Source organism: Rhodovarius lipocyclicus, from assembly GCF_009900765.1.
Classification (GTDB): Bacteria; Pseudomonadota; Alphaproteobacteria; order Acetobacterales; family Acetobacteraceae; genus Rhodovarius; species Rhodovarius lipocyclicus.
The window spans coordinates 1-47,823 of record NZ_JAAABL010000030.1 but is presented as its reverse complement, the minus strand read 5'-3'; the positions used below and the strand labels follow the sequence as shown (position 1 = coordinate 47,823).

At 70.8% G+C, this 47,823-nt stretch carries 47 protein-coding genes; 13 read left to right on the top strand and 34 right to left on the bottom strand.

Features of this window, described 5'->3' with window-relative positions; all coding sequences use genetic code 11:
• Positions 1-266: hypothetical protein (locus tag GT007_RS22530; protein ID WP_236571706.1), on the top strand; the 266-nt coding region annotated here is incomplete at its 5' end.
• A gap of 120 nt (positions 267-386) precedes the next feature.
• Here the strand turns inward: GT007_RS22530 and GT007_RS16590 are convergent.
• Entirely contained in the window at positions 387-1,379 is a 993-nt protein-coding gene (locus GT007_RS16590; protein WP_160122770.1) for a tripartite tricarboxylate transporter substrate-binding protein, read from the bottom strand.
• A gap of 72 nt (positions 1,380-1,451) precedes the next feature.
• Here GT007_RS16590 and GT007_RS16585 point away from each other — a divergent pair, with 72 nt between their 5' ends.
• From GT007_RS16585 to GT007_RS16575, 3 genes are read left to right on the top strand one after another with little or no spacing between them, the layout of a single operon-like run.
• Positions 1,452-3,113 carry a glycosyltransferase family 4 protein gene (locus GT007_RS16585; protein WP_160122769.1) on the top strand — a complete coding sequence of 554 codons (1,662 nt, stop codon included), beginning with the start codon at positions 1,452-1,454 and terminating at the stop codon, positions 3,111-3,113.
• A gap of 58 nt (positions 3,114-3,171) precedes the next feature.
• Positions 3,172-3,729 (top strand): dienelactone hydrolase family protein, encoded by a 558-nt coding sequence (locus GT007_RS16580; protein ID WP_160122768.1) that lies wholly within the window; start codon positions 3,172-3,174, stop codon positions 3,727-3,729.
• Positions 3,690-3,983, top strand: coding sequence for a dienelactone hydrolase family protein (locus GT007_RS16575; RefSeq protein WP_160122767.1), 294 nt, complete (start codon positions 3,690-3,692; stop codon positions 3,981-3,983). Before GT007_RS16580 ends, GT007_RS16575 begins: the two co-directional genes overlap by 40 nt.
• 6 nt (positions 3,984-3,989) lie before the next feature.
• Here the strand turns inward: GT007_RS16575 and GT007_RS16570 are convergent, their stop codons facing one another.
• The 12 genes from GT007_RS16570 to GT007_RS16515 all read right to left on the bottom strand — a co-directional run bounded on the left by GT007_RS16570 (position 3,990) and on the right by GT007_RS16515 (position 17,027).
• Complete coding sequence (locus GT007_RS16570) at positions 3,990-4,472, bottom strand: RNA pyrophosphohydrolase (protein WP_160122766.1); 483 nt, start codon at positions 4,470-4,472, stop codon at positions 3,990-3,992.
• 23 nt (positions 4,473-4,495) lie between these two features.
• Positions 4,496-5,542, bottom strand: a complete 1,047-nt coding sequence (locus tag GT007_RS16565) for a divergent polysaccharide deacetylase family protein (RefSeq protein ID WP_160122765.1) — start codon at positions 5,540-5,542, stop codon at positions 4,496-4,498.
• Between the two features lie 16 nt (positions 5,543-5,558).
• On the bottom strand, positions 5,559-6,929 hold the full coding sequence (locus GT007_RS16560; RefSeq protein WP_160122764.1) for a S41 family peptidase: 1,371 nt from the start codon (positions 6,927-6,929) through the stop codon (positions 5,559-5,561).
• A 177-nt stretch (positions 6,930-7,106) separates the two neighbouring features.
• Positions 7,107-8,618 (bottom strand): Ppx/GppA family phosphatase, encoded by a 1,512-nt coding sequence (locus GT007_RS16555; RefSeq protein ID WP_236571705.1) that lies wholly within the window; start codon positions 8,616-8,618, stop codon positions 7,107-7,109.
• 19 nt (positions 8,619-8,637) lie between these two features.
• On the bottom strand, positions 8,638-10,803 hold the full coding sequence (locus GT007_RS16550; RefSeq protein ID WP_160122763.1) for an RNA degradosome polyphosphate kinase: 2,166 nt from the start codon (positions 10,801-10,803) through the stop codon (positions 8,638-8,640).
• Between the two features lie 64 nt (positions 10,804-10,867).
• Positions 10,868-11,521 (bottom strand): P-loop NTPase family protein, encoded by a 654-nt coding sequence (locus GT007_RS16545; RefSeq protein ID WP_160122762.1) that lies wholly within the window; start codon positions 11,519-11,521, stop codon positions 10,868-10,870.
• 70 nt (positions 11,522-11,591) lie between these two features.
• Entirely contained in the window at positions 11,592-12,329 is a 738-nt protein-coding gene (gene fabG / locus GT007_RS16540; RefSeq protein ID WP_160122761.1) for a 3-oxoacyl-[acyl-carrier-protein] reductase, read from the bottom strand.
• Complete coding sequence (locus GT007_RS16535; protein ID WP_201451956.1) at positions 12,329-12,760, bottom strand: GNAT family N-acetyltransferase; 432 nt, start codon at positions 12,758-12,760, stop codon at positions 12,329-12,331. The genes fabG and GT007_RS16535 overlap by 1 nt, the downstream gene beginning before the upstream one ends.
• The gene (gene fabD / locus GT007_RS16530) at positions 12,757-13,713 is read right to left on the bottom strand and encodes an ACP S-malonyltransferase (protein ID WP_160122760.1); all 957 of its coding nucleotides are present in this window, start codon (positions 13,711-13,713) and stop codon (positions 12,757-12,759) included. Before fabD ends, GT007_RS16535 begins: the two co-directional genes overlap by 4 nt.
• 286 nt (positions 13,714-13,999) lie before the next feature.
• Positions 14,000-15,565 (bottom strand): Na/Pi symporter, encoded by a 1,566-nt coding sequence (locus tag GT007_RS16525; RefSeq protein ID WP_160122759.1) that lies wholly within the window; start codon positions 15,563-15,565, stop codon positions 14,000-14,002.
• Complete coding sequence (locus GT007_RS16520; protein ID WP_160122758.1) at positions 15,565-16,191, bottom strand: hypothetical protein; 627 nt, start codon at positions 16,189-16,191, stop codon at positions 15,565-15,567. The genes GT007_RS16525 and GT007_RS16520 overlap by 1 nt, the downstream gene beginning before the upstream one ends.
• A gap of 62 nt (positions 16,192-16,253) precedes the next feature.
• Complete coding sequence (locus tag GT007_RS16515) at positions 16,254-17,027, bottom strand: creatininase family protein (protein ID WP_160122757.1); 774 nt, start codon at positions 17,025-17,027, stop codon at positions 16,254-16,256.
• Positions 17,028-17,160: 133 nt separating this feature from the next.
• On the opposite strand from GT007_RS16515, the gene GT007_RS16510 reads away from it, so the two are divergent.
• Positions 17,161-17,913: a hypothetical protein gene (locus GT007_RS16510; RefSeq protein ID WP_160122756.1), complete on the top strand. Its 753-nt coding sequence runs from the start codon at positions 17,161-17,163 to the stop codon at positions 17,911-17,913.
• 1 nt (position 17,914) lies between these two features.
• Here the strand turns inward: GT007_RS16510 and GT007_RS16505 are convergent, their stop codons facing one another.
• The 3 genes from GT007_RS16505 to GT007_RS16495 form a co-directional block, all read right to left on the bottom strand.
• Entirely contained in the window at positions 17,915-18,880 is a 966-nt protein-coding gene (locus GT007_RS16505) for a Bug family tripartite tricarboxylate transporter substrate binding protein (protein WP_160122755.1), read from the bottom strand.
• 64 nt (positions 18,881-18,944) lie between these two features.
• Positions 18,945-19,214, bottom strand: coding sequence for a type II toxin-antitoxin system Phd/YefM family antitoxin (locus tag GT007_RS16500; protein WP_160122754.1), 270 nt, complete (start codon positions 19,212-19,214; stop codon positions 18,945-18,947).
• On the bottom strand, positions 19,214-19,603 hold the full coding sequence (locus GT007_RS16495; protein ID WP_160122753.1) for a PH domain-containing protein: 390 nt from the start codon (positions 19,601-19,603) through the stop codon (positions 19,214-19,216). Before GT007_RS16495 ends, GT007_RS16500 begins: the two co-directional genes overlap by 1 nt.
• A gap of 40 nt (positions 19,604-19,643) precedes the next feature.
• Here GT007_RS16495 and GT007_RS16490 point away from each other — a divergent pair, with 40 nt between their 5' ends.
• Positions 19,644-19,946, top strand: coding sequence for a hypothetical protein (locus GT007_RS16490; protein ID WP_160122752.1), 303 nt, complete (start codon positions 19,644-19,646; stop codon positions 19,944-19,946).
• Between the two features lie 4 nt (positions 19,947-19,950).
• Here GT007_RS16490 and GT007_RS16485 read toward each other — a convergent pair whose 3' ends face one another.
• The 6 genes from GT007_RS16485 to GT007_RS16460 are packed head-to-tail and all read right to left on the bottom strand — an operon-like array spanning position 19,951 to position 25,072.
• Positions 19,951-20,340, bottom strand: a complete 390-nt coding sequence (locus GT007_RS16485) for a RidA family protein (protein WP_160122751.1) — start codon at positions 20,338-20,340, stop codon at positions 19,951-19,953.
• A 9-nt stretch (positions 20,341-20,349) separates the two neighbouring features.
• The gene (locus GT007_RS16480) at positions 20,350-21,972 is read right to left on the bottom strand and encodes an AMP-binding protein (RefSeq protein ID WP_160122750.1); all 1,623 of its coding nucleotides are present in this window, start codon (positions 21,970-21,972) and stop codon (positions 20,350-20,352) included.
• On the bottom strand, positions 21,969-23,105 hold the full coding sequence (locus GT007_RS16475; protein ID WP_160122749.1) for an acyl-CoA dehydrogenase family protein: 1,137 nt from the start codon (positions 23,103-23,105) through the stop codon (positions 21,969-21,971). Before GT007_RS16475 ends, GT007_RS16480 begins: the two co-directional genes overlap by 4 nt.
• Positions 23,098-23,907 carry an enoyl-CoA hydratase family protein gene (locus GT007_RS16470; protein WP_160122748.1) on the bottom strand — a complete coding sequence of 270 codons (810 nt, stop codon included), beginning with the start codon at positions 23,905-23,907 and terminating at the stop codon, positions 23,098-23,100. Before GT007_RS16470 ends, GT007_RS16475 begins: the two co-directional genes overlap by 8 nt.
• A complete protein-coding gene (locus GT007_RS16465; protein ID WP_160122747.1) occupies positions 23,904-24,356 on the bottom strand; it encodes a MarR family winged helix-turn-helix transcriptional regulator in 453 nt (150 codons plus the stop codon). Before GT007_RS16465 ends, GT007_RS16470 begins: the two co-directional genes overlap by 4 nt.
• Positions 24,353-25,072 (bottom strand): SDR family NAD(P)-dependent oxidoreductase, encoded by a 720-nt coding sequence (locus GT007_RS16460; protein ID WP_160122746.1) that lies wholly within the window; start codon positions 25,070-25,072, stop codon positions 24,353-24,355. Before GT007_RS16460 ends, GT007_RS16465 begins: the two co-directional genes overlap by 4 nt.
• 67 nt (positions 25,073-25,139) lie before the next feature.
• On the opposite strand from GT007_RS16460, the gene GT007_RS16455 reads away from it, so the two are divergent.
• Positions 25,140-27,434 (top strand): bifunctional salicylyl-CoA 5-hydroxylase/oxidoreductase, encoded by a 2,295-nt coding sequence (locus GT007_RS16455; RefSeq protein WP_160122745.1) that lies wholly within the window; start codon positions 25,140-25,142, stop codon positions 27,432-27,434.
• A 234-nt stretch (positions 27,435-27,668) separates the two neighbouring features.
• On the opposite strand, the gene GT007_RS16450 is transcribed toward GT007_RS16455, so the two are convergent.
• The 3 genes from GT007_RS16450 to accD are packed head-to-tail and all read right to left on the bottom strand — an operon-like array spanning position 27,669 to position 31,305.
• Positions 27,669-29,051: an aminotransferase gene (locus GT007_RS16450; protein WP_160122744.1), complete on the bottom strand. Its 1,383-nt coding sequence runs from the start codon at positions 29,049-29,051 to the stop codon at positions 27,669-27,671.
• A gap of 57 nt (positions 29,052-29,108) precedes the next feature.
• On the bottom strand, positions 29,109-30,395 hold the full coding sequence (locus GT007_RS16445; protein ID WP_160122743.1) for a bifunctional folylpolyglutamate synthase/dihydrofolate synthase: 1,287 nt from the start codon (positions 30,393-30,395) through the stop codon (positions 29,109-29,111).
• A 1-nt stretch (position 30,396) separates the two neighbouring features.
• A complete protein-coding gene (accD, locus tag GT007_RS16440) occupies positions 30,397-31,305 on the bottom strand; it encodes an acetyl-CoA carboxylase, carboxyltransferase subunit beta (protein WP_160122742.1) in 909 nt (302 codons plus the stop codon).
• Between the two features lie 61 nt (positions 31,306-31,366).
• On the opposite strand from accD, the gene gnd reads away from it, so the two are divergent.
• Positions 31,367-32,506: a phosphogluconate dehydrogenase (NAD(+)-dependent, decarboxylating) gene (gene gnd, locus GT007_RS16435; RefSeq protein WP_328798953.1), complete on the top strand. Its 1,140-nt coding sequence runs from the start codon at positions 31,367-31,369 to the stop codon at positions 32,504-32,506.
• 9 nt (positions 32,507-32,515) lie between these two features.
• Here gnd and GT007_RS16430 read toward each other — a convergent pair whose 3' ends face one another.
• From GT007_RS16430 to fliF, 7 genes are read right to left on the bottom strand one after another with little or no spacing between them, the layout of a single operon-like run.
• Positions 32,516-33,280: a nucleotide-binding protein gene (locus GT007_RS16430; RefSeq protein ID WP_160122741.1), complete on the bottom strand. Its 765-nt coding sequence runs from the start codon at positions 33,278-33,280 to the stop codon at positions 32,516-32,518.
• A complete protein-coding gene (locus GT007_RS16425; protein WP_160122740.1) occupies positions 33,277-34,080 on the bottom strand; it encodes a flagellar biosynthesis protein FlhF in 804 nt (267 codons plus the stop codon). The genes GT007_RS16430 and GT007_RS16425 overlap by 4 nt, the downstream gene beginning before the upstream one ends.
• A complete protein-coding gene (gene flhA, locus GT007_RS16420) occupies positions 34,081-36,147 on the bottom strand; it encodes a flagellar biosynthesis protein FlhA (protein WP_160122739.1) in 2,067 nt (688 codons plus the stop codon).
• The gene (locus GT007_RS16415; protein WP_160122738.1) at positions 36,144-37,544 is read right to left on the bottom strand and encodes a sigma-54-dependent transcriptional regulator; all 1,401 of its coding nucleotides are present in this window, start codon (positions 37,542-37,544) and stop codon (positions 36,144-36,146) included. The genes flhA and GT007_RS16415 overlap by 4 nt, the downstream gene beginning before the upstream one ends.
• 1 nt (position 37,545) lies before the next feature.
• Entirely contained in the window at positions 37,546-37,827 is a 282-nt protein-coding gene (gene fliN / locus GT007_RS16410) for a flagellar motor switch protein FliN (RefSeq protein WP_236571708.1), read from the bottom strand.
• A gap of 41 nt (positions 37,828-37,868) precedes the next feature.
• A complete protein-coding gene (fliG, locus tag GT007_RS16405; protein ID WP_160122736.1) occupies positions 37,869-38,867 on the bottom strand; it encodes a flagellar motor switch protein FliG in 999 nt (332 codons plus the stop codon).
• Entirely contained in the window at positions 38,864-40,507 is a 1,644-nt protein-coding gene (fliF, locus tag GT007_RS16400; RefSeq protein ID WP_160122735.1) for a flagellar basal-body MS-ring/collar protein FliF, read from the bottom strand. Before fliF ends, fliG begins: the two co-directional genes overlap by 4 nt.
• A 307-nt stretch (positions 40,508-40,814) precedes the next feature.
• On the opposite strand from fliF, the gene GT007_RS16395 reads away from it, so the two are divergent.
• From GT007_RS16395 to GT007_RS16375, 5 genes are all read left to right on the top strand, one after another.
• Positions 40,815-41,609: an enoyl-CoA hydratase gene (locus GT007_RS16395; RefSeq protein ID WP_160122733.1), complete on the top strand. Its 795-nt coding sequence runs from the start codon at positions 40,815-40,817 to the stop codon at positions 41,607-41,609.
• Entirely contained in the window at positions 41,606-42,580 is a 975-nt protein-coding gene (locus tag GT007_RS16390) for a Bug family tripartite tricarboxylate transporter substrate binding protein (protein WP_160122732.1), read from the top strand. The genes GT007_RS16395 and GT007_RS16390 overlap by 4 nt, the downstream gene beginning before the upstream one ends.
• Positions 42,581-42,768: 188 nt before the next feature.
• Positions 42,769-43,791, top strand: coding sequence for a GHMP family kinase ATP-binding protein (locus GT007_RS16385; protein WP_236571707.1), 1,023 nt, complete (start codon positions 42,769-42,771; stop codon positions 43,789-43,791).
• Entirely contained in the window at positions 43,791-44,996 is a 1,206-nt protein-coding gene (locus GT007_RS16380; RefSeq protein ID WP_160122771.1) for an HAD-IIIA family hydrolase, read from the top strand. The genes GT007_RS16385 and GT007_RS16380 overlap by 1 nt, the downstream gene beginning before the upstream one ends.
• Positions 44,997-45,071: 75 nt before the next feature.
• Positions 45,072-46,535, top strand: coding sequence for an amidase (locus GT007_RS16375; protein WP_236571703.1), 1,464 nt, complete (start codon positions 45,072-45,074; stop codon positions 46,533-46,535).
• Between the two features lie 45 nt (positions 46,536-46,580).
• On the opposite strand, the gene GT007_RS16370 is transcribed toward GT007_RS16375, so the two are convergent.
• Positions 46,581-47,258, bottom strand: a complete 678-nt coding sequence (locus GT007_RS16370) for a flagellar hook assembly protein FlgD (protein ID WP_160122728.1) — start codon at positions 47,256-47,258, stop codon at positions 46,581-46,583.
• Between the two features lie 27 nt (positions 47,259-47,285).
• Positions 47,286-47,823, bottom strand: a 538-nt coding sequence (locus tag GT007_RS16365; RefSeq protein ID WP_201451954.1) for a flagellar hook-length control protein FliK, incomplete at its 5' end; no start/stop codon positions are given.

The window sequence follows — 47,823 nt, the reverse complement described above, 5'->3', positions numbered from 1 at the left end:
CCATCAACATAACCAACACCAACAGCTCAAAGCCGCCAGCGCCAGCCACGCATCCAGCCAACACCAAGAACATCAGCGCTCAAAAACGCAGACTTCTCAAAACAGATACAGTTTTAAATCAACAACCTTCCCGCGACAGCCAAGGCTCCCAAAGGAACCTCACCCACCGCACCCTCTCGGGCTTTCAGGAAGTCCGCCACTCTGGCAGGCCGTGGAAAGTAGTCGCCTCAGCAACCAATGTCAACAACCAATCAGCGTCTCGGTGAGGCGGCTTTTACGGGTACACCCCAGCACTGTCAAACCCTCCCTTCACCGAAAAACGCCGACAGGGCGAAATTTTCGTCTCCGCCCTGTCATATTTCAGCAAAATCAGTGACTTAAAATTATCAGCTATCGGCGCGGATATCGTTCTCGCGGATCACCCGCCCCCATTTCTCGATCTCGGCGTTCAGGAAGGCACCGCATTGGGTCGGGCTGCCGGCCTCGATATCCGCCCCCTGCTCCTCGATCCGGCTTTTCACCACCGGGTCGGACAGCACCTGGCGCATCGCCACGTACATCTGCTCCACCAATGTGGGGGCGACGCCCGCCCGCCCCAACAGCGCCCACCAGGTCGGCGCCTCGAAATTCGTGAAGCCCTGCTGGGCGAAGCTGCGCACCCCCGGCACATGCCGGCTCTCGCCCGCCGTGGTCACGCCCAGCGGCCGCAGCACCCCCGCGCGGATATGCTGGCTGATGATCACCACATTGCTCATGAACAGCGGCACATGCCCCGCCACCGCGTCCTGCACCGCGGGCCCGCCCCCGCGATAGGGCACATGCACCAGCTTGAAGTCCCGCTGCTGCTGCAACAGCGTGGTCGAGACATGGGCGAGCCCCCCCACGCCGGAGCTGGCGTAGTTGATCGTATCCGGGGCCCCCTTCGCCGCCGCGATCACATCCTCGAAGCTGCGATAGGGGGTGCTCTGGTGCGCCACCATCGCCAGCGGCCCCTTGGCCACCAGCGTGACCGGCACGAAGGCCTCCATCGTGCGGAAGGGCAGGCGCATCACCGTCTCATTGGTGGCCTGGGTGTCATAGACCAGCATCCAGGTGCCGCCATCGGGCGCCGCGCGCGATGCCTCGATCGCCCCCGTAGCACCCGAGGCCCCGCCCCGGTTCTCGATCACGATCGCCCGCCCCAGCACCTCGGCCAGCTTGGGGGAGAAGATGCGCGCCACTGTATCGGTGGAACCGCCCGGCGGCCAGGGCACGATCAGGCGGATCGGCCGGTCGGGAAACCCCTGCCCCAGCACGGGCCGCAGCCCCAGCAGGGCCGGGGCCAGCAGGCCGCCGCCCCCCAGAATCAGGGCGCGCCGCCCCGCATGCCGTGCTTTCATGACGTGGTCCTCCAATTCTTTTCCTGCCAGCATCTGGCCCGCCTATCGCGCCTGGCGCAAGAGCCGAAAATCATGTCCCTTTCCCCGCCCAACGCCGCGCTGGCCTTCATGCCGGAGGGCTACACCACCCGCTCGGGCCGCCTCATGGGCCGGCAATCCGCCACCGAGGGCATGCTGCGCGCCCTCATCCGCCATGGCGGGCTGGACGCCTTGCATGCCTACACCCTCGCCCCGGGGCAGGAGGCGGGTTTCGCTGCCATCGCCGGTGAGCTGGGCGCCACCCAGCCCTGCCACGCGATCCCCCCGGGCGGCTTCGGCGCGGTGGCGCGGCTGGGCACGCTGTGCCTGCCGGGGCCCGATCTCGGCGGGCTCGCGGCGCAACGGGCCCTGGCGCGGCAGGATCGCGGCTTCTCCTTGGTGGGGGTCACCCACACCCTGTCCTCCCTGCGCGCCATGCAGGGCATCACCCAGCTGCTCACCGCCCCCCTGCACCCGTGGGACGCAGTGGTCTGCACCTCCCGCGCCGCGCGGGCCATGGTCGCGGCCCTGCTGGAGGCCGAGCAGGCCCGCCTGGCCGAGCGCCTGGGCGCCACCCGCTTCCCCCGCCCTGCCCTGCCCCTCATCCCGCTCGGCATCGAGACCGGGGATTTCCACTTCCCCCCCGCCATGCGCGCCGAATGGCGCGCGCGCATCGGCGCGGCGGAGGAGGATTTCGTGGTGCTCAGCCATGGCCGCGTCTCCTGGCATGCCAAGGCGCATCCCTGGCCCATGCTGGCCGCCCTCGGGCGCCTCGCCGCGCGCCACCCCGGCCGGCGCATCCATGTGCTGGTCGTCGGCTGGACCTCCCACCCCGCGCAGGAAACCGCCCTGGCCGAGCAGGCCCGCGCCCTGTGCCCCACCGTGCGGCTGCACCGCGCCGGCGGCGCCGAGCCCGAGCGCCGCCCCGGCAGCTGGGCCGCCGCCGACGCCTTCATCCTGCTCTCGGACAATATCCAGGAGACCTTCGGCCTGGCGGTGATCGAGGCCATGGCCGCCGGCCTGCCCGTGATCGTCAGCGACTGGGATGGCTTCAAGGACACGGTGCGCGACGGCCAGGACGGCTTCCGCATCCCCACCCTGATGGCGCCTCCGGGCACGGCGGGCGATCTGGCCCTGGCCCATGCCACCGCCGCCGTGGACTATGACCACCATCTCGCCGCCACCACCCAGCTGGTCGCTGTGGATATCGCGGCCGCCGCCCAGGCGCTGGAAACCCTGCTGACCGACCCCGCCCGCGCCCGCGCCATGGGCCAGGCCGCGCGGCTGCGCGCCGGGGCCGAGTATGACTGGTCCGTCCTCATCCCCCGCCACCAAGCGCTGTGGCGCGAGCTCGCCGCGATCCGCCAGGCGGCGGCACCGCCCGCGCGCCTGCCGGCCCCGGCGCCGGAACTGGCCGACCCCACCCAGGCCTTCCAGAGCTGGCCCAGCGCCCACCTGACCGCCACAACCCCGCTGGCCCGGGACCCGGAGGCACCCGCCCTGTTGCTGGATCAGGCCCTCGCCCTGCCCGCCGCGATCCACCCCCGGCCGGACGCCGCCCGGCTGGCACAGCTGGCCCATCTGCTGGCCGCCGTGCCGGAGCATGGCAGCATCACCGCCGGCAAGCTGCGCGAAGCCCTGCCCCCGGCCGAACAGCCCTGGGCGGGGCGCGGTATCCTGTGGCTGCTGAAGACCGGGTATCTGCGGGCGGGCTGAGGGGGGGGGGCGGTGGAAGCGCTTGCCTGCGCGGTACGCGCTGGGTAACGCTTCGCCCATGCGCCGCCTCGCCCTTGTGATCCTGCTGCTGCATGCGATGCCGGCCTGGGCCATGCGGCAATCCGCCATCGAGCTGCCGGGCCCGGCGGGCGTGACCCTGCGGGCGGAGCTGTTCCTGCCCGATACCCCCGCCACCGGCCCCGCGATCCTGGGCATGCATGGCTGCGCCGGGTTCCGCCGGCCGGATGGGCAGGTCAATGCGCTGTACCGGGATTGGGCCCGGCTGCTGACCGAACAGGGCCATGCCGTGCTGCTGCCCGACAGCTTCGCCAGCCGCGGCCAGGGCGAGCAATGCACGATGCGCGAGCGCGCCATCCTGCCTGGCCGCGAGCGCCGCGCCGACGCCATCGCCGCCTCACGCTGGCTGGCCGAGCAGCCCTTCGGCGGCCAGGGCGTGGTCATGATGGGCTGGTCGCATGGCGGCAGCACGGTGATGTGGACCGCCGGCAACCCGGAGGGCGCGCCGATCATCGGCTATGTGGCGCTATACCCCGGCTGCGCGGCGCGCCCAACCGGGTGGGCCTGTGGCGCCCGGCGGCGCCCCTGCTACTGCTGATCGGCGAGGCCGATGACTGGACCCCCGCCTGGCCCTGCGAGCAGCTGGCCCGGCGCTTTCCGGATCGCATCACCTACCAGGGCTATCCCGGCGCCTATCACGGCTTCGACGCGCCCAACTCGCCCGTGCGGGTAAGGACCGGCCTGGCCTATACCGCCACCGGCAACGGGCAGGCGCATCTGGGCACCGATACGGCGGCGCGGGAGGATGCGATGCGGCGGGTGGTGGCTTTCCTGGCGGGGATGCGGCGCTGAGGGGGATTACCCCGCGAAGCGCGCGAATTCCTTCACCAGCGCCACATAGATCTCCCGCTTGAACGGCACCGCCAGCGCCGGCAGTTCGCTCAGCCGGGCCCAGCGCCAGGCGTCGAATTCCGGGTGCGGGTCCAGGTCCAGCCGGATCTCCGCATCCTGGCCCAGGAAGCGCAGGGCGTACCATTTCTGGGTCTGGCCGCGATACTTGCCGCCCAGCGCCTTGCCGATCAGCTGCGCCGGCAGGTCGTAGTGCAGCCATTCCGGGTGTTCGGCCAGGATCTCGGCATTGTCGGTGCCGATTTCCTCCTTCATCTCGCGGAACACGGCGACCTTGGGGTCCTCGCCCTCATCCATGCCGCCCTGGGGCAATTGCCAGCCACCGGCGGCACCTTCGGCGTTGGGGAGGTCCGCGCGGCGGGCGACCAGCACCAGCCCGGCGGGGTTGAACAGCAGGGCGCCCACATTGGGACGATAGGGCAGATCGGACATGCCCGGAGTGTAGCAGCCCCGCGCTATTGCGTCACTTCCGGGCGGCGGATCAGGGAGGATGCGGGAACGATCACCACGCCGCGTTCCTCCAGCCCCTGGGTCCAGGCCTCCACGCGGTCCACCAGCACCGGGGTCGCGTCGCCGATCAGGCCCAGCGCGCTGCCGCGCTCACGCGCCAGGCGTTCCAGCACGCCCAGCTTCAGGTCGATCTCGGTGCGGGTGGCGGGTTCGTCCACCACCACATCCACGGTGCGGCCCCAGGCACGCTCGGGGCCGCGGGCGCCGGGACGAGGGTCGATATACAGCAGGCCGCGGCGGCGCAGCTGCTCCTGCATGGCGCCGAAGGGCTCGCTGAGGGCGGCGAAACGCTCGCCGCGCATGGGCCCCACGGCGCCGACCGCGCCGACATAGCCCTGGAAGCGCGACAGCACCCACAGCAGCCGCTCCTCATTCTGCGCCGGCGGCAGGCGCGTCAGCAGGGCACGGTCGCCCGGGTCGTTCACCGGATAGCCGTTGGGCTCCATGGGCAGGGAGACGAGGAACTCCATCCCGCGCGCCCGGGCGCGGTCCAGCAGCGTGCCGGGGCGGGGGGCATAGGGGCTGATGGCCAGGGTGGCCTGGGGCGGCAGCCGGGCGATGGCCTGCTCGCTGAGAACCGCGTTCATGCCCAGCCCGCCCACGATCAGCGCCACGCGCGGCCGTGTCTCGGAACGCCCCGGGGCCGGGCGGGCATAGAGCCGGATGGAGGTGCGCCCATCCACCGCGATGCGCGGCACGGGGCCATGGGGCCCGGCCTCCAGCAGGGCGGGGTCGGCGCCGGGGATGGTGATGTCGCGCGATGGCGCCGGCGGGGGCGCGGGGGCCTCGGCCACCGGGGCAGGCGCGGGCACCGGTTCGGCGGCGGGTTCCGGGGCGGCGAGCGGGGGCGGCGGGGCCTCCGCCAGACGCGGCTCGGGTGGGCCGAGGAGGGCCAGCATGCCGCCCAGCCCGCCCAGGCCAAGCAGCACCAGCACCCAGAACAGGCCCAGCAGGCGCCAACCGCCCCGGTGCACAGCGCCCGCTACAGCCATGGGCCCGCCGGTGGCGTCAGCGCTGGGCGCGGCGCAGGGTGGTGCCCGGCGGCAGGGCGCGGATCAGCGTCAGCGCCTGCTGCAGCTGGAAATCCGTCTCGGGCTTCGTCGCGTCGAAGGCGGGGGCGCCCTCGGGCGGCTCGGCCTGGATGCGCTCCACCACGCCGCTCGGCAGGTTCAGCGGCGGGATCTGCACGGCATTCGGCGCCACACCGCCTTCGTTGCGCAGGGAACGCCGCAGGTCGGCCTCGCGCTCACGCTGGCGGGCATTGTCGTCGCGGCTGGCGCGCACCTCGATGTCCGGCTCGATGCCGGTGTTCTGGATGCTGCGGCCCGAGGGCGTGTAGTAGCGCGCCGTGGTCAGCCGGATGGCGCCGTTCGGCCCCAGCGGCATCACGGTCTGCACCGAGCCCTTGCCGAAGCTGCGGGTGCCCAGGACGATGGCGCGGCGGTGGTCCTGCAACGCGCCCGCCACGATCTCACTGGCCGAGGCCGAGCCGGAATTCACCAGCACCACGATGGGCACGCCGCCCGTGATATCGCCCGCCCGCGCGTTCCAGCGCTGCGCGTCCTCCGCGCGGCGGGCGCGGGTGGAAACGATCTCCCCCTGCTCCAGCAGGTCGTCGGAGACCTGCACCGCCTGGTCCAGCAGGCCGCCCGGGTTGTTGCGCAGGTCCAGCACGATGCCGCGCAGGTTGGTGCCGCCCTGGCTGCGGATGGTCTGCACCGCGCGGCGCATCGCCGTATCCGTCTGCTCGTTGAAGGAGGAGAGGCGGACATAGCCCACATCGTTCCCCTCCATGCGGAAGCGGACCACCTGCGGGCGGATCACGTCGCGCGTGATGGACAGCTCGATCGGGTTGCGCTCGCCCTCGCGCCGGATGGTCAGGCGGATGGCGGAGCCGCGCTCGCCGCGCATCTGCTCCACCGCCTCCTGCAGGGTCAGGCCCTGGGTGCTGGTGCCGTTCAGGTTGACGATCAGGTCGCCGGGGCGGATGCCCGCGCGCGCGGCCGGCGTGTCGTCGATGGGGGAGATGACCTTGATATAGCCGTTCTCCTGCGTCACCTCGATGCCGAGGCCGCCGAACTCGCCGCGCGTCTGCACCTGCATGTCGCGGAAATTGCGCGGGTTGAGGTAGCCGCTGTGCGGGTCCAGCCCCGTCAGCATGCCGTTGATCGCGTTCTCCACCAGGTCCCGGTCCTGCACGGGTTCGACATATTCGGCGCGCACGCGCTCGAACACGTCGCCGAACAGGTTCAGCAGCCGATAGGTCTCGGCCCGCCCGCCATCCTGCGCCCAGGCCGCCACCAGGGGGCCCACCACGATGCCGGCGGCGAAGGCGCCGGTGACGAGTGCGGTGGTGCTGATCTTGGCCTTGAAGGACATAGAGTGATTCCTCAGTGGAGCCCGGCGGAAAGCGGGGGGAGCCCGAAAGAAGGCGGGAGTGGACAAGGGGGCAGTTTGGCGCGCCGCCACGCCACCGCAACCTCTATAGAGCAAGGATTCCGACCGCGCATCGTCAAGAAATGTCTCAGGCCCGGTCACCAACGGCTTAACAGGGCATCACGCCGTCTCGACCACGGCCTCCAGCCCCAGCGAGATCGCCAATACTTCCAGCCGCCGCAGCACGGATTCGCCGGCGAAGACGCCGCTGTCCTCCTTCAGGCGCAGCACCAGCCGCCGGGCCTCCCGCCGCAGGGCGGTGCCGGCCAGCAGCTCCGTCACGCCGCCGGACAGGGTGAAGGCCAGGCGCAGCGCCGCCCCCAGGGTTTCCGCCTGCCGCAGGGCGGGCGGGGCGAGCAGCGAGCGCGCCTGGGCCAGGAAGGCCGCGGGGGGCTCCACCTCGTACCGCAGCGCCACGGTCATCGCCAGGAAGGCGCGGGCGTGGTGGTCCAGGCCCACGCCATGCTGGCGCAGCACGCGGAAGAAGCTCTGTTCCGCGCGGTATTCCGGGTGGTCGTGGCTGCCGATGTCGCTGATGCGCGCGGCGGCCGAGATCAGCGCCGCGTCCGTCGCGTTGTCCGCCAGTTCCAGCGGGCGCAGCCAGGCTTCCAGCGCGGGGGGGAAATCGGCGTTGCGGCCGAAGGCGTCGGCCAGTTCCTGGGCGGCGGCCAGCAGCGGGTCGGCCGAGCGCATCTCGGGCGACAGCAGCCGGGCGTACCAGCCCTCCCGCAGGCCATTCGCGCTGAACACCGCCCGGGCGGCGCCACTGGCGCGCAGCAGGCGGCGCAGCACCACGGCGGCGAAGGGCAGGTCGTTCAGCCGCTTGCTGGGGGCGGCGGGCATGCGCTCCAGCGCGCGGCGGGGGGCGGCCATCAGCACGCCGGCCAGGTCGCGCGCTTCCTCACGCCGGATGGCGTAATGGTGCACGATCGCCAGCGGATAGGCGGTCTGGGCCATGTGGATGCGGGCCATGGCGCGGAAGGTGCCGCCCACCGGGAACAGGTCGGTGCCCGAGGCCTGCTTCAGCCAGGGCACGGCGGCCAGCTCCTTCTCGACGATGGCACGCGCCTTGGTCACGTCCCCGCCCGCCCGTTCCGCCAGGCGAATGGTGCCGAGCGGCAGTGAGACGGTCTCATGCATCTGGCCATCGACCAGGCGCACCAGCTCCAGCGAGCCGCCGCCGAGATCGGCCAGCAGCCCGTTGGCCGCGGAAAAGCCCAGCAGCAGGCCATCGGCGGAAAGCCGGGCCTCCGCATCGCCCGACAGCACCTGGATGGGCACGCCGGGCATCGCCTGTTCCAGCGCCTTGATGAAATCGGGGCCATTGACGGCATCGCGCACGGCGGCCGTGGCCAGCACCTGCACCGGGTCCGCGCCCATGCCATGCGCCACGGCGTGATAGCGCCGCAGCACCGTCAGCGCCTGGGCCACCGCCGCGTCGTTCAGCCGCCCGGTGGTGGTCAGCCCCCGGCCGAGGCCGAGGACCGCCTTCTCGTTGAAGATGGCCTCCGGATTGCGGGACAGCCCCTCGAACACCACCAGCCGCACGGAATTGGAGCCAAGATCCACCACCCCGAAACGCTGCGGGCGCGCGCCCTGTTGGGAAGCGTGGAAAGCCGGCGAATGGTCCAAGCGGTCTGTTCCTGTGCGGTCAGTCTTGCGTGACACGATCCTGGCGCGGCCGGCGGATGGCGGGCCGCGACGGACGGTTCAAAGCACTCCCGCGCCCGGAAAGCGAGGGGTTCGTCATGAAATACTCATGCGCGGAGATCGGCTCCGCCCCCGCGCGGCGGCGGTGCCAGCTGCCATCGGCGCGCAGGTCCCAGCTCTGGGCGGTGTCCTTCAGGTTTACCACCATGATCTGGTCCAGCACCTGGGCATGCACGGTGGGGTTCTCCACCGGCACCAGGGTCTCCACGCGCCAGTCCATGTTGCGCGCCATCCAGTCCGCCGAGGAGATATAGACCTTGGCCCGGCGGCTGGGCATGCGGTGGCCGTTGCCGAAGGCGCAGATGCGCGAATGTTCCAGGAAGCGGCCGATGATGGACTTCACCCGGATGTTCTCGGACATGCCGGCCACGCCCGGGCGCAGGCAGCAGATGCCGCGCACCACGCATTCCACCTTCACCCCGGCCTGGCTCGCCTTGTACAGCGCGTCGATCAGCGTCTCATCCACCAGGGAGTTCATCTTCAGCCAGATATGGGCGGGCCTGCCGGCGGCGGCGTGCGCGATCTCGGCATCGATCAGCGCCAGCAAGGTGGGGCGGATGGTCAGCGGCGAGAAGGCGAGCTTCTCCATCGCCTCGGGCCGGGCATAGCCGGTCATGTAGTTGAACAGCTTGGCGGCGTCGCGCGTCAGCGCCGGGTCGGCGGTGAAGAAGGACAGGTCGGTGTAGATGCGCGCCGTGATCGGGTGGTAGTTGCCGGTGCCGAAATGGGCATAGGTGCGATAGCCCGTGCCCTCTCGCCGCACCACCAGGCTGACCTTGGCGTGGGTCTTCAGCTCCACGAAGCCATAGACCACCTGCACGCCGGCCGATTCCAGCTCCCGGGCGAGCGCGATGTTGCGTTCCTCGTCGAAGCGGGCCTTGAGCTCCACCATCGCGGTCACGGTCTTGCCGGCCTCGGCGGCCTCGATCAGCGCGCGCGCGATCGAGCTGTCGCGGCTGGTGCGGTACAGCGTCTGCTTGATGGCGACCACCGCCGGGTCCCGCGCGGCCTGGCGCAGGAACTGCACCACCACGTCGAAGGACTCATAGGGGTGGTGCACCACGATGTCCTTGGCGCGGATGGCCGAGAACGCATCCCCGCCGTAATCCAGGATGCGTTCCGGGAAGCGGGGCGTGTAGGGCGTGAACAGCAGGTCCGGCCGGTCGTCCACGATCAGCGCCGTGAAGTCGCTGACGCCCAGCGTGCCGTCCACCACGAAGGTGGAGGCGGGTTCGGCGTCCATCTCCTCGGCGACGAAGGCGATCATGTCGGCCGGCATGCGGCTGTCCACCGCGAGGCGGATGGCACGGCCCCGGCGGCGGCGCTTCAGCGCGGTCTCATAGGAACGGACCAGGTCCTCGGCCTCTTCCTCGAACTCCACATCCGTGTCGCGGATCAGGCGGAACAGCCCCTGTTCGGCCGGGATGAAGCCCGGGAACAGCCGGTGCAGGAACAGCCCCACCACATGTTCCAGCAGCACGAAGCGGCCGCGGTTGGCGCCTTCCTCGGCCGGCAGGCGCACGAAGCGGCCCAGCTGGTGCGGCAGCGGCACCAGGGCGCGCATCATGCCGCCATCCTCCTCCCGCACCAGCTTCAGCGCCATGCACAGCGACAGGTTGGGCAGGAAGGGGAAGGGATGCGCCGGGTCCACCGCCAGCGGCGTCAGCACCGGGAAGATGCGGTCGAGGAAATACTGCTCCAGCCAGGTCAGGTCGGGGGCGGACAGCTCCTCGGCCTCCGCGACATGCAGGCCCGCGCGGCTGAGCAGCACGCGCAGCTCGTGCCAGGTTTCCTGCTGGTCCTCGATCAGGCGCTGGGCGTGAGTGTGGATCGCGGCCAGCTGCTGGACGGCGGTCTTGCCCTCATGGTTCACGGCGGTCACGCCGGCGCGGGCCTGGCCCACCAGCCCCGCCACGCGCACCGAATAGAACTCATCCAGGTTGGAGCCCGAGATGGCCAGGAAGCGCAGGCGCTCCAGCAGCGGGTGGCGCGGGTTGGCCGCTTCCTCCAACACGCGGGTGTTGAAATCGAGCCAGGAGATCTCCCGGTTGATGAAACGGGAGGGCTGGGTGGCCTCGGAGGATTTGGGCGTCGGTGCTTCCGGCATGGGGGCAGCTTATACAGGGCCCGGCGAATGTGACACTGGCACCTTCAGCGGTGCCACAGAACTATCATGTGTCCAGTTCGCGCAGCGCCTCCATCACGGTGGCCCGGTTCAGCCGACCGCTGGCCAGTGCCGCCTCGTCCAGCCGGGCCACGGCGGAGCGCAGGCTGGCGGTGTCGCGCGGCAGGTGCAGCAGCAGCAATTGCTGCAGGGCGGGGGCCAGGTTCAGCTGCCGGTCCGCCAGATGCTTGGCCAGCATGGCCGCCAGCAGCGTGTCCGAGGGTGCCTCCAGCCCCACGGCGGTGGTGGCGCGCAGGCGGCTCATCAGGTCCGGCAGGGTGAAGGGCCAGCGGGAGGGGGGCGCCTGCCCGGTCAGCAGCAGGGGCAGCCGGGCCTCGCGCGCCGCGTTCAGCGCGTGGAACAGGGCGGCGGGTTCGGGGCAGAGGTCCGCGTCCTCCAGCACCCAGCCGCGCGCGGGCAGGTGCGGCAGGCCGCGCAGCGCCGCCCCCTGGTCCAGCCGCCAGCCATGCCGGGCGGCGGTGACATGGGCCAGATGCGTCTTGCCGGACCCGGCCGGGCCGAACAGCACCAGCCGGTGGTCGGGCCAGCTTTCGGGGGCGGCCAGGAATTCCCGCGCGGCGACATTGGCCGCGTCGGGGATGAAATCGGCCTCCGCGAAGGAGGGCGAGAGGTCCAGCGGCAGGGCGAGCTGGCGCGGCATGCGGCGAACCTCCAGGCGTCCGATCGCAGGATAGGTCCGATGGGAAGCTCCCGCTACCGGGAGCCGCCCATCAGATCATGGCCATGCCGCCATTCACATGCAGGGTCGCACCCGTCACCCAGGCCGCCTCGTCGGAGGACAGGTAGGCGACGGCGGCGGCCACATCCTTGGCCTCGCCCATCTTGCCGAGCGGGATGCGGCCCAGCAGCGCGGCCTTCTGCGCCTCGGACAGCTTGTCGGTCATGGGCGTGGCGATGAAGCCCGGGGCCACGATGTTCACGGTCACGCCGCGCGGGGCCACTTCCTGGGCCAGCGCCTTGCTCATGCCGATCAGCCCGGCCTTGGCGGCGGCGTAGTTGGCCTGGCCGGCATTGCCGGTCACGCCCACGATGCTGGCGATGGAGACGATGCGCCCGCTGCGGCGCTTCATCATGCCGCGCAGGGCGGCGCGCGCCAGGCGGAAGGGGGCGTTCAGGTCCACCTCCAGCACCGCGTTCCAGGCCTCGTCATCCATGCGCAGGGCCAGCATGTCCTTGGTGAAGCCGGCATTGTTCACCAGGATGTCCAGCTTGCCCTCGGTCGCCTCGATGCCCTCGACCAGGGCGGCGGGGGCGGCGGGGTCCGCCAGGTCGGCCACGGCCACGCGGGTGCGGCCGCCCAGCTGCGCGGCCACGGCCTGCAGTTCGGCTTCCCGCCGGCCGGTCAGCACCACATGGGCGCCCTGGGCGTGCAGCGCCCCGGCGATGGCGATGCCGATGCCGGAGGAAGCGCCGGTGACCAGCGCGATCTTGCCTTCGAGGTTGAACATCAGCCCTCTCCCAATCTCTTCACATACCAATGGCGGGCATGGCCGGGAGGATGATCCTCGATCGTGCCGATGCGGGTGAAACCCAGGCGCTCATAGAATCCCGGCGCCTGGAAGGAAAATGTATCGAGCCGGATGCCGAGCAGCCCGCGCGCGCGGGCCTCGGCCTCCACGGCCTGCATGATGCGGCGGCCCTCGCCGCGCCCCCGGAAGGATTGGGGGATATGGAACAGCTCGACATACATCCAGCCATACCAGGAGGCACCGATGGCGCCCCCCACGGCATGCCCGGCCTCGTCCCGCAACAGCACGGCCAGGGGGCGCTTGCCCGCCGGGCCGCCCATGACCGCGTCGTTGAACGCGACCAGCCCGTCCAGCACGGCCTTGGTATCGGCGGCCGACGGCGTTTCGGTGATGTCGAGCGTCGCGCTCACAGGCTGCCGAGGAAGGCTTCGATATCGGCGGGGGTGCCGACGGCCTGGGCCTGGGCCTCGGGCGCGTTGCGCTTCATCAGGCCGGTCAGCACGCGGCCGGCGCCGGCCTCGACGAAGCGGGTGCAGCCCATGGCGACCATGGCGGCCACGCATTCGCGCCAGCGCACCGTGCCGGTCACCTGCTTCACCAGCAGATCCTTGATGATGGCCGGGTCGGTCGCCTTGGCGGCCGTCACATTGGCCACCAGCGGCGGGTTGGGGGCGGCCATGGCCACGCGGTCCAGCGCCTCGGCCATCGCATCCGCCGCCGGGCCCATCAGGCTGCAATGGAAGGGGGCGGAGACCGGCAGGATCATGGCGCGCTTGACGCCCTTGGCCTTCGCCACCTCCACCGCGCGCTCCACTGCCGCCTTGTGGCCGGAGATCACGGCCTGGCCGCCGCCATTGTCATTGGCCAGCTCCACCACCTCGCGCTTGCCCTCGGGCGTCTCGGCCGATTCGGCGCAGATCTCGCGGGCCAGATCGGCCTCGGCGCCCAGCAGGGCGGCCATGGCGCCGATGCCGGCCGGGGTGGCCTTCTGCATCGCCTCGCCGCGCAGGCGCAGCAGCTTCGCGGCGGTGGCCACGTCCAGCGCGCCCGCGGCCGTCAGCGCGGAGTATTCGCCCAGCGAATGCCCGGCCACCAGCGCCACGCGGTCCGCCAGGCGGAAGCCGCCCTCGCGTTCCAGCACGCGCACCACGGCCAGGGAGACCGCCATCAGCGCGGGCTGGGCATTGGCCGTCAGGGTCAGTTCCTCGGCCGGCCCGTCGAACATCAGGCGGGAGAGATGCTGGCCCAGCGCCTCATCCACTTCCTGGAACGTCTCGCGCGCGATGGGGAAGGCATCAGCGAGGTCACGGCCCATGCCCGGGGCCTGGCTGCCCTGGCCGGGAAACACGAATGCAAGCGACATGACACACCTTGTTCTGGCGAATTCCGCTGCGGCTTTGAGGCGGAAGACGATGGAAGTCAACGCATTGACCGGGCGAGCACCGGGGCGGCTCCGCCTCCCCAGACCCCTCCGCCGGGGACACGCGTGTCCCCGGACCCCAGCCAGACGCCGCGCTGCGGCGTCCTTGGTGTTTATATTATTGAATTGTCTGGGAAATCGGCACGAACCCAAAACTGCCAAAAAGTAATGGGGGGTTCCCGGGGGGAAAGTCATTTCCCCCCGGGGGGGGAGTGTGAGGGCAACGCCCTCACCCCTCCGGCCTGTCCAGATCCAGCATCGCCAGCGACCGCACCAGCCACACCGCCCGTTCGAAGCTGGCGGTCGCGCGGTGCAGCGCCTCGGGCGGGATGCAGGGCGGCGCCTGGCTGCGCATCTGCCGCATCAGCGGGCCGCGATCCTCCGTCAGGCGCAGCAGCATGGTGTGGTCTTCCTCGCCCTGCGCTTCGTGCGTCTGGTCCAGCAGCAGGTGCAGGGCTTCCAGCAGATGCGCCAGCGGGGCGGCGGCATCGGCTTCCTGCACGGCCTCGGCCAGTTCGGTCACGGCCAGGCGCAGGTCCCGCAGCAGGCGCAGCCGGGCCTGCAGGCGCACGGCCTCGGTCAGCGTTTCGCCGTGGGGTGAGGCTTCGAGCAGCTGGGTCATGAACTCCGCCACGCTGGCTTCCAGCTTCGCGCCGGTTTCCGACAGCGGCAGGGCGGGCAGCGGCGGCTTGGCCGCGTCCTCCCGCAGGCCGTTCAGCAATTCGGGCAGGCGCTCGGTCAGGCGGGACTGTTCGCGCGCGGCCAGCATCAGGGCGCTGTCCGGGTCCTCCACGGCGCGGTCGTATATATAGAGAGGGCGCGACAGCGCCTCGGCGCGGCTTTCCGGGGCGCGGGCGGCCAGCAGGCGCAGCAGCACCCCGTGCAGCGGCTGCATCAGCAGGGCCGTCACGGCCTGGATGGCGGCGAACAGCAGGCCCATGCGGGTGTCGGCATGTTCGGCCAGCCGTTCCAGCGCGGCCAGCACCAGCGGCACATGGGCATAGGTCTCGACCAGGTGCAGGGCCAGGAACAGCAGCGCCCCCGCCGCCTTGAAGATGGTCTGGTACAGGACCAGTTGGCGCGGCGTGCCCCGCAGCCCGCCCGACAGCGCCAGCACCGCGAGGCCGGAGCCCAGCGTGGCGCCATAGACCAGCACCACCGCCTGATGAAAACTGAGCAACCCCGCATCCATCAGCGTGATGCCGAGGATGGAGACGGTGGAGCTGGACTGCGCCACCAGCGTGACGATGGTGCCGATCAGCAGCGGCGGCAGCATGGCGTCGCCGGCGAAGGCCAGGATCTCCGCCACCAGAGGCATGCCGCGCAGGGGGGCGGCGGCGCCCTTCAGCAGCGCGAGGCCCAGGAACATCATGGCCAGGCCGATGCCCGCCCCCTGCGCCGGCCTCCAGCGCCCGCCGCCATCCAGGTTGAAATACTGCGCCGAGCCCAGCACCCCCAGCATCCACAGCGCGGCCAGGCGCAGATCCACCGTGGCCAGCAGCACCAGGGCGGCGGTGCCCAGATTGGCCCAGGCCAGCACCGGCAGGGCCCGCCGCACCGTGATCAGCCCGCCCGCCTGCATGTTGGCCGCGATGAAGGTGACAGCGTTGGAGGATTGCGTCAGCGCCCCCAGCGCCACCCCGGCCAGGGCGCCGGAGACGGGGTTGCCCGTCAGCCGCGCCACCGCCCGGCGCATGCGCGGGCCCGCCATGGCCTGCATGTTGTGGCCCACGGCGCGGATACCGATGAAGAACAGCCCAAGCCCGCCGAGCAAGCCCGCCAGCATCTCCATCATCAGCGCCGCAGCAGGGGAACGAGCAGCCCCAGCACGGCCAGGATGCCGATCGCCGCGCTGACATACAGCGTGTTCCGCAGATCGAGGTAGGAGCGGATGGCGGCCTCGGCCGCCTCGTCATTGGCGGCGCGGTACTGGGCCTCCAGCCGGTGGGCCAGCTGTTCCAGCGCCTGTTGCAGGGCGCGGTCCACGCCGCGCACCTGGGCGTCGGTGGCGCGCGCGCCCTCCATCGCCGACAGGTCCGCGCCGGCCAACGCCGCGTCATAGGCCGCGTTGACCGCGGTGTGGTTGGCCAGCAGCACCCCGCCATCGGGGCCGGCGCGGCGCAGGGCCTCGGTCACGCGGCCCGATTCGGCGCGGAAGGCTGTTTCGTGCCGGGTGCGCAGGGCCGGGTCATGGCCGCGCAGCAGCATGTTCTTCCATTCCTGCACCTGCACCTTGAAGGCGACCTCGGCATCGCGCGCGCCGTCCAGCACATCGGTCAGGCCGGTCAGGGTCAGGCGGGCCTGGCTGTGCTCGCGGTCAGCGCGCCACAGGGCGAACAGCCCGGTGCCGGCCTGGGCCAGCAGCACTAGCATGATCAGGCCCGCCAGCAGCAGCGAGCGGTTGGGGGAAGGTTTCACCATGGCGTCTGCATCCGGGAGGCCCGGCCCGGACGCAAGCCGGGCCGGGGCGTGTCATCAGATCTTCACGTTTCCAGGCCCCGGCCGGGCTTCCAGACCGGGTCGGGCGGCGTCCAGAGCGCGGGGTTGTCCACGCCGCGCGCCATGGCGGTGGCGCAGGCCTCCAGCAGGGCCTCGCCCTTCTCCGCCGTGGCGGCGCGGGCATCGCCGCGCACGCCCGTGGGTGCGGCGCGTTCCCAGAAGGAATAGAAGCGCGAATAGCCGGCCGGGGCGGGCGGCGCGTTGTTGGGCGCGGGGATGCGGTCCTGCCGCACCTGGCTGGCGTCGAGCGCCAGCCACACGCTCGTCTCGCCCTCGCAGGCGTGCATCACCTGGGGCTGGGTGGTCAGGGTGGCCGCGATCTCGGCGGGGGCGGCCTGGGGCCAGCTGGTGGCCACCACCGGCATGGCGAATTCATGCGCGCATTCGCGCACCGACACCGCCAGCGGCTCGATATTGCCGCCATGGCCGTTGATGATCAGCAGCCGCCGGAAGCCCAGCGCCTTCAGGCTGCGCACCACGGAGCGGATGATGGCGTTGAAGGTGGCGTAGTCGCTGCTGATGGTGCCGCCGAAGGGCAGGTGATGCTCGGACAGGCCGAGCCAGATGGGCGGCAGCACCACGCATTTCGTGCTGGCCTTGGCCGCCGTGCGCAGCGCCATGTTGTGGGCGATGAAGCTGTCGGTCCAGACCGGCAGGTGCGGCCCATGCTGTTCCAGGCTGCCCACCGGCAGGATCGGCAGCACGTCCTCTCCGGCAAGTGATTTGAGTTCCGGCCCCGTCAGGGTTTCCCATCGCATCGTGATGTCCTTTCAGTCTTTCGCAAGTTTCATGGACGACATTGGCGCTCCCCTGTCCACGAGAAGCGTGGGCTCAGGCGTGGGCCGCCACGGTCGCCGTGGCGCGCAGCGCCCCCAAACAGGGAAAGCCTAGATGGCGATCGACCCATGGCAAAGGCTGCCGGCCTCCGGGCAGCTCTGGCTGCGCGCCGAGATGCCCGGCCAGAACCTCGCCACCCTGCATGCCGTGGCCCGTTCCCGCCTGGCCGCCCTGCGCGCGCGGGCGCTGGGGCGGGACCCGGTGCATGAGGATCTGAAGGCCGCGCTGGAACGCCACGACGAACCCGCCCGCGAATGGGCCCAGCGCCAGGCCCTGCTGCGCGCCGGAGAGGCCGAGCTGGCCGATATCGAGGCCGGGCTGGAACGCGCCGGCGCCGACGGCACGCTGGACACCCTGGCCTGGACCGGCCGCGCCCAGGGGCAGCTGCGGCTGGAAGGCCAGGCGCTGTCGCAATGGCGGGCCATGGCGCTGCGCCGCCGCGCCCAGCTGGAACCCATCCTGCGCGAGCTGGCCGCCGAGCACGAAACCCTGCGCCAGGAGGTGGAGGCCGCCCGCGCCGCCCGCATCCGCGCCCTGGCCCGCAAGCTGACGGAGCAGCAGGGCTATGCCTGGCCCGTCCGGCCCGACCCCTCGCAGGACCGCTGCCCGCCCTGCATCCGCGCCGCGATGCTGGAGGCCCAGGCCGGCACCAGCCGCCAACTGGTGCTGACCTGGCGCCTCGATGAGGCGAGCGGGATGGAATGGCTGCGCTGGCAATCCCTGGATGGCATGCGGCGGGAAGATGGCTCGGTGGCGGGGCGGGCGGCGGTGACGGCCGCGTTGCAGCCGGTGGCCCTGGCGGCCTGACCTACTCCGCCCGGATATTGGCCCGGCGGATGGTGTCGCCCCAGGCCTCGCGGTCTCGCTGCATACGGGTGGCGAATTCCTCCGGGCCCTCCACGATCGGCGTCAGCCCATTGTCCAGCAGGCGCTGGCGCAGGGCGGGGTTCTGCAAGCCGAGGCGCACCGCCTCCGCCCATTGGCGGATGGCGGCGGGCGCCATGCCGGCGGGGCCGCACAGGCCGAACCAGCCCGCCACCTCCAGCCCCGGAATGGTGTCCGCGATGCGCGGCGCGTTCTGGAATTGCGGCACGCCCACCGGGTCCGCGAGCGCCAGCAGGCGCAGCTCGCCAGCCTGGATCTGGCCCATCACGTCGCCCAGATTGGTGATCATGAAGTCCGCGCGCCCCGCGATCAGGTCCAGCACGCCCGGTGCCGCGCCGCGATAGGGCACATGCGTCATGGAGATATTGGCCATCACCTCCATCCGCGCGCCCGAGAGCTGCTGCGCCGTGCCCACCCCGGCACTGGCATAGGTGACGGCCCCCGGCCGGGCGCGCGCCGCGTTCACCACATCCGCCACGGTCTGATAGGGGGAGCGCGCACCCGTCACCATGCCGTAGGAGGAGAGCGCCACATTGGCCACCGGGATCAGCGCCGTGCGCGGATCGACCGACATCACCGCCCCCGGCAGCTCCGGGTTGATGGTCAACGTGCCCATCGGGCACTGGAAGACCATGGAGCCATCCTTGGGCCCGCGCGCCACCATCTCCAGCGCCAGCATGCCGGAGGCACCGGTGCGGGTTTCCACCACCGGGCGGAAGCCCAGATGCGGGGCCACCGCCTCGGCCGCCACACGCGCCACGAGGTCGGCCGTGCCGCCCGGCGCGAAGCCCGAGACGATTCGCGCCGAGCGGTCCTGCGCCATGGCCGGGGATAAGGAGAGAGCGGCCGCCAGGGCCGCCGCGCCGAACAAGGCACGGGTGAGAAGCATGGGCGTTTCCTTCATGCGGCTGTTGCACCGCTTGCGCACAGCTTCCGAAGCGCGGCCGCCCGCGTCAACCGGGCTTTTCGCCCTCGATGGTGAAGGGGCCGGCCAGGCGGAAGGGCTCGGCCAGCAGGGCCAGGCGCTGGAACTGGTCCACCGGCAGCATCACGAAGGCATCCCGGCCATGGCGCGTCAGCACCACCGGCCCCTGCAGGCAGGCATCAACCAGCTTGGGCTGGCTCGCCTCGATCACGGCGATGTCGGCGCGGGGGAAATTCTCCAGCCCCTCCCCCGGGTCTCCGGGGCGGGTGGGGCGCAGGGGATCGTCGGGATGGGCCATCAGTCGAGCGAGGCGGAAGGGCCGCGCGGGCGGGCCACCTGGTTCCAGGCGGTGCGGATCGTCTCGGACACCGCCACCGGGTCGGGCACGCCCTTCAGCACGTGCTGTTCCTCGCTGCGGCCTTCCATGGATTTGATGACCACGTCACCGATGCCGAACAGGCGGTGCCACAGGCTCTGCTTCACCACCACGTCGCGGATGCGGAACACCTCCACATCGTCGCGCACGCGCGTCCAGAAGCCCGATTCGATGATGATGCGCTCATTGGTGATGCGGATGCGCTGGCGGCCCAGAAAAGGCAGGCCCAACAACAGGATGGCCAGCAGGATGCCGCCCACGCCATAGGAGCGTTTGCTTTCCCGCGTTTCCAGGACCAGTTCTTCGCTCATGCCGCGTAACCTTCAAGCCAGGGTTGGAAGACGCCACGGATTGGCGCTGCTCGCAATGGTGCTGTGCGCGGGGCCGGCCCAGGCGCAAGCCCAAGGGCTGGACAGGCGCCGCAGCGCGGCCGCGCTGGAGGCCGCCCGGCGCTTCCTGTGCCCGAATGGCGGCAGCCCGCGCCGGGGCGGCCGCTGCGCGCCCCCGGCCGCGGGGGGCATGGGCGACGACCCGGAGGTGATCGGCTGGGACCGGGGCATCGCGCCGCCCAGCCGGGCCCAGAGGCCCTGCCCGGACGGGACCAGGCCCGATGGAACGGCGCAGGCGGGGGTGACCCGCTGCGTGCCGGGGTAGAGGCCTAAGGCAGCACCGCCGTCGCCTCGATCTCCACCTTGGCTTCCGGCTCCACCAGCGCCACCACCTGCACCAGCGCCATCGCGGGGAAGTGCTTGCCCATCACCGCGCGATAGGCCGGGCCGAGTTCCGCCAGCGAGGCCCGGTATTCCGCCATATCCGTCACGTACCAGGTCAGCCGCGCGATATGTTCCGCGCCGCCGCCCGCGGCCTGCACCACGGCCAGGATATTGGCCAGCGCCTGGCGGCATTGGGCCACGAAGCCCTGGGCGAATTGGCCCTCCGCGTTCCAGCCGATCTGGCCGCCGACGCACAGGATACGCCCCTGCCCCAGCATACCGTTGGAATAGCCGCGCGGCACCGGCCAGCCGGGGGGGAGGATGTCTTTCAGCATGGACGCTTCCTAGCTTTTTGGTTGGCGCAGCACAAAGCGTTGCAGCTTGCCGCTTTCGGTGCGCGGCAGGCTTTCGGCGAAATGCACCAGGCGCGGGTATTTGTAGGGGGCGATGGAGGCCTTCACATGGTCCTGCAGGGTCTTCGCCGTCTCGGGGGCGGGGTCATGGCCCGGGTGCAGCACCACATGGGCCGTCACCAGCATGCCGCGCTCGGGGTCCGGCGTGCCCACCACCGCGCATTCGCGCACGGCCGGGTGGGCCAGCAGGGCCGACTCCACCTCCGGCCCCGCGATGTTGTAGCCGGAGGAGATGATCATGTCGTCGCTGCGCGCCTGGTAGTGGAAGTAGCCGTCCTCATCCTGGATGTAGGTGTCCCCGGTCAGGTTCCAGCCATACTGGACATAGGCCTTCTGCCGCTCGTCGCAGAGGTATCGGCAGCCCGTCGGCCCCTGCACCGCCAGGCGCCCAGGGGTGCCGCGCGGCACTTCGTTCCCCTCGGCGTCGATCACCTTGGCGCGGAAGCCCGGCACCGGGATGCCGGTGGCGCCGGGGCGGATCTGGCCCTCGGGTGCCGCGATGAAGATGTGCAGCATCTCCGTCCCCCCGATGCCGTCCATCAGCTCCAGCCCGGTCGCGGCCTTCCAGGCCTCGAAGATCGGCACCGGCAGGGTCTCCCCGGCCGAGACGCATTTGCGCAGGGTGGCGAATTGTTCCTTCGTGCCGTGCGCGGCCATCACCCGATAGGCGGTGGGCGCGGTGAAGGTGATGGTCGCGCCATATTTCGCGATGGCGGGCAGCAGGTCGTCGGGTGAGGCGCGTTCCAGCAGCACCCCTGTGGCGCCGACGCGGAAGGGAAACAGCACCAGCCCGCCCAGCCCGAAGGTGAAGGCCAGCGGCGGGGAGCCGATGAAGATGTCGTCCGGTTGCGGCTTCAGCACCTGCTGGCAATAGGCATCGCAGATCGCCATCATGTCGCGGTGGAAGTGCATGGTGGCCTTGGGCACGCCGGTGGTGCCGCTGGTGAAGCCCAGCAGGCACACGTCGTCGGCGGCGGTGTCCACGGCCTCGAATTCCGGGCTGGCCAGGGCGCACATCGCCTCCAGTTCGCCCTCTCCCCAGAAGGCAAGCTGCCGGGGGGCGGGGGTGGCCTTCAGCAACTCCGTCTTCAGCCGGGCATCGGCGAGCGCGTGGGTGATCTCCGCCTTGTCCAGCATCTGGGAGATTTCCTTGGCCCGCAGCAGCGGCATGCTGGCCACCACCACGCCGCCCGCCTTCAGCACCGCGAAATAGGCGGCGACCATCCAGGCATTGTTGGCGCTCAGCAGCAGCACCCGGTTGCCGGGGACCATGCCCATCTGCTGGGTCAGCACATTGGCGATGCGGTTCACCCGCTCGGCCAGTTGGGCGTAGGTCAGCGTTTCGGCGGGGGTGACGATGGCGGGGTGGCCGGCGCGGGCGGGCAGGTTGCGGTCCAGCAGCTCCGTCGCGCAGTTGAGGCGGAGCGGGTAGCGCAGCTCCGGCAGATCGAAATGCAGTTCCGGCCATTGGTCGCGCGGCGGCAGGTTGTCGCGCGCGAAACTGTCGAGATGGGCGCTGGGGGCGAACTCGGCAGTCTGGCCGGAATAGCTCATCTGGATGCCTCCGCTCTGGCGATGACGATGCGTTGGATCTCGGACGCGCCCTCATAGACGCGCAGCGCGCGCACCTCACGCGTCAGCACCTCGGGGGCCGCGTCGCGCACCACACCGAGGCCCCCATGCAGCTGGGCGCAGCGGTCGGCGATGCGGAAGGCGGCCTCGGTGGCGTGCAGCTTGGCCATGCTGGCCTCGCGGCTGACGCGGGGCGTGCCCTGGTCCTTCAGCCAGGCGGCGCGATAGACCAGCAGGGCGGAGGCATCGACCTCCACCGCGCTGTCCGCGATCGCGGCCTGGGTCATCTGCTGGTCGAACAGCGGCGCGCCGAACAAGTGGCGGCCGCGGGCCCGTTCCACAGTCAGGTCCAGGCCCCGGCGCGCGAAGCCGAGGGCGGCGGCGCCGACGGTGGCGCGGAACACATCGAGCGTGGCCATCGCCACCTTGAAGCCTTCGCCCGGCGCGCCGATGCGGTGGCTGTCGGGGATGCGCACCTCGTCGAAAGCCAGCCGCGCCAGCGGGTGCGGGGCCGCGACCTCGATGCGTTCCACCACCCGCACCAGTTCGGCGGGCACCCAGAAGGCGGTCAGGCCCTTCGCGCCCGGCGCCTCGCCGCTGCGGGCGAACACCACATAGCCGCCGGCGATGCCGCCATTGCTGATCCAGGTCTTCTCGCCGTTCAGCACCCAATCGGCGCCATCGCGCGTGGCGGTGGTGGCGAGGGCCGCGACATCGCTGCCCGCCTCGGGCTCCGACAGGGCGAAGGCGGCCAGGGCGCGGCCGGCGCGCACGTCCTCCAGGAAATCGCGCGCAGGCTCGCAGCCGAACAGGGTGATGGCGCCCGTGCCCAGCCCCTGCATGGCGAAGGCGAAATCCGCCAGCCCCGAATGCCGCGCCAATATATCCCGCGCCAGGCACAGCATGCGCACATCCAGCCCGCCATCCGCCGGGCAGGCGGCGCGCAGCAGCCCGGCCTGGCCCATCGCGGCCGCGAGCGCCCGGGTGGAGCCATCGGCGTCATGCTCATCGGTCAGCCGCGCGGCGTGGGCGGCGGCCCAGGCCTCGACCTCGGCCGCCCAGGCGCGGTGGCGGGCCCCGAAGAACGGCCAGTCGAGGAAGCCGGTGTCAGTCATGCTCGAACACTGGCCGGCGCTTGTTGGCGAAGGCCTCATAGGCGCGGCGGAAATCATTGGTGGTCATGCACAGGGCCTGGGCCACGGCCTCGGATTCGATGGCCTGTTCCACGCCCATCGCCCATTCCAGCCCCAGCATGCGTTTGGTCATGCCATTGGCGAAGCCGGGGCCGGCCGTGATCTCCGCGGCCCAGGCGGCGGCGGCCCCGGCCAGCCCGGCGCTGTCCGCCAGCTTGTTGAAGAAGCCCCAGCTCAGCCCTTCCTCGCCCGTCATGGACCGGCCGAGATAGAGCAGCTCGCTCGCCCGCCCCTGGCCGATGATGCGCGGCAGGATGGCGCAGGCGCCCATGTCGCAGCCCGCCAGCCCCACCCGGTTGAACAGGAAGGCCACCTTGGCCTGGGGCGTGCCGATCCGCAGGTCGGACGCCATGGCGATGATCGCCCCGGCGCCGGCACAGACGCCATCCACCGCCGCGATGATCGGCTGCGGGCAGGCGCGCATGGCCTTCACCAGCTCACCGGTCAGGGCCGTGAATTGCATCAGCCCCTTGGTATCGCGTTCCAGCAACGGGCCGATGATCTCATGCACATCCCCGCCCGAGCAGAAATTCCCCCCCGCCCCGGTGATGACGAAGGCCCGGATCTCCGGCGCGTGCACCGCCGCGCGGAACATCCGGCCCAGCTCGGCATAGCTTTCGAAGGTCAGCGGGTTCTTGCGCTCGGGGCGGTTCAGGGTGATGCGGGCCACCGGGCCGTCCAGCTCGAACAGCACATGTTCGGCCTTGTATTCCAACAGGTTCACAGCGCTTCCTCCGCTTCCAGCGCCGTTTGCAGCGCCGATTTGGCGCGGCCGAGCAGCCGGTGCAGCGCCTCGCGCTCCTCCGGTGCCAGCCCCGCGAACATCTCCTTGATCCAGCTGCCATGGGCGGCCGACTGCGTGTCGAACACGGCCTGGCCCTCGGTGGTCAGGGTCAGGCGCACGGCGCGGCGGTCCTGCGGGTCCACACGGCGGGCGACCAGCCCCTCGGATTCCAGCCGGGTCGCCAGGCCCGTGACATTGCCGTTGGTCACCATCATCCGCGCCGAGACCTCGCCCAGTGTCAGCCCGTCCGGCGCGCGGTCCAGCGCCGCCAGCAGATCGAAGCGCGGCAGGGTGGTGTTGAACTGTGTGCGCAGGCGGCGGCGGATCTCGGCTTCGATCGTGGTGGTCGTGGTCAGCAGGCGCAGCCACAGGCGAAGCTCGGCCTTCATCCCACCTCTCCGCCGGCGACGGGGAAGGCCACGCCATGCACGGCGCCGGCCGCCTCGCTGGCCAGGAAGGCGACGGCGGCCGCCACCTCCCCGGGCTGCACCAGCCGCCCCTGCGGGTTGGGGCGGGCGAGTTCGGCCCGGGCCTCAGCCTCCGTCCGGCCGGTGCGGGCCATGATGCGGGCGATGCTCTCGGCCAGGATCGGGGTTTCGGTGAAGCCGGGGCAGACGGCGTTCACGGTCACGCCCTTCGCCGCCACCTCCTGCGCCAGGGAGCGCACCAGCCCCAGCAGCGCGTGCTTCGAGGCTGTGTAGGCCGTGGTGTAGGCATAGCCCTTCAGCGCGGCGGTGGAGGCCACATGGATCACCCGCCCCCAGCCCTGGGCCAGCATGCGCGGCAGCACCGCCTGCGTCACCAGCGCCGCCCCCAGCACATTGGTCGTGAAGGCGCGCTGGAACATGGCGGCGTCGGTCTTCATAAAGGCCGCGCTTTCCGCGATGCCCGCCGCGTTCACCAGGATGTCGCAGCCCGGCAGGGCGGGGGGCGCCGCCACATCGCCCAGCAGCCACTCATCCGCCGCACCCGCCGCCACCGCTTCGGCCAGCGGGGCCTCGCGCCTTCCCATCACCACCACGCGGTGCCCGGCCGCCTTCAGCGCGTGGGCGCAGGCCAGGCCGATCCCCGTCCCGCCGCCCGTCACGAATACCGTCCGCTGCATCAACATACTTGAAGCCTAAAACAATTCTCGTCATGCTCACAAGCAGGCAATTCATCGGAGCATGGCCATGCGCATCGCGATCATCGGCGGCGGCCCGGCGGGCCTCTACTTCGCCATCCTGATGCAGCGGGACATGCCGCAGGCGCGCGTCACGGTGGTGGAGCGCAACCAGCCCGACGACACCTTCGGCTTCGGCGTGGTGTTCAGCGACCAGACGCTGGATGCCTTCAAGGCCGCCGACGAACCCAGCTACCGCGCCATCACCGAGAGCTTCGCCTACTGGGACGATATCGAGATCAACGCCCGCGGCGAGAGCCATCGCATCGGCGGCAACGGCTTCTGCGGCTGCTCACGCCGCACCCTGCTGCTGCTGCTCCAGGCCCGCTCGCGGGAGCTGGGGGTGGAGCTGGTCTTCGGCCGCGAGGCGACCCCCGAGGATTTCCCCGACGCCGACCTGGTCGTGGTGGCGGACGGAATCAACAGCCCCATCCGCACCCGCCACGCCGAGCATTTCCAGCCCCACATCGACTACCGCCCCAACCGCTTCGCCTGGATGGGCTCCACCCGGCCCTTCGACGCCTTCACCTTCTTCTTCCGCGAAACCCCGCACGGCATCTTCATCGCCCATTGCTATCAGTACGAACCCGGCGCCAGCACCTGGGTGCTGGAAACCGACCCCGAGACCTGGGCCCGCGCCGGGCTGGACCGGATGAGCGAGAGCGAAAGCGCCGCCTTCCTGGAGGGCGTCTTCGCCGAGGAGCTGCAAGGCCACCGCCTGCTGATCAACCGCAGCCATTGGCGGCAATTCCCCGCCCTGCGCTGCGGCCGCTGGGTGAAGGACAACATGGTGCTGCTGGGCGATGCCAAGGCCAGCGCGCATTTCTCCATCGGCAGCGGCACCAAGCTGGCCATGGAGGACGCGATCGCCCTGCACCAGGCCTTCATGGCCCACCCCGGCGTGGCCGACGCGCTGGATGCCTTCGAGAACGGCCGGCGCGAGGAAGTCGAGAAAATCCAGCACGCCGCCAATGTCTCGCTGGTGTGGTTCGAGCATGTGAAGCGCTTCTGGCACTTCCCGCCCACGCAATTCGCCTTCGGCGTGATGACGCGCAGCAAGGCCATCACCTGGGACAACCTGCTGCTGCGCGCCCCGGACTTCGTGGCGGAGATGCAGGCCCTGTTCGCCGAGCAATCCGGCGGCAAGCCCGGCACCGCGCCGATGTTCCAGCCACTGACCCTGCGCGGGATGACGGTGCCGAACCGCGTCGTCGTCTCACCCATGTGCATGTATTCGGCCGAGGACGGCGTGCCCGGCGACTTCCACCTGGTGCATTACGGCGCCCGCGCCCAGGGCGGCGCCGGGCTGGTCTTCACGGAGATGACCTGCCCCTCCCCCTCCGCGCGCATCACCCCGGGCTGCGCCGGGCTGTGGAATGACGAACAGCAGGCCGCCTGGACGCGCATCGTGGGCTTCGCCCATGCCAGCGGCGCGAAGATGGCCCTGCAACTCGGCCATGCCGGGCGCAAGGGCGCCACCAAGCTGATGTGGGACGGCATGGACCAGCCGCTGGAGGAGGGCGCCTGGCCCATCGTCTCGGCCAGCCCCCTGCCCTATTACCCGCACAGCCAGACCCCGCGCACCCTGACCCGCGCGGATATGGACGGCATCCGCGACGACTTCGTGGCCGCCGCCCGGCGCGGCATCGAAGCGGGCTTCGACCTGCTGGAGCTGCACTGCGCCCATGGCTATCTGCTGGCCAGCTTCCTCTCGCCCCTGACCAACCACCGCACCGACGAATATGGCGGCCCGGTCGAGAACCGCCTGCGCTTCCCGCTGGAGGTTTTTTCGGCGTTGCGCGCCGCCTGGCCCGCCGAGAAGCCCATGTCCGTGCGCCTGTCAGCCACCGACTGGGCCGATGGCGGCATCACCGACGCCGACACGCTGGCGATCGCCCGCGCCTTCGCCGCCGCCGGCTGCGACCTGATCGATGTCTCCACCGGCCAGACGGTCGCCGACGCCGCCCCACAATACGGCCGCATGTTCCAGCTGCCCTGGGCCGACATGATCCGCAACGAGGCCGGCATCGCCGTGATGTGCGTGGGCAGCATCACCAGCGCCGACCAGGTGAACACCATCCTGGCCGCGGGCCGGGCGGACCTGGTGGCGCTCGGCCGCCCGCACCTGGCCGAGCCCAGCTTCACCCTGAAAGCCGCCGCCACCTACAACGCACGCGACGTCAAAGGACCCAAGCAATACAAATGGGGCCGCGACGCCCTGTTCCGCACCGCCCAGCGCGAACGCGAGGACCTGATGGACCTGCGCCGGAAAGCCCGGCCCGCCAGCCATGCGCCGGTGAAATAGGGGGCGCCCGTGGGGAGGGCGCTGCCCTCCCCACACCCCTCCCGCCAGGAGCCGAAAGGCCCCTGGACCCCATCAGTTTAGGTTGGAAGTTTGCTGAGGGGGCACCGACAGGTCGTTTGGCCCGAAGGGAGCTCCGTGCCACCTCAGCAAACTTCCAATAAATTGGGTTCCAAGGGCCTTTCGGCCTTTGGCGGGGGGAGTTTGAGGGGGGCGGCGCCCCCCTCAAGGCCGCCCCTACTCCGCCGCCGCGCGGCTCGGGATCAGCGTTTCCGCCGCCTGGTCCAGCGAGCGTTGGAACCGGGCCAGCATATCGGCGATCTCAACGGCCGAGATGATCAGCGGCGGGGTGAAGGCGATGCGGTCGCCGATGGCGCGCACGATCAGCCCGTTCTTCTCGCAGGCGTTCTGCACCGCGATGCCAGCCTTAGCGGAGGCCGGGAAGGGTTCGCGGGTCGCCTTGTCGGCCACCAGCTCCACGCCGGCGATCAGCCCCACGCCGCGTGCGTCGCCCACCAGCGGGTGGGATTTCAGGGCTTCGAGGCCCGAGAGGAACAGGGGCGAGACCTCCCGCACATGGGAAAGGATGTCGCGTTCCTCGTAGATCGCCAGGGTTTCCAGCGCCACGGCGCAGGCCACCGGGTGCGCGCCATAGGTGAAGCCGTGGCCGAAGCTGCCATGGCGGCGGCTGCCTTCCAGCAGGCTTTCGTACAGCGCGTCGGAGATGAGGGTGGCCGAGATCGGCTGGTAGCTGGCCGAAAGCTGCTTGGCGCAGGTCAGGATATCGGGCTTCAGGCCATAGGTGTCGCAGCCCCACATGTTGCCGGTGCGGCCGAAGCCGCAGATCACCTCATCCGTCACGAACAGGATGTCGTGCTGCTTCAGGATGGGCTGGATCAGCTCGAAATAGCCCTCGGGCGGGGTGATGGCGCCACCGCCCCCCTGCACGGGCTCGGCGAAGAAGGCGGCGATGGTGTCGGCCCCTTCCTTCTCGATCAGGGCTTCCAGCTCGGCCGCCATGCGGGCGGAGAATGCGCGCTCGCTCTCACCGGGGTTGCTGAAGCGGTAGTAGTTGGGGTTGGAGACATGCAGGAAGCGGTCGCCATAGGGCAGGTCGAAATCCGCCTGCATATGCGGCTGGCCGGACAGCGAGGCGGTGGCGACGGTGTTGCCGTGATAGCCGCGGATACGGCCGATCAGCTTCTTCTTGGCGGGCTTGCCGCGCATGTTGTTGTGGTACCAGATCAGCTTGATCGCCGCGTCATTCGCCTCGGAGCCCGAGCACTGGAACAGCGCGTGGTTCAGCCCCTCGGGCGCCAGCGCCGTCAGCTTCTCGGCCAGCAGGGCCGCCGGGCCATGCGCCTTGCCGAAGAAGGTGTGGTAATAGGGCAGCTCGAGCATCTGCTTGTAGGCGGCCTCGGCCAGGCGCTTCTCGGAGAAACCGAGCGAGGCGCACCACAGCCCGGCCATGGCCTCAATATAGTCACGGCCCTCGGTGTCCCACACGCGCACGCCATCGCCGCGCGCGATCAGCATGCCGCCCTTCGCGGCATGGCCCACGATGTCGGCCTGCTGGTGGATCAGATGCTGGTCGGCTTCATGCAGATGGTTGGCGGTCATGCGCGGTCTCCTGTCTCGGCTGCGGCAGGGTGAACCCGGCGGGGCCGCGCGCGCAAGTCAGGTTAAGGCGGTGCCATCCGCCTTCAGCACTTCCCCGGCCAGATACAGGCTGCCGCAGATCAGCACCCGGCCCGGCACGTCGCGCGGCACCAGGGCCAGGGCCTCAGCCACCGTGCCGCCCGGCCGGGCCTGGCCCTGGCTGGCGGCGACGATCTCAGCGATATCCATCGCCAGGTGCTGGCCGGGCTCACGCACCGCCAGCAGGCTGGTGGCGAAGGGCAGCAGCGGGCGCAGGAAATCGGCGGCGCCCTTGCCCTGCTTCATGCCCACCAGGATGTGCAACGGCTGGTCCGCCCAGGCGGGCAGGAACTGCGCCAGCGCCTCTCCGGCGCCGGCGTTGTGGCCGCCATCCAGCCACAGCGCATGGGGCGCCGCATCGGCGGCCAGCGCGCCGTGCAATCGCTGCAGCCGCGCGGGCCAGCGGGCGGCGGCCACGCCGGACTGGATCGCGGCATCGGTCAGCCAATCCGGCCCCCAGGCGCGCAGGGCGGCGATGGCGATGCCCGCATTGTCGAACTGGTGCACGCCCGGCAGGCCGAGCGGCGGCAGGGGAATGCTGGCCCCGCCCGCGGGGGTGAAGCCGCGCGCGTCCATCTCCCACGCCTCATGCCGGGCCAGCAGGGGGGCGCCGCGCTCGGCGGCCACCTGGCGCAGCACCGCCAGGGCCTCGGGCTTCTGCTCGCCGGTCGCGCAGGGCACGCCCGGCTTGATGATGCCCGCCTTCTCGAAGGCGATGGCCCCCAGCGTGTCCCCCAGGAAATCCATGTGGTCCATGGAGATGGAGGCGATGGCGCAGGCCGCCGGGCGCTCGATCACATTGGTCGCGTCGAAGCGGCCGCCCAGCCCCACCTCCAGCACCACCACATCGGCCGGGTTGCGGGAGAACAGCAAGAAGCCGGTGGCCGCGATCACCTCGAAGACGGAGATCGGCGCGCCGGCATTCACCCGCTCCACCTCCTCCAGCGCATCGGCCAGCGCGTCCTCGCTGACCAGCTCGCCGCCCAGGCGCAGGCGCTCATGGAAGCGCACCAGATGCGGGCTGGTGAAGACATGGGCGCGGCGGCCCGCGGCCTCCGTGATCGCGCGCAGGAAGGCGCAGGTGCTGCCCTTCCCGTTCGTGCCGGCCACATGGATCACGGGCGGCATGCGCCGCTCCGGGTGGCCCATGCGCTCCAGCAGCGCCTCCAGCCGGCCGAGGCTGAGGTCGATCAGCTTCGGATGCAGCCGGTGCAGCCGCTCGATGACTGGGGCGGAACGGCCGCCCAGCCCCTTCGCTTCGTTCATGTCAGGCGGCGCTGGATTCCGAAGCGGCCGAAGGCGCGGCCAAGGCGGGGAAGACCGGCACTTCCGGCACCCGCAGCAGGGAAATCACCTGCGCCAGCGTGGCCTTCATGTCGCCGCGCTTCACCACCATGTCCAGGATGCCGTGCGCCAGCAGGTATTCGGCGCGCTGGAAGCCTTCGGGCAGCTTCTCGCGCACCGTCTGCTCGATCACGCGCGCGCCGGCAAAGCCGATCATGGCGCCCGGTTCGGCGATATGAATGTCGCCCAGCATGGCGAAGCTGGCGGTGACACCCCCGGTGGTCGGGTCGCACATCACCACGATGAAGGGCAGCCCGGCTTCCTTCACCATCTGGGTGGCGATGACCGTGCGCGGCATCTGCATCAGGCTGACGGCGCCTTCCTGCATGCGCGCGCCGCCCGAGGCGGTGAAGACGATCAGGGGCGCGTCCTGCAGCACCGCCAGGCGGGCGGCGGCGACCAGCGCCTCACCCACGCCGGCCCCCATGGAGCCGCCGAGGAAGAAGAACTCGAAGGCCGCGACCACGGCCGGCTGGCCGTCGATCGTGCCATGGCCCACCACCACCGCGTCATCCAGGCCGGATTTGGACTGGGCATCGCGCAGGCGGTCGGAATAGCGGCGCTGGTCGCGGAACTTCAGCGGGTCGGCCGGGACCTTGGGCAGCTCGATCTTCTGCCAGCCCTCATCCAGCGTGCATTCCAGCCGCTGGCGGGCGCCCATGCGCTCATGATGGCCGCAATGCGGGCACACCCGCAGGTTCCGCTCCAGATCGCGGTGGAACACCATCTGCTCGCAGTTGGAGCATTTGTGCCACAGATTCTCCGGCACCTCGCGCGTGGCGCCGAACAACGTCTTGATCTTGGGCAGCGCCCACTCGCTGATCCAGTTCATACACCTGATCCGTACTCTAACCGGCGCTTCCTATACGCCGGTTGGGCGCGGAGGGGAAACGATGCGGCGCCGCCGCCCCCGCACCCCCGCCATGGGCGCCGCCCCCGCACCCCGCCAAAGGCCGAAAGACCATTGGAAACCATCAGTTTTCCGGCCCCATCACTTTAGGCTTCGGCGCGCAACAAAGCCGGTTGGCACAAGGGCATGGACGGCGGAATGCGGCCGCGCATACTGGGGCAAAACAGGGAGAACCCACATGCGCATCGGCATCATCGGGTTGGGCCGCATGGGGGGCAACATCGCCCGCCGCCTGCGGCAGGCCGGCCACCACCCCGTCGCCTTCGACCAGGCGGCCGAGGCCCGCGCGGCGCTGGCGGCCGAGGGGGTGGAAGTGGCCGAAAGCCTCGCCGCCCTGCTGGCCGCCCTGCCCTGGCCCCGCGCCCTGTGGCTGATGCTGCCGGCGGGCGAGGTGACGGAAACCACGCTGAAGATCCTGCTGCCCACTCTCTCGGCCGGGGATACGGTGGTCGAGGGCGGCAATTCCTTCTGGAAGGACAGCGCCCGCCGCGCCGCCGCCTGCGCCGCGCGCGGTGTGGACTACCTGGATGTCGGCACCTCAGGCGGGGTGTGGGGGCTGACGCGCGGCTATTGCCTGATGATCGGCGGCGAGGCCCGGGCGGTGGAACGCCTGACCCCCATCTTCGAGGCCCTGGCCCCCGGCGAGGCCGCCGCCGCCCCCACCCCTGGCCGCGCCCCGGGCGGCACGGCCCAGCGCGGCTGGCTGCATTGCGGCCCCTCCGGCGCCGGGCATTTCACCAAGATGGTCCATAACGGCATCGAGTACGGGATGATGCAGGCCATGGCCGAGGGGCTGGACCTGCTGCACGAAGGCCCCCTGCCCATCCCAGTGGCGGAGGTGACGGAGGTCTGGCGGCGCGGCAGCGTCGTCGCCTCCTGGCTGCTGGACCTGACGGCGCAGGCCCTGGCGGCGGACCCGGCGCTGGATGGCTATTCCGGCCATGTGGCCGACAGCGGCGAAGGCCGCTGGACCGTGGACACGGCGGTGGAGAACGCGGTGCCCACGCCAGTGCTGGCCGCCGCCCTGTTCGCCCGCTTCCGCAGCCGGCGGGAGGCGAGCTTCGCCGACAAGGCGCTGAGCGCGATGCGCAAGGGCTTCGGGGGGCATCTGGAACCGAAGTAGCGCGGCCCCTCAGGCCACCCCCGACACTTCCCTGACCGCGAGCCCCGCCGCCACCTTGCGGATATCCTCCGCCGCCCCGCAGCCGGGGTGGCGGGACAGCAGCGGCTGCTGGTGCCGGATCGCGTCGGGCATCTTCGCATCCCGGCGCACATGCCCGGCCTGCTCCACGCCCCGGCCCAGGAAGTTCCGCGCGGCGCCGTCCAGCACCTGCCACACGCGCAGCGCGGCCGCACCCTGGGCCATGTTCGCCACCACCCGGGCATCGGCGCCCGGGGCGTCGCGCCACAGCAGCTTCAGCACGGCATAGGCGTCGGTCAGGCTGGTGGGTTCCTCGGTGGCGATCAGCAGGGTGGTGTCGGCCATCGCCACCAGGCGGCGCTGGGCGCGCTGCACCCCGGCGCCCAGGTCCAGCAGCACATGGGAATGGTGCCGGGCCGCCTCACGCAGCAGGGCCTCCACCGCGCCCTCATGCAGGCCGGCCAGCGTGCCGCTGCCGGAACGGCCGGGCAGCACCGAAAACCCGGCCGGATGGCGGTGCACGGCCTGGTCCAGCGGCACCCGGCCCGCCAGCACCTGGCCCAGATCGGGGCCGGGCGGCAGGCCCAGCTGCACATCCACATTGGCCAGGCCGAAATCGGCATCCACCAGCAGCACCCCATGGCCCTGTTCGGCCAGCGCCTGGGACAGCCCGATCGCCAGCGCCGTCTTGCCGACGCCGCCCTTGCCGGACGCCACGGCGATGATCCGCCCGCCGCCGTTCCCCTGCACGTTCATGCCATTCTCCCTTGCAGGCGCGCGGCCACCCATTCTGGGGTGACGCGCACCAGATCGCTCGCCGGGTCGGGGCCGATGCCCGCCTCGGTCAATGTCAGTCCGGCGCGGGCGGCGGCCAGCACGCTGCCGCCGCGCCGCGCCACATCCATGCGGGTGGGCAGCAGGTGCCGCACCCCCATGGCGGCGAAGGCGCGGGCCTCCTCGCCCGCTTCCTCGGGGCACAGCCCGCCGGGCTGCACCAGCACCGCGTGGCCCAGCCCATGCACCAGCCCCAGCAGGGCCCGCGCCCGGGCATCGTCGAAGGGGTTGCAGCCGGCGGTATCCACCAGCACCGGCTGGCCGGGGGTGGCCTTGGCCAGCGCCTTGGCCAGCGCGGCCCGGCTGCCGGCCACGGCCAGGCCCAGCCCCAGCGCCCGCATGCAGGCGCCCAGCTGCTCCACGGCCCCCGCGCGTTCGCCATCGGTCGTGATCACCAGCGGCTGGCGCCCGGCCAGCACATGGCGCGTCGCCAGCTTCACGCAGGTCAATGTCTTGCCCGCGCCGGGGGTGCCGACCAGGATCAGCGCCGCATCTTCCGGCAAGGGGCCCAGCAGGATGTCGGGCGCGGGCGGTTCAGCCTCCGCTTCCGGCTCCAGCAGCCAGGGCTCGTCCTCCTCCTCGGCGGGCGGGATGGCGGCGGTGATCTCCACCCCCTGGCGGCTGCTGCGCGTGTCCAGCAGCACCGCGTCCTCGCCCAGTTCACGGCGCAATTCCGCCAGCGCCAGCGCCATGGTCGGCGCGCGAAAAACCGAAAGCCGCACTCAGATGCTCCCCAGGGCACGGATGCGCACGCGCGGATGGATCTCCGCCTGCGAGAGCACCGCGGTTGCGGGACGGAAGCGTTCGACGATGGCCCGGATATGCGGGCGCAGCGCGGCGGAGGTGACGATCGCCACCGTCTCCCCCTGCGCCTCGGCATTGTCCAGGCTCTCCCGCAGGCGGGCCAGGAATTCGGACAGCTTCGCGGGTTCCATGGCCAGCTGCCGGTCCTCCGGCGGGCCGACCAGGGCCTCGGTGAAGGCCACCTCCCAGTCGGGCGAGAGGGTGACGATGGGCACATGGCCCATGGGCCCGCGCGCGGCCTCGCTGATCTGGCGCGCCAGCTTGGCGCGCACCACGGCCACCATGCCGTGCAGGCTGCGCATATTGGCCGCCAGCGCCTCCTGCATGCCCTCCAGGATGGTGGGCAGGTCGCGCACGGAGACACGCTCCGCCAGCAGGGATTGCAGCACCCGCTGCACGGTGGAGACGCTGAGCTGCGCGGGAATGAGGTCCGAGACCAGCTTCTGCTGCTCCTTCGGCAGCTCATCCAGCAGCTTCTGGGTTTCGCTGAAGGAGAGCAGCTCGGGCATGTTCTCGCGCACGATCTCGGTCAGATGGGTGGCGAGCACGCCCGGGCAGTCCACCACCGTGACTCCGCGCGCCAGCGCCTCCTCGCGCTGCTTCTCCTCGATCCAGAGGGCGGGCAGGCCAAAGGTGGGTTCGCTGGTGCGGTCGCCCGCCAGGTCCGGCACGCCGCCATTGGGGTCGATCGCCAGCAGCAGCGGCGGGCGCAGCTGGCCGCGCCCGGCCTCGATCTCCTTCACGCGCAGGATGTAGGTGTCGGGCGGCAGCTCCAGATTGTCCTGGATGCGGATGGAGGGCAGGACGAAGCCCATCTCCTGCGCGATGGAGCGGCGCAGGCCGCGGATCTGCTCGGTCAGGCGCGGCGCGTCGCCAGCGGCCAATGACAGCAGGCCATAGCCGAGTTCGAGCCGCAGCAAGTCCATCCGCAGCACCTGGCCGATGGGCTGTTCGGCATCCGCCGCCGGGGCCGCGTGGGCCACCGTGTCCTCCTTCGGCGCGGTCTGTTCCTTGCGCTTGTACCAGGCCGCCGCCCCCGTGCCGCCCGCCAGCACCATGAAGGGCAGGATGGGCATGCCCGGCAGCACGCCCATCAGCGCCGAGGCGCCGGAGGCCACCGCCAGCGGCTTCCAGCCCGAGAGCTGCTGGGCCATCTGCACGTCGGCGCGTTCCTCGCCGCCTGCCTTGGTGACGACGATGGCCGCCGCCACCGAGACCAGCAGCGCCGGGATCTGCCCCACCAGCCCGTCGCCCACGGTCAGGATGGAATAGGTCATGACGGCGTCGCCCGCCGACATGCCATGGCGCAGCGTGCCGATGGCGAAGCCGCCCAGCAGGTTGATGAAGGTGGAGACCAGGCCCGCCGTCGCATCGCCCTTCACGAATTTGGAGGCACCATCCATCGCGCCATGGAAGGCGCTTTCCTCCTCCAGCTCCTTGCGGCGCTGGCGGGCTTGTTTCTCGTCGATGTTGCCGGCGTTCAGGTCGGCGTCGATCGCCATCTGCTTGCCGGGCAACCCGTCCAGGTGGAAGCGCGCCGCCACCTCGGCCACGCGGCCGGCACCCTTGGAGACGACGACATGGTTCACCATCAGCAGGATGGCGAAGACGATCATGCCCACCACGATGTCGCCGCCCATCAGATAGCGGCCGAAGGTGGCGATGATGGCGCCCGCCGCATCCACGCCCTGCTGCCCGTCGGCCAGGATGGCGCGGGTGGTGGCCACGTTCAGGCCCAGCCGGAACAGGGTGGTGATCAGCAATATCTGCGGGAAGGAGGCGAATTCCAGCGGCTTGATCAGCAGCAGCGCCACCATCAGCACCAGCACGGAGATGGTGGTGTTCAGCGCCTGCGCCGCATCCAGCAGCGCGGAGGGCAGCGGCACCACCAGGATGCCAAGCACCAGTATGACGCCCGCGATCAGCGCGGCATCCGACCCGATGCGGATATTGGCGAGCCAGGGCGGCAGGGCGAGGGCCTTCATCCTGGCAGCATTTCACCGGGGGCCAGCTGGCTGGGGGCCGGGGGCACCGGCACGCCCTGGCCGCGATACTCATGCAGCTTGTTGCGCAGGGTGCGGATGGAGATGCCCAGGATCTCCGCCGCGCGGGTGCGGTTGCCCAGGCACCGCGAGAGCGTCTCCAGGATCAGGTCGCGCTCCACCTCGTTCATCCGCTTGCCCACCAGGGCGGAGATGGGGTTGCCCTTGGGCGCGACCACGGGCGCCGCGCTGGCCGGCAGCAGCACCGGGGTGGGGATGGCCAGCGGCGCGGCCGCCGCCGCCATGGCGGTGATCTCGATGGCCTCGGCACCCAGCTCATGCCCCTCGGCCAGCAGCACGGCGCGGTGGATGGTGTTTTCCAGTTCCCGCACATTGCCCGGCCAGGCATGGGCCAGCAGCAGCGACCGCGCGGCGGGCGACAGGGCGCGCACCGGCAGCCCGTTCACCTGGGCATAGCGGCGGGCGAAATGGTCCGCCAAGGGCAGGATATCGGCCAGGCGTTCCCGCAGCGGCGGGATGCGCAAATTCACCACGTTCAGGCGGAAATACAGATCCTCCCGGAAGCGGCCGGCGCGCACCTCGGCGGCCAGGTCGCGGTGGGTGGCGGCCAGGATGCGCACATCCACCTTCACCGGGGCGGAACCGCCGAGGCGGTCGATCTCGCGCTCCTGAAGCGCGCGCAGCAGCTTGGCCTGCAGGTGGGGCTGCATCTCCCCGATCTCGTCCAGAAGAAGGGTTCCACCGTCCGCCTGCTCGAACTTGCCCTTGCGGCTGGCGACCGCCCCGCTGAAGGCACCCTTCTCATGGCCGAACAGCTCGCTTTCCAGCAGGGATTCCGGCAGGGCCGCGACGTTCAGCGCCACGAAGGCGCCATGGGCGCGGCGCGAGGCCGCGTGGATATGCCGCGCCATCACCTCCTTGCCGGTGCCGCTCTCGCCGGTGATGAGCACGGAGGCCTCGGCCCGCGCCACCTGGGTCGCACGGTCCAGCAGGGCCAGCATGGCCGGGTCCTGCACCACCGGCGCCTCGGCCTCGCCGGTCACGGCGGCCAGCATGGCGGCGATCAGTTCCGCATCGGGCGGCAGGGGCAGGAAATCCTTGGCGCCGGCGCGGATGGCGCGCAGCGCGGCATCGGCATCGCGCGTGCGGCCGCAGGCGATGACGGGGGTGGCGATGCGCTCCTCCGCCATGGTCTGCACCAGCCAGGCGACGTCATAGGTGATGTCGCAGAAAACGAGGTCCGCCCCCTGGCCGCGCAGGATATCGAGGCCGCGCGTCGCCCCCTCCGCCACCAGCAGCTTGGCGCCGCGCGCCTGGGCCAGCTTGGCCGCCTGGCCGAGCTCGCCGCCCAGCCCCCCGATGATCAGCAGGCGCGCCATCTCAGCTGCCCGCCCGGTCGGACTTGATGATTTCCGTCATGGTCACGCCCAGCCGGTTGTCCTCGACCATCACCACCTCGCCGCGCGCGACCAGGCGGTTGTTGACGTAGATGTCCACCGCCTCACCCAATTTGCGGTCCAACTCGACCACCGCGCCGCGCCCCAGCTTCAGCAGCTGCGACACCTGCATGGTGGCGCGCCCCAGCACGGCGCTGACCTGGACGGGGATGTCGTAGACCGCCTCCAGGTCGCGCGGGGCCGTGGCCGCGCGCGGCTGCGCGATCTCGGTGACGGGGGCGGGCTGGAATTCCTTCGGTGTGTCGCTCAACCCACCATCTCCTCATCGGGGCCATTGGCCATGTTGATCTGGCCCTGGGCCGCCAGTTCCTTGGCGGTGGTCACGATGCCCACCTGGGCTTCGTCCACCTCCTTCAGCCGCACGGGGCCCATGCCCGCGATATCGTCGCGCAGCAGCTTGGCGGCGCGTTCGGTCATGTTGCCCAGGAACAGGTTGCGCAGCTCCTCGCTCGCGCCCTTGAGCGCGAGGGCCAGGCGATCCTTCTCCACCCCGCGCAGCAGGGTCTGCAGGCTGGCGGAATCCAGCCGCTTCAGATCGTCGAAGGTGAACATCAGGCCGCGGATGCGTTCCGCGCTCTCGCGGTTGCGTTCCTCCAGCGCGGACATGATCCGGCTTTCGGAGGTGCGGTCGAGGTTGTTGAAGATCTCGGCCATGACCTCATGGCTGTCGCGGCGGCTGCTGCGGGCCAGGTTGGACATGAACTCGGCCTTCAGCGTGCGCTCCACGCCCTCCAGCGCATCCTTCTGCACGTTCTCCATCCGCAGCATGCGCATCACCACCTCCATGGCGAAGCCCTCGGGCAGCAGGGAGATGACGCGCGCGGCGTGCTCGGGCCGGATCTTGGACATCACGACGGCGACGGTCTGCGGGTATTCGTTCTTCAGGTAGTTCGCCAGCACCGCCTCGTTCACGTTGCCCAGCTTGTCCCACATGGTGCGGCCGGCGGGGCCGCGGATCTCCTCCATGATCTGCTGCACGCGGTCGCGCGGCAGGGTCTTCAGCAGCATGCGCTCCGTCGTCTCGAAGGAGCCGATGAGGTGGCCGGTGGAACCCAGCGCGCCCGCGAATTCCTCCAGCAGCGTCTCCACCATGTCGGCCGACAGGGTGCCGAGGTTGGACATGGCCACCGACAGGTCGCGCACCTCATCCTCATGCATGCGGCCGATCAGCACCGCCGCGTCCTCCTCGCCCAGGGCCAGCATCAGGGCGGCGGCTTTCTGCTGGCTGGTCAGGGTGCGGGTCATGCGTCGTCTCCAGGGGTCAGCCAGCGGCGCAGCACGGCCAGGGCTTCATCGGGCTGCTGGCGCACCAACTCGCTCAGGCGGTTCATGGAGGAGGCGCGCATGCGCCCCTCGATATTGGCGACACTGACCATCTCGTCCTCTCCCATCGGCGTGCCGTCGGGGTGGGTGGCGCCCGGCAGGGCAGGCATGGGCTTGCCGTCGGGGCCGATCGCGGCGGGGCTGCCATCGGCGGCCAGCGCCGCGCCCGCGGCGCCCGCCAGCGCCGCCGCCGGCGCCAGGGAAATGGCCAGGCGCCGGGCCACCGGCCGGCCGATCAGCAGGATGGCCAGCAGCCCCACCACGGCCAGCACCGCTGTCTCGATCAGCCGCGCGATGGTGGCCTGCGGCAGGTCGAGGCCCAGCGGCCCGCGCGGGGCCTCCAGCGGCGCCAGCTCGGCGAAGGGCATGGAGACGACCTCCACCCGGTCGCCGCGCTGCTCGTTGAAGCCCACGGCGCTGCGCACCAGCGCGGTCAGGCGCTGCAATTCCTCGGCCGTGCGCTCCCGCATCCGGGTCGCGCCGTCCACCACCTCCGGCACGCCGTCCACCAGCACCGCGACCGAGATGCGGCGCACATTGGGGTGCTCGCGCAGGGTGTTGCGGGTGGTGCGGCCGATCTCGAAATTGGTGGTTTCCTCCTGCCGGGATTCCTGGGTGCCGGCACCGCCGCCGCTGTCCCCGCCCGGCAGGTTGTTCTGCACCGAGACGTTGCTGGGCTCGCTGCTGCGGTTGCTCTCCTGCACGGATTGGGTGGAGCGGGGCACCGAATTCTCGGGGTCGAAGCGTTCCTCCCGCGTCTCGATGCGGTCGAAATCCATGTCGATGCTGGCCTCGGCGCGCACCCGGCCCGGGCCCAGCGTGCGTTCCAGCATTTCCTCGATGGAGCGGGACAGGCGCAGTTCCTGCGCGCGGCGCATATCCTCCTGTGAGGCGGCGCCCGAGCCCACCGTCTGGCCGCCGCGCGCCAGCAATTCGCCCCGGCTGTCGATGATGGAGACATTCCGCGGCGCGAGCCCCGGCACCGCCATCGCCACCAGGTGCAGCACGGCCTGCACTCCCTCGCGGTCCAGCCGCTGGCTGCCCTGCATGGTCAGCACGACGGAGGCCTGGGCCTCCCCCCGCTCGCGGGAGAACGCCTCGCGGCGCGGCAGCACCAGGTGCACCCGCGCGCCCCGCACCCCCGCCAGGTTGCGGATGGTGCGCGACAGCTCGCCCTCCAGCGCGCGGACGCGGTTCATGTCCTGCTGGAAGGGGGTGGTGGTCAGGCTCTCGGAGCGGTCGAACAGCTCATAGCCGACGGAGCCCCCGGCGGGCAGGCCGTCGCGCGCCAGCGTCAGGCGCAGGCGGGCCACATCGGCGGCCGGCACCATGATCTGGCTGCCGCCGTTCAGCACCTGATAGGGCACGCGCTGGCGGTCCAGCGCGGCGATCACGGCCCCGCCGTCCCGCGCGTCCAGCTCCGCGTAAAGCAGGCCCATGGGCGGGGTGGAGGCGCGCATGGTCAGGAAGCCGATGCCCGCCAGCAGCACCACCGCCACACCGGCGATGGCCGCCAGCCGCAACCGGCCGAGCGCCAGCAGATTGTCCAGGATCTGCTTCATGCGGGAATCCCGGCCCCGGAAACGGGGGCGGGGACACGGTGCCCGTATCGGGGCTGCCCATATTGGGCTTGTCTCTCGCGGGGGAACGCCATGGCGGCAGAATGTGCCGGGTCCGGTTTCCCGCCCGTTAAGCCGGCCGGCAGGGCGGCAAAATTTTCCGCCCAGAATTTTCCACCATGAACATCGCGGTTCAACTGCGCGCGCGGGTGCTCTACGCTGCCGCCATGGAAACGTTCAAAACACAGGCGGACCCCCTGAAGGGGGCCGCGCGCCCATTCCCGCCGGCCCTCGGACAGGGGGGCTGAGCATGGAATTCGCCGACGGCAAGATCCTGGCCTCCATCGAGGCCGGGGTGGGCACCATCACCTTCAACCAGCCCGAAAAGCGCAACGCCATGTCCATCGCCATGTGGGATGGCATGGCGGCGGCGCTCGATGCCTTCGAGGCCGATCGCTCCGTGCGCTGCGTGGTGCTGAAGGGCGCGGGCGGCAAGGCCTTCGTCTCGGGCGCCGACATCTCGCAATTCGAGAAGAACCGCTCGGACGCCGACGCCCAGAAGGAATACGGCCGGCGCACCCTGCATGGCCGCACCCGGCTGGCGGAATTCCCCAAACCCGTGATCGCGTCGATCCAGGGCTTCTGCATGGGCGGCGGCCTCGGCATCGCCATGAGCTGCGACATCCGCATCGCGGGCACGGGGAGCGAGTTCGGCATCCCCGCCGCGCGGCTGGGCATCGCCTATGGCTTCGACATGGTGCGGAACCTGGTCAGCCTGGTGGGGCCCGCCCATGCCCATATGATCCTGATGACGGGCGGGCGCTTCGGCGCCGAGGAAGCCCAGCGCATGGGCCTGATCAACCGGCTGGTCCCGGCCGAGGGCCTGGAGGCCGAGGTCGGCCGCATCACCGCACAGCTGACGGAAAACGCCCCGCTCTCACTGGTGGCCAACAAGCGCACGGTGCGCGCCGTGCTGGCCGACCCGGCCGGGCGCGACATGGCCGCGATCGAGGCGGCGATGAGCGCCTGTTTCGACAGCCAGGACTACGCCGAGGGCCGCAAGGCCTTCATGGCCAAGCGCAAGCCGGAATTCCGGGGGGAATGAGCATGCTGAAACGCCGCGCCCTGTTCGCCGCGCCGGCCCTGCTGGCCGCACCCGCCCTGGCGCAATCCTGGCCCTCGCGGCCCGTGACCATGCTGGTGCCCTTCGTGGCCGGCGGCCCGTCGGACCTGGTGGCGCGCGCCATCACCATCAAGCTGACCGAGCGCATCGGCCAGCCGGTGGTGGCCGAGAACCGCCCCGGCGCCAACGGCGCGGTGGCCGCGCAGTTCCTGGCCCGCCAGGCGCCCGATGGCCACACGCTGATGGTGGGCAGCATCGGCACCTATGCCATCAACGCCGCCATCCGGCCCACCGGCCTCGGCTACGACCCCGTGCGGGACCTGACGCCGATCACCCTGGCGGTCACCACCCCCAACGTGCTGGTGGTGAACCCGCAGCGCGTGGCCGCGAACACGCTGGGCGAATTCACCGAATGGCTGAAGCGCAACGGCGGCACGGCCAGCTACTCCACCTCCGGCGTCGGCAGTTCGGACCAGCTGACGACGGAGCTGTTCAAGCAGCGCACGGGCACGGAGGCCACGCACATCCCCTATCAGGGCGGGGCGGCGGCGGCGACGGCGCTGCTGGCGGGGGATGTGCAGCTGTCCTTCCAGAATCTCGGCACGGTGGCCGCGCATATCCAGGGCGGGCGGCTGAAGGCGCTGGCCGTGACGGGGCGCGAGCGCCACCGCGTGCTGCCCGACGTGCCGACCGCCATCGAGGCGGGGCTGAGCGATTTCGTCGTCACCTCCTGGCAGGCGGTCATGGCGCCGGGGAACATGCCCGCTTCCCTGCGGGACAAGGTGTCGGAGGAAGTGCGCGCCAGCCTGGATGCCGCCGATACCCGCCAGCGGCTCGGCGCCATCGGGCTGGACGTGGCGGCGACCAGCGCCGAGGACTACGCGGCCTTCCAGCGCGCGGAGCTGGAGCGCTGGCGGGAGGTGGTGCGGGTGGCCGGCATCCGGGCCGAATAGGCTGCTGGCTGGCCCATCCGGGCGGATTGTGCGATGAACGCCGCAGCGCAACCGGGGCGTCCGCGCCCCGATTCCAGTGATGACCGGAGCCGCCTGCCCATCATGTTGTTTTCGTACGATCCGGCCGCTTCGCTCGGCACCCAGAAGCAGGGCCGTGCGCAATGAGTGTGGCTCCGGCATTGCGTAAGGTGCGCGCCAAGGCGCCATTGCGCCTGGGCCTGGCCGGAGGCGGAACCGACCTCTCACCCTTCTGTGATGAATTCGGCGGCAATGTGCTGAACGTCACCATCAGCGTCTTCGCCCATTGTTCCATCGAGGAGCGGACGGACGGGCTGGTGGGCTTTCACGCGCTGGACATCGAGGAAGCCGAGGAACTGCCGGTGGATGCGGGCTATCCGCTCAACGGGCTGGTGCTGCACCGGGGCGTGTACAACCGCATCGTGCGGCAGTTCAACGGCGACCAGCCCCTGCCGATCAACGTCTTCACCTCGGTCGAGGCCCCGCCCGGCTCGGGCCTCGGCTCATCCTCCGCGCTGGTGGTGGCGATGGTGAAGGCCTATGCTGAATACCTTTCCCTGCCGCTAGGCGACTATGACGTGGCGCGGCTGGCCTTCGAGATCGAGCGCGTGGACCTGGCCATGGCCGGCGGCCGGCAGGACCAGTACGCGGCGGCCTTCGGCGGCTGCAATTTCATCGAGTTCCTGCCCGGCGACCGGGTGATCGTGAACCCCCTGCGCGTGCATGAGGCCCATTGGCTGGAGATGGAGGCCTCGCTGCTGGTCTGCCACACCGGCCGATCGCGCGTGTCCTCCGAAATCATCGAGAACCAGACCTCGGCGATGCGGCGCAACGACGGCAGCTCCGTCACGGCCATGGAGCAGATCAAGAGCGACGCCATCGAGATGAAGCTGAAGCTGCTGCGTGGCGATGTGCGCGGGGTGGCGGATGTGCTCGGGCGCTCCTGGGATGCGAAGAAGCGCACGGCGCGCAGCGTCTCCAACGACCGGATTGATGGGATCTACCAGATGGCGATCGATCATGGGGCCTGGGCGGGCAAGATCTCCGGCGCGGGCGGCGGCGGCTTCATGATGCTGATGGTGCCGCCGGAGCGCAAACCGGCCCTGGCGAGGCAGCTGTGCGCCGCGGATCTGCGGGTGCTGCCCTTCCAGTTCACGCTGCGCGGCGCTGAATCCTGGACGGTGCAGGCGTGATGGTCCGGCAATGCGTCATTCTGGTCGGCGGCCTCGGCACCCGGCTGGGTGAGCTGACGAAATCCGTCCCCAAGCCCATGCTGCCGGTCAACGGCCGCCCCTTCGTCGAGATCCTGATCGAGGAAGCGGCGCGTTTCGGTTTCGACCGCATCGTGCTGCTGGCCGGCTATCTGGGCGGGCAGGTGGTGGAACATTGCGCGGGCCATCGCCGCATCGCGGGCCGCGAGATCGATGTGCGCGTCATCCTGGAACCCGAGCCCGCGGGCACCGGCGGCGCGCTCACCTTCCTGCGTGACGTCGCGGAGGAGGAATTCCTGCTGATGAACGGGGATTCCTGGTTCGACCTGGACCTGCGGGAATTCGCCACGGTGGAGCCCGGCACCGCCCCCTTCCTGCTGCGCATGGCGCTGCGGCCGGTGGCCGATGCCTCGCGCTTCGGCACCGTGGCGCTGGAGGACGGGCGCGTGCGCGCCTTCCTGCCGCGCGGCACCGCCGCGGGCGGGGTGATGAATGCCGGCATCTATCTGGTGCGCCGCGCCCTGCTGGACCGCATCACGGTGAAGCCGTGCTCGCTGGAAGGCGACATCTTCCCGGTGCTGGCCGATGAGGGCCTGATCGAGGGCCGCGAGCGCGACGCCTTTCTGATCGACATCGGCGTGCCCGCCGATTACGCCGCCGCACCCGAACTGCTGGCCCGCCACCGCACCCGCCCGGCCGTGTTCTTCGACCGCGACGGCGTGCTGAACCATGACGAAGGCTACACCCACAGGCCCGACGACCTGGTCTGGCTGCCCGGCGCGCGGGAGACGATCCGCCAGGTGAACCGCATGGGCTGGTATGCCTTCGTGGTGACCAACCAGGGCGGCATCGCGCGCGGCCTGTACGGCATCAAGGATGCCGAGGCCTTCCATGCCCGCATGAGCGAGGACCTGGCCGCGATGGGGGCGCATATCGATGAATTCCGCCTCAGCCCCTATCACCCCGAGGGGGTGGTGCCGGAATTCGCCCGCATGTCCGACTGCCGCAAGCCCAACCCGGGCATGCTGCTGGACCTGGCCGCCGCCTGGCCGGTGGACATGGCCCGCAGCCTGATGTTCGGCGATGTGCAGACCGACATGCAGGCCGCTGCCGCCGCCGGGGTGCGCGGCGTTCTGCACCCTGACGGCAATCTGCTGGAGCGGCTGGAAGGCGCCCTGAAGGGGTAGCCTACCCTCCCCAACCCGCCTGAACGGGCCTAGCCTCCGGTCTTCACCGATGGGGCAGGCGATATGACGCTGGCGATGAGTTGGGACGAATGGACCGCCACGGATGCGGTCGGGCTGGGCGAACTGGTGCGCAAGGGCCAGGTGACCCCCGCCGAGCTGGCCGCCCAGGCCGCCGCCGGCATCGCGAAGACCAACCCGACGCTGCACGCCGTGGTCGAGCTGTTCGCGGATGTGGTCGCCGACCCGCTGAAGGATGGGCTGAACCCGGACGGCGTGCTTGCCGGCGTGCCCTATCTGATGAAGGACCTGGGCCCCACCCTGAAGGGGCGGCTGCAGGAAATGGGCTCCAAGCTGATGGCGGGCAACCGCGCCACGGCCGACAGCTTCCTGGCGGGCAAGATCCGCCAGGCGGGGCTGAACATCATCGGGCGCAGCACCACGCCGGAATTCGGCTGCTGCTCCTCGGCCGAGAACCCGGCCATGTATGTCACCCGCAATCCCTGGAACCTGGAGCACACGACCAATGGCTCCTCCGCCGGCACGGCGGCGATGGTGGGCGCGGGGGTGCTGCCGATCTCCCACGCGACCGATGGCGGCGGTTCCATCCGCATCCCGGCGGGGGCCACCGGCAATATCGGGCTGAAGCCCTCGCGCGGGGTGTTCTCCATCGCGCCCTATGCGTCGGACCTGACGGGGCTCGTCTCCATCCAGGGCTGCCACACCCGCACGGTGCGGGACACGGCGGCCTTCGTGGATGCCTGCCGCGGCGGCGCCCCGGGCGAGTTCATGCCCTATTGGCAGCCCGCCGAACCCTATACCCAGCTGATCCGGCGCGACCCGGGGCGGCTGCGCATCGCGCTGTCGCATGAATGGGGCGACTACCGCGCCACGCCGCATTTCGTGGCGGAGCTGGAGCGCGTGGGCCGCTTCCTGGAAAGCCTGGGCCATCACGTGGAATGGGCGCTGCCGGCGGTGGATTTCCGCGCGGCCTTCGCGGCGCAAACCACCTGCTACATCAGTAATTTCGCGCAGACAGTGAACAACCTTGTGGCCTCGCTGGGCCTCGACGCGCCGCCGGCCGACCTGGTGGAACCCATCAACATCCGCATCTGGCAGGAGGGGATGAAGACCAGCTTCACGGAGCGGGCGCGGATGCAGGCGGTGTTCAACACCACCTCCCGCGCCTTCGGGGCGTTCTTCGAGGATTGGGACATCATCCTGACCCCCATCACCGCGCTGCCGACGCCGAAGCTGGGCACCACCGAATACCTGACGATCAGCGAGAACCCGGACATTTACGACTGGTTCGCCAATCTGTGGCGCCAGTTCTCCTATACGCCGCTGGCCAATCTGGCGGGCATTCCGGGCATTTCCCTGCCGCTGGGCATGCAGGAAAGCGGCGTGCCGCTGGGCATCCAGGCCCAGGCGAAGCAGGCCAATGACGGGCTGCTGCTGCAACTGGCGGCGCAGATCGAGCGCGCGCTGGACGGCCAGTGGAACCTGGGCCGCAAGCCCGGCGTGCATGTGACCCAGGGGTGAACGCCCCGATGGGGGGCGGCACCCCGGGCCAGGGTGCGCCCCGCCTCAGTTCCTGATCGAGCGCATCGCGTCGAAGCCCACGGTCAGCCCGCCCAGCGTCAGGTTCACGCCGGAGGTCGTCCGGTTCGCCCCGGTCACCGTGCCCAGCACGCTGGCCGAGAGGCTCTCGCTGGTGCCGCTGCTGCCGGTGCCGGTCACGCTGAAATTATAGGCGCCATCGGCCACGCGCTGGCCGGCGGCGTTGGTGCCGTCCCAGCCCCAATCCGTGGTGCCGGTGCCCAGCGCCACGGTGGTGTCGCGCAGCACGGTGCCGGAGGAGTTGGTGACGATCACCCGCGCCGAGGTGGAGCTGCCCGCCGCCGGCAGCCGCAGCGTGGCCGCGCCGTTCTGCAACGAGAGCTGGCTGCTCTCCACCTCCACCGTCCTGCCGAGCAGGGAGGAGGCGGTGGTCAGGCTGGAACCCTGTTGCAGGCCGATCAGGGTGGAGAGGTTCTGGTTCGCCTGGATCTGCTGCTCCACGCCCGAGAACTGGACGAGCTGCTGCGTCATCTCGTTCACGTCCATGGCGTTGGCCGGGTCCTGGTTCTGCAGCTGGGTGGTCAGCAGGGTCAGGAAGGTCTTGAAATCCGTGCCCAACCCGGTGCTGCTGGCCGTGCCGGTGGTGGAACCGCTGGTGCCGGTGGTGCCGGAGGCGGTGCTGGTGGTGCTGCCGATCGTGCTCATCGCGGCGTCCTTTCGTGCGGGGGTGGGTCAGACCTGGAAATCGAGCAGGGAGCGTGAGGCGTATTGCTGCGGCGCGGGCGCTGCCTCACGCGCGGGGCGGCCCCAGCCGGGCTGGGCGCCCTGGCGCGTGTCCTGGCGGGATTGCGCGTCGCCGCCCGCCATCTCGAAGCTCATGCCCTGGTCGGAGAGGGTGATGCCGCTCTGCGCCAGCCCCTGCTGCAATTCGCGCTGATCGCGGCTGAGCAGGGCCATGGTCTCGGGCTTTTCGGAGACGATGCGCAGCGCCGCGTTGCCGTCCTTGTCGCGGCTGAGGCGGATCTCGACCTGGCCCAGCTCGCCGGGGTCCAGGGTGATCACCAGGTCCTGCACGCGCCCCTTGCCCTGGCTGAGCGCCACCGCGACCGGCAGCAGCTGCCGCGCGGGGCTGAGGGCGGGGGCCACGCGCGGGGCCTCGGCGGTGGGCAGGGCGGCGGTGGCAGCGGCGGACTGGGCGGCCGTGATCTGCGCGGTGCCGGGGTCGGGGCTGGCGGGGGGTTCCGGCACGGCTTCGCGCGCGGCGGGGCGC

What these genes read in the sequence shown, in the direction of transcription:
- GT007_RS16450 (WP_160122744.1), bottom strand. Translation starts at nt 29,051, where the DNA reads ATGACCGCCAACCATCTGCATGAAGCCGACCAGCATCTGATCCACCAG.
- GT007_RS16430 (WP_160122741.1), bottom strand. Translation starts at nt 33,280, where the DNA reads ATGAACGTGCAGGGGAACGGCGGCGGGCGGATCATCGCCGTGGCGTCC.
- fabG (WP_160122761.1), bottom strand. Translation starts at nt 12,329, where the DNA reads ATGTTCAACCTCGAAGGCAAGATCGCGCTGGTCACCGGCGCTTCCTCC.
- GT007_RS16570 (WP_160122766.1), bottom strand. Translation starts at nt 4,472, where the DNA reads ATGTCCGATCTGCCCTATCGTCCCAATGTGGGCGCCCTGCTGTTCAAC.
- GT007_RS16580 (WP_160122768.1), top strand. Translation starts at nt 3,172, where the DNA reads ATGCGCCGCCTCGCCCTTGTGATCCTGCTGCTGCATGCGATGCCGGCC.
- GT007_RS16460 (WP_160122746.1), bottom strand. Translation starts at nt 25,072, where the DNA reads ATGCAGCGGACGGTATTCGTGACGGGCGGCGGGACGGGGATCGGCCTG.
- GT007_RS16505 (WP_160122755.1), bottom strand. Translation starts at nt 18,880, where the DNA reads ATGCTTCTCACCCGTGCCTTGTTCGGCGCGGCGGCCCTGGCGGCCGCT.
- accD (WP_160122742.1), bottom strand. Translation starts at nt 31,305, where the DNA reads ATGAACTGGATCAGCGAGTGGGCGCTGCCCAAGATCAAGACGTTGTTC.
- GT007_RS16520 (WP_160122758.1), bottom strand. Translation starts at nt 16,191, where the DNA reads ATGGTGAAACCTTCCCCCAACCGCTCGCTGCTGCTGGCGGGCCTGATC.
- GT007_RS16455 (WP_160122745.1), top strand. Translation starts at nt 25,140, where the DNA reads ATGCGCATCGCGATCATCGGCGGCGGCCCGGCGGGCCTCTACTTCGCC.
- GT007_RS16475 (WP_160122749.1), bottom strand. Translation starts at nt 23,105, where the DNA reads ATGACTGACACCGGCTTCCTCGACTGGCCGTTCTTCGGGGCCCGCCAC.
- gnd (WP_328798953.1), top strand. Translation starts at nt 31,367, where the DNA reads ATGCGGCGCCGCCGCCCCCGCACCCCCGCCATGGGCGCCGCCCCCGCA.
- GT007_RS16510 (WP_160122756.1), top strand. Translation starts at nt 17,161, where the DNA reads ATGGCGATCGACCCATGGCAAAGGCTGCCGGCCTCCGGGCAGCTCTGG.
- GT007_RS16585 (WP_160122769.1), top strand. Translation starts at nt 1,452, where the DNA reads ATGTCCCTTTCCCCGCCCAACGCCGCGCTGGCCTTCATGCCGGAGGGC.
- GT007_RS16485 (WP_160122751.1), bottom strand. Translation starts at nt 20,340, where the DNA reads ATGCTGAAAGACATCCTCCCCCCCGGCTGGCCGGTGCCGCGCGGCTAT.
- fliG (WP_160122736.1), bottom strand. Translation starts at nt 38,867, where the DNA reads ATGACCCGCACCCTGACCAGCCAGCAGAAAGCCGCCGCCCTGATGCTG.
- GT007_RS16380 (WP_160122771.1), top strand. Translation starts at nt 43,791, where the DNA reads ATGGTCCGGCAATGCGTCATTCTGGTCGGCGGCCTCGGCACCCGGCTG.
- GT007_RS16525 (WP_160122759.1), bottom strand. Translation starts at nt 15,565, where the DNA reads ATGATGGAGATGCTGGCGGGCTTGCTCGGCGGGCTTGGGCTGTTCTTC.
- GT007_RS16415 (WP_160122738.1), bottom strand. Translation starts at nt 37,544, where the DNA reads ATGGCGCGCCTGCTGATCATCGGGGGGCTGGGCGGCGAGCTCGGCCAG.
- fabD (WP_160122760.1), bottom strand. Translation starts at nt 13,713, where the DNA reads ATGTCGCTTGCATTCGTGTTTCCCGGCCAGGGCAGCCAGGCCCCGGGC.
- GT007_RS16495 (WP_160122753.1), bottom strand. Translation starts at nt 19,603, where the DNA reads ATGAGCGAAGAACTGGTCCTGGAAACGCGGGAAAGCAAACGCTCCTAT.
- flhA (WP_160122739.1), bottom strand. Translation starts at nt 36,147, where the DNA reads ATGAAGGCCCTCGCCCTGCCGCCCTGGCTCGCCAATATCCGCATCGGG.
- GT007_RS16565 (WP_160122765.1), bottom strand. Translation starts at nt 5,542, where the DNA reads ATGGCTGTAGCGGGCGCTGTGCACCGGGGCGGTTGGCGCCTGCTGGGC.
- fliF (WP_160122735.1), bottom strand. Translation starts at nt 40,507, where the DNA reads ATGAAGCAGATCCTGGACAATCTGCTGGCGCTCGGCCGGTTGCGGCTG.
- GT007_RS16370 (WP_160122728.1), bottom strand. Translation starts at nt 47,258, where the DNA reads ATGAGCACGATCGGCAGCACCACCAGCACCGCCTCCGGCACCACCGGC.
- GT007_RS16515 (WP_160122757.1), bottom strand. Translation starts at nt 17,027, where the DNA reads ATGCGATGGGAAACCCTGACGGGGCCGGAACTCAAATCACTTGCCGGA.
- GT007_RS16560 (WP_160122764.1), bottom strand. Translation starts at nt 6,929, where the DNA reads ATGTCCTTCAAGGCCAAGATCAGCACCACCGCACTCGTCACCGGCGCC.
- GT007_RS16550 (WP_160122763.1), bottom strand. Translation starts at nt 10,803, where the DNA reads ATGCCGGAAGCACCGACGCCCAAATCCTCCGAGGCCACCCAGCCCTCC.
- GT007_RS16480 (WP_160122750.1), bottom strand. Translation starts at nt 21,972, where the DNA reads ATGAGCTATTCCGGCCAGACTGCCGAGTTCGCCCCCAGCGCCCATCTC.
- GT007_RS16500 (WP_160122754.1), bottom strand. Translation starts at nt 19,214, where the DNA reads ATGGCCCATCCCGACGATCCCCTGCGCCCCACCCGCCCCGGAGACCCG.
- GT007_RS16375 (WP_236571703.1), top strand. Translation starts at nt 45,072, where the DNA reads ATGAGTTGGGACGAATGGACCGCCACGGATGCGGTCGGGCTGGGCGAA.
- GT007_RS16590 (WP_160122770.1), bottom strand. Translation starts at nt 1,379, where the DNA reads ATGAAAGCACGGCATGCGGGGCGGCGCGCCCTGATTCTGGGGGGCGGC.
- GT007_RS16465 (WP_160122747.1), bottom strand. Translation starts at nt 24,356, where the DNA reads ATGAAGGCCGAGCTTCGCCTGTGGCTGCGCCTGCTGACCACGACCACC.
- GT007_RS16395 (WP_160122733.1), top strand. Translation starts at nt 40,815, where the DNA reads ATGGAATTCGCCGACGGCAAGATCCTGGCCTCCATCGAGGCCGGGGTG.
- GT007_RS16390 (WP_160122732.1), top strand. Translation starts at nt 41,606, where the DNA reads ATGAGCATGCTGAAACGCCGCGCCCTGTTCGCCGCGCCGGCCCTGCTG.
- GT007_RS16545 (WP_160122762.1), bottom strand. Translation starts at nt 11,521, where the DNA reads ATGCCGCGCCAGCTCGCCCTGCCGCTGGACCTCTCGCCCTCCTTCGCG.
- GT007_RS16445 (WP_160122743.1), bottom strand. Translation starts at nt 30,395, where the DNA reads ATGAACGAAGCGAAGGGGCTGGGCGGCCGTTCCGCCCCAGTCATCGAG.